The sequence below is a fragment of the Brevibacterium sp. 239c genome (assembly GCF_900169365.1).
Taxonomy (GTDB): Bacteria; Actinomycetota; Actinomycetes; order Actinomycetales; family Brevibacteriaceae; genus Brevibacterium.
This window is the reverse complement of record NZ_FXZH01000028.1, coordinates 1-42,769: the sequence shown is the minus strand read 5'-3', so window position 1 is coordinate 42,769 and position 42,769 is coordinate 1. Positions and strand designations below refer to the sequence as shown.

General features: G+C 58.4%; 35 protein-coding genes and 2 pseudogenes. 28 read left to right on the top strand and 9 right to left on the bottom strand.

Going from position 1 to position 42,769, the window contains the following annotated elements; all coding sequences use genetic code 11:
• The first annotated feature begins 128 nt into the window (after positions 1-128).
• Positions 129-1,316: a polysaccharide pyruvyl transferase family protein gene (locus BSP239C_RS18770; RefSeq protein WP_101574867.1), complete on the top strand. Its 1,188-nt coding sequence runs from the start codon at positions 129-131 to the stop codon at positions 1,314-1,316.
• A gap of 136 nt (positions 1,317-1,452) precedes the next feature.
• On the opposite strand, the gene BSP239C_RS18765 is transcribed toward BSP239C_RS18770, so the two are convergent.
• Together BSP239C_RS18765 and BSP239C_RS18760 are read right to left on the bottom strand one after the other, a co-directional pair.
• Positions 1,453-3,372 carry a CDP-glycerol glycerophosphotransferase family protein gene (locus BSP239C_RS18765; RefSeq protein ID WP_101574866.1) on the bottom strand — a complete coding sequence of 640 codons (1,920 nt, stop codon included), beginning with the start codon at positions 3,370-3,372 and terminating at the stop codon, positions 1,453-1,455.
• Between the two features lie 18 nt (positions 3,373-3,390).
• Positions 3,391-5,178, bottom strand: coding sequence for a polysaccharide pyruvyl transferase family protein (locus tag BSP239C_RS18760; protein ID WP_101574865.1), 1,788 nt, complete (start codon positions 5,176-5,178; stop codon positions 3,391-3,393).
• 230 nt (positions 5,179-5,408) lie between these two features.
• Here BSP239C_RS18760 and BSP239C_RS18755 point away from each other — a divergent pair, with 230 nt between their 5' ends.
• The 5 genes from BSP239C_RS18755 to BSP239C_RS18735 are packed head-to-tail and all read left to right on the top strand — an operon-like array spanning position 5,409 to position 11,691.
• The gene (locus tag BSP239C_RS18755) at positions 5,409-6,500 is read left to right on the top strand and encodes a TetR family transcriptional regulator C-terminal domain-containing protein (RefSeq protein ID WP_257930289.1); all 1,092 of its coding nucleotides are present in this window, start codon (positions 5,409-5,411) and stop codon (positions 6,498-6,500) included.
• Complete coding sequence (locus BSP239C_RS18750) at positions 6,497-8,047, top strand: ABC transporter substrate-binding protein (protein ID WP_101574864.1); 1,551 nt, start codon at positions 6,497-6,499, stop codon at positions 8,045-8,047. The genes BSP239C_RS18755 and BSP239C_RS18750 overlap by 4 nt, the downstream gene beginning before the upstream one ends.
• Position 8,048: 1 nt before the next feature.
• On the top strand, positions 8,049-9,002 hold the full coding sequence (locus BSP239C_RS18745) for an ABC transporter permease (RefSeq protein ID WP_101574863.1): 954 nt from the start codon (positions 8,049-8,051) through the stop codon (positions 9,000-9,002).
• Positions 8,999-9,916 carry an ABC transporter permease gene (locus tag BSP239C_RS18740; protein WP_219618930.1) on the top strand — a complete coding sequence of 306 codons (918 nt, stop codon included), beginning with the start codon at positions 8,999-9,001 and terminating at the stop codon, positions 9,914-9,916. Before BSP239C_RS18745 ends, BSP239C_RS18740 begins: the two co-directional genes overlap by 4 nt.
• Positions 9,916-11,691 carry an ABC transporter ATP-binding protein gene (locus BSP239C_RS18735; RefSeq protein ID WP_101574862.1) on the top strand — a complete coding sequence of 592 codons (1,776 nt, stop codon included), beginning with the start codon at positions 9,916-9,918 and terminating at the stop codon, positions 11,689-11,691. The genes BSP239C_RS18740 and BSP239C_RS18735 overlap by 1 nt, the downstream gene beginning before the upstream one ends.
• 154 nt (positions 11,692-11,845) lie before the next feature.
• On the opposite strand, the gene BSP239C_RS18730 is transcribed toward BSP239C_RS18735, so the two are convergent.
• Positions 11,846-13,252 carry a polysaccharide pyruvyl transferase family protein gene (locus BSP239C_RS18730; protein ID WP_101574861.1) on the bottom strand — a complete coding sequence of 469 codons (1,407 nt, stop codon included), beginning with the start codon at positions 13,250-13,252 and terminating at the stop codon, positions 11,846-11,848.
• A gap of 347 nt (positions 13,253-13,599) precedes the next feature.
• On the opposite strand from BSP239C_RS18730, the pseudogene BSP239C_RS18725 reads away from it, so the two are divergent.
• Both BSP239C_RS18725 and BSP239C_RS18720 read left to right on the top strand, forming a co-directional pair.
• A pseudogene (locus tag BSP239C_RS18725) lies at positions 13,600-14,580 on the top strand (ABC transporter ATP-binding protein).
• Positions 14,581-15,264: 684 nt separating this feature from the next.
• Positions 15,265-16,848 carry a glycosyltransferase gene (locus BSP239C_RS18720; RefSeq protein ID WP_180959103.1) on the top strand — a complete coding sequence of 528 codons (1,584 nt, stop codon included), beginning with the start codon at positions 15,265-15,267 and terminating at the stop codon, positions 16,846-16,848.
• Positions 16,849-16,921: 73 nt separating this feature from the next.
• Here BSP239C_RS18720 and BSP239C_RS18715 read toward each other — a convergent pair whose 3' ends face one another.
• Both BSP239C_RS18715 and BSP239C_RS18710 read right to left on the bottom strand, forming a co-directional pair.
• Positions 16,922-17,596, bottom strand: coding sequence for a cache domain-containing protein (locus BSP239C_RS18715; protein ID WP_101574859.1), 675 nt, complete (start codon positions 17,594-17,596; stop codon positions 16,922-16,924).
• A 10-nt stretch (positions 17,597-17,606) separates the two neighbouring features.
• Entirely contained in the window at positions 17,607-18,371 is a 765-nt protein-coding gene (locus BSP239C_RS18710) for a winged helix-turn-helix domain-containing protein (protein WP_180959102.1), read from the bottom strand.
• Positions 18,372-18,471: 100 nt separating this feature from the next.
• Here BSP239C_RS18710 and BSP239C_RS18705 point away from each other — a divergent pair, with 100 nt between their 5' ends.
• From BSP239C_RS18705 to BSP239C_RS18675, 7 genes are all read left to right on the top strand, one after another.
• Positions 18,472-19,515: an ABC transporter ATP-binding protein gene (locus tag BSP239C_RS18705; RefSeq protein WP_101574857.1), complete on the top strand. Its 1,044-nt coding sequence runs from the start codon at positions 18,472-18,474 to the stop codon at positions 19,513-19,515.
• 14 nt (positions 19,516-19,529) lie between these two features.
• Positions 19,530-20,714 (top strand): ABC transporter substrate-binding protein, encoded by a 1,185-nt coding sequence (locus BSP239C_RS18700; protein ID WP_101574870.1) that lies wholly within the window; start codon positions 19,530-19,532, stop codon positions 20,712-20,714.
• 6 nt (positions 20,715-20,720) lie between these two features.
• The gene (locus BSP239C_RS18695; RefSeq protein ID WP_101574856.1) at positions 20,721-21,620 is read left to right on the top strand and encodes an ABC transporter permease; all 900 of its coding nucleotides are present in this window, start codon (positions 20,721-20,723) and stop codon (positions 21,618-21,620) included.
• Between the two features lie 8 nt (positions 21,621-21,628).
• Entirely contained in the window at positions 21,629-22,432 is an 804-nt protein-coding gene (locus BSP239C_RS18690; protein WP_101574855.1) for an ABC transporter permease, read from the top strand.
• A gap of 153 nt (positions 22,433-22,585) precedes the next feature.
• Positions 22,586-23,041, top strand: a complete 456-nt coding sequence (locus BSP239C_RS18685; RefSeq protein WP_101574854.1) for a hypothetical protein — start codon at positions 22,586-22,588, stop codon at positions 23,039-23,041.
• Positions 23,042-23,078: 37 nt separating this feature from the next.
• Positions 23,079-23,513: a helix-turn-helix transcriptional regulator gene (locus tag BSP239C_RS18680; RefSeq protein ID WP_101574853.1), complete on the top strand. Its 435-nt coding sequence runs from the start codon at positions 23,079-23,081 to the stop codon at positions 23,511-23,513.
• A gap of 9 nt (positions 23,514-23,522) precedes the next feature.
• On the top strand, positions 23,523-23,978 hold the full coding sequence (locus BSP239C_RS18675; protein ID WP_101574852.1) for a hypothetical protein: 456 nt from the start codon (positions 23,523-23,525) through the stop codon (positions 23,976-23,978).
• 114 nt (positions 23,979-24,092) lie between these two features.
• Here BSP239C_RS18675 and BSP239C_RS18670 read toward each other — a convergent pair whose 3' ends face one another.
• Positions 24,093-25,790, bottom strand: a complete 1,698-nt coding sequence (locus tag BSP239C_RS18670) for a DEAD/DEAH box helicase (RefSeq protein WP_257930288.1) — start codon at positions 25,788-25,790, stop codon at positions 24,093-24,095.
• A gap of 421 nt (positions 25,791-26,211) precedes the next feature.
• Here BSP239C_RS18670 and madL point away from each other — a divergent pair, with 421 nt between their 5' ends.
• The 4 genes and pseudogenes from madL to BSP239C_RS18655 all read left to right on the top strand — a co-directional run bounded on the left by madL (position 26,212) and on the right by BSP239C_RS18655 (position 28,379).
• On the top strand, positions 26,212-26,607 hold the full coding sequence (madL, locus tag BSP239C_RS18665; protein ID WP_101574850.1) for a malonate transporter subunit MadL: 396 nt from the start codon (positions 26,212-26,214) through the stop codon (positions 26,605-26,607).
• A complete protein-coding gene (gene madM, locus BSP239C_RS18660; RefSeq protein WP_101574849.1) occupies positions 26,607-27,368 on the top strand; it encodes a malonate transporter subunit MadM in 762 nt (253 codons plus the stop codon). Before madL ends, madM begins: the two co-directional genes overlap by 1 nt.
• Before the next feature lie 153 nt (positions 27,369-27,521).
• Positions 27,522-27,731, top strand: a pseudogene (locus tag BSP239C_RS21440) (PaaX family transcriptional regulator); the annotation flags it as partial.
• A 21-nt stretch (positions 27,732-27,752) separates the two neighbouring features.
• Complete coding sequence (locus BSP239C_RS18655) at positions 27,753-28,379, top strand: PaaX family transcriptional regulator C-terminal domain-containing protein (RefSeq protein WP_257930287.1); 627 nt, start codon at positions 27,753-27,755, stop codon at positions 28,377-28,379.
• A gap of 153 nt (positions 28,380-28,532) precedes the next feature.
• On the opposite strand, the gene BSP239C_RS18650 is transcribed toward BSP239C_RS18655, so the two are convergent.
• Positions 28,533-28,973: a RidA family protein gene (locus BSP239C_RS18650; RefSeq protein ID WP_101574847.1), complete on the bottom strand. Its 441-nt coding sequence runs from the start codon at positions 28,971-28,973 to the stop codon at positions 28,533-28,535.
• Between the two features lie 237 nt (positions 28,974-29,210).
• Here BSP239C_RS18650 and BSP239C_RS18645 point away from each other — a divergent pair, with 237 nt between their 5' ends.
• From BSP239C_RS18645 to BSP239C_RS18625, 5 genes are all read left to right on the top strand, one after another.
• Positions 29,211-30,047, top strand: a complete 837-nt coding sequence (locus BSP239C_RS18645) for a fumarylacetoacetate hydrolase family protein (RefSeq protein ID WP_101574846.1) — start codon at positions 29,211-29,213, stop codon at positions 30,045-30,047.
• 106 nt (positions 30,048-30,153) lie between these two features.
• Complete coding sequence (locus BSP239C_RS18640) at positions 30,154-30,627, top strand: cupin domain-containing protein (RefSeq protein ID WP_101574869.1); 474 nt, start codon at positions 30,154-30,156, stop codon at positions 30,625-30,627.
• Between the two features lie 33 nt (positions 30,628-30,660).
• On the top strand, positions 30,661-31,593 hold the full coding sequence (locus tag BSP239C_RS18635; RefSeq protein WP_101574845.1) for an acyl-CoA thioesterase II: 933 nt from the start codon (positions 30,661-30,663) through the stop codon (positions 31,591-31,593).
• Between the two features lie 43 nt (positions 31,594-31,636).
• Positions 31,637-33,283, top strand: a complete 1,647-nt coding sequence (locus BSP239C_RS18630; protein WP_101574844.1) for an AMP-binding protein — start codon at positions 31,637-31,639, stop codon at positions 33,281-33,283.
• Between the two features lie 16 nt (positions 33,284-33,299).
• Entirely contained in the window at positions 33,300-35,693 is a 2,394-nt protein-coding gene (locus BSP239C_RS18625) for a bifunctional salicylyl-CoA 5-hydroxylase/oxidoreductase (protein ID WP_101574843.1), read from the top strand.
• Between the two features lie 107 nt (positions 35,694-35,800).
• On the opposite strand, the gene BSP239C_RS18620 is transcribed toward BSP239C_RS18625, so the two are convergent.
• Together BSP239C_RS18620 and BSP239C_RS18615 are read right to left on the bottom strand one after the other, a co-directional pair.
• On the bottom strand, positions 35,801-36,532 hold the full coding sequence (locus BSP239C_RS18620; RefSeq protein ID WP_180959100.1) for a S9 family peptidase: 732 nt from the start codon (positions 36,530-36,532) through the stop codon (positions 35,801-35,803).
• Positions 36,533-36,674: 142 nt separating this feature from the next.
• Positions 36,675-37,163, bottom strand: a complete 489-nt coding sequence (locus tag BSP239C_RS18615; RefSeq protein ID WP_101574841.1) for a cupin domain-containing protein — start codon at positions 37,161-37,163, stop codon at positions 36,675-36,677.
• A gap of 242 nt (positions 37,164-37,405) precedes the next feature.
• Here BSP239C_RS18615 and BSP239C_RS18610 point away from each other — a divergent pair, with 242 nt between their 5' ends.
• The 4 genes from BSP239C_RS18610 to BSP239C_RS18595 all read left to right on the top strand — a co-directional run bounded on the left by BSP239C_RS18610 (position 37,406) and on the right by BSP239C_RS18595 (position 42,600).
• A complete protein-coding gene (locus BSP239C_RS18610; protein WP_219618929.1) occupies positions 37,406-38,455 on the top strand; it encodes an MBL fold metallo-hydrolase in 1,050 nt (349 codons plus the stop codon).
• Entirely contained in the window at positions 38,452-39,903 is a 1,452-nt protein-coding gene (locus BSP239C_RS18605; protein WP_101574839.1) for an MFS transporter, read from the top strand. Before BSP239C_RS18610 ends, BSP239C_RS18605 begins: the two co-directional genes overlap by 4 nt.
• A 166-nt stretch (positions 39,904-40,069) precedes the next feature.
• On the top strand, positions 40,070-40,882 hold the full coding sequence (locus BSP239C_RS18600) for a cyclase family protein (protein WP_101574838.1): 813 nt from the start codon (positions 40,070-40,072) through the stop codon (positions 40,880-40,882).
• Positions 40,879-42,600 (top strand): thiamine pyrophosphate-binding protein, encoded by a 1,722-nt coding sequence (locus tag BSP239C_RS18595; protein ID WP_257930286.1) that lies wholly within the window; start codon positions 40,879-40,881, stop codon positions 42,598-42,600. Before BSP239C_RS18600 ends, BSP239C_RS18595 begins: the two co-directional genes overlap by 4 nt.
• Positions 42,601-42,769: the final 169 nt, after the last annotated feature.

The window sequence follows — 42,769 nt, the reverse complement described above, 5'->3', positions numbered from 1 at the left end:
TCTATAATCATGAACGGCCCCACGGATCCCTCGACGGATTAACACCGTCGAGATGCTGGGAACGCTGGAGTGCAGAGAACCAATTAGCTATCGCATAGCCGCTGGACTGCTAACAGGGGCCCAATCACATCAGCAAAAAATACATAAAGACTGGTGACGAGTCGCTACTGAAATCGGCTCGAAAAGCGATTTCAAAAGCTGACATTTTGGTCTTCGGAGGAGCCCCTCTCTTCAATTACAGGTATCAGTCCTTCTATCGTAGAACTATTCGAACGGTGGAGCTGGCACAAGAATATGAGGTTCCGACTCTATTTTCGAGCATCGGCGTCGAGCCTTATTCCGACGACGACTATCGTTCTCAGGCACTTAAGCAGGCTCTGAACCTTCCCGTTGTTAAACAGATAACCACCCGGGATGATTTGCCTTCAGTAGCGAAATACGTTGCAGGAACGCAAATTTCTACAGGTCTAGTCGCTGACCCAGTGGTATTTGCCGATAAGGTGTTCGAAAATATCGTCGGACAGTCGGAGAGCAACCCGAAGGGCACCAAGTCAACGATTGGACTTGTGGTCACTCGTGCTGGAATCTTTGCAGACAATGGCATCGACTTTTCGGAGGACGACCAGCGCCAGTTCTGGCTGGGTGTGATTGAGCTATTGCGTGAGCGCCAATACGGCTATCGGCTTTTCACCACTGGGCATTTCACAGATGAAATCTTCCTCGATTCGTTAGTGCGTGAGCATGGGGTGCCCGCCAAGAACGTGAGATTCACGGTGAATTCTCCCGACGAACTGATTGAGGAACTGCGAGCATGCGATGCTGTGATCGCTTATCGGCTGCATGCCAGCATAACGTCGTTCGCTCTTGGGGTCCCCTCGGTTGGTCTCTCTTGGAACTTCAAAGTACCTGAATTCTACAAAGAAATCGGATATGCCGATCGAGCTATTTCCTCTGACAATTGGTCGCCCCGCCACGTAGTTGCGGTCATGGAGAATGCGCTGGCCGACGGTGTGACGAAGGACAGTAGCTACCTGTACAGCGTGTACAAGTCTTTGTTCGATGGTTTGAAGGATGTTCTGACGCCAGACGGCGAAGCAGTTCCATATTCTTTGAATGAGGTCTACGACGCGCTTCCTCGGTATCCAATGACTTCGCTACCCGAGTATCGCGCGAAGGTGCAGCGCAAACTCCGGCGTTCCTATGACTTCTATGCGAACAAATCCAAATCCAATCAGTGGCGACCATCGATTCAGGATGGGTTAATTCTTCGAATTGGACGGCGAATCAAGCGCGCGCTAAGCAATTCAATTCGCTAATGGCGGCGCCACCACTCCCGAGAAGAAAATCTTAGTATCGAGTTGCACCAATGAGTGGATGGCATACCGTCTGGCATGCACTTGAGAAGTTTGACTTGCGGCGGTAGTTGGATTTCATCGGCTCTTGAGACTTCATTCAGCGGAACTTGCTGCGGAGCCGGCGATACATTTTTGCCACTAGTTTTCGTCGTCGAGTGCCATGCGGCAAAAGATAAGCCTCAACCTTCGCCGAGGGTGCTCGCAACTCTGGAGTAGGTGCCCTCCAGTGGTTCGCAGTAGTGACGGGCCCCTTGGTCGCTAGGTGTGCGAGAGCCAACTCGCTGTTTGACAAACCCGCAGCGAGAAAGACTCTGTTGAACGTCGCGTCGTCTAGTCGTCTGCGATATTCGAAGGCGAATATCTTCCTTAGTGTTACGTTCTTTGCCAGCAGAGCTCTCGCAGCCTCGAAGTTCAGATAGTACTGGGTGCAGAACTCTTTGTATGTCGCACGATCATCCGGCAGTAACACGGGTTGCTCGGCTTCATAAGAGAAGGTGGAGATGGCGTCACCGAAACCCTTGATTCGTTTCATGAAATCTTTGTCGATTGGTGATTGACGTTCAATGATCAGAACTGTCTGCTCGAGCGGGGACGCTGCGGAACTCAAGAGTGACTCAAGGAAACTATTGGCTAGTGGGCCAGGTGTCAGTTCGCCAGCCCAGAATGCCGCAGTTGGTCGCTCGTCATGAGCGTATCGAGTATCGAATCGCGAGGCGCCTTCTTCTTCAAGCAGGAACTCTACTGCTCGTTTAGAAGCGTGCCCATCATCGTGTGGACAGAAACGTTCCGTTGCCGATTTGTATCTATCACCCTGAAGCGGCTGGGCTGAAAAATCGTGCTCCGGGCGGTACTGGATAAGCTCCGCGGACACATTCGCTATGGTGCTTGCAAGCTCCTGTCTGGTGACGGCGACGGCGCCGGGCAGCTCGTCTTTGGAGAGGTTGATCCCGCGTGTGCGGGCATATTCGTCGAGGTCGTAAAGATAGTGAATGATCGGCTTGCCGGTGGGGAGGAAATCAAAAAATATGCTGGAGAAGTCGGTTATGAGGACGTCAACGACAGATAGAAGGTCATTAGAGCTGATCTCGTGAGGTGGGATAATCACGTCACTGAGTTCGTCTCCGACCGATGCATCCTTTATCAGACGGTCCATTCGGTGGTGGCCCCGATATAGTAACTGAATGTCAGGTCGCACCATCGTCTTTAAGTCATCTACAAGTTGATCGGAGTCCACGACATCTTTGTCTTTCTCCGAGCGCCAAGTTGGCGCATAGAGCACAGTAGGTCGGTAGTCCCCGTCGGAGTTTAGGCCCAGTATTTCACGCAGTCGTAATTTAAAATCGGCATCGGCATTGATTGTGCGATCAACCCTGGGATATCCAATCTCAGCGATGGTGGCGTTGGAAACTCCTTTCATGGAGTATGCCGAGATGATCTTGTCCGTGGTGAAACGGCCAGGTGTGAGAATATGTGTTGCTTTCGTGAAGGTAGCATTGCCGCCCGGTGAACCGAACCGTGCCTTCGGCGTGTTTCTTCCGAGGGCCTTGTACGGGATGCCGTGCCACGTGTTCAGATATTTCTGGTCCGTTCGGCGTGCAAAAAATGCTGGCAGAGTTGCATTGCAGATCACGTAACCAGCAGACGCTATGAAATAGGTGTAGGAACGTGTATTTCGGCGAGCGAACACTACATTAGGGGAATCGATGTAATCCGCTGGGATGCTGCCTTGTGCGTCTATAGACCATACGTGTAGGAACTCGCCGTGCTCTGGATGTTCCCTGAGATACTCAAAAATTCCGTATGGGTTGTCGCCCATGCGGGCACCAGACATAGATTCATAGAAGATGACGTTTTTGTTGACCGTCGTCTTTGCGCTGTCGTCCAAATACTGTTGTCGGACACCGGTCGATTTGGCACCTCTGCCGAGCGACTTCTCCCAAAATTCATGGGTCTCTACCTCAGAGCTCAAATTTGCACTCTTCAAAGCGCCGTGAAGTAGAGATTTTTCCTGGGTCATTCGGTGGAGTCCTTTCGCCTAGTCGAACCTTCCCGAGTATAACGGGTTGCAGACCGCTAGATTCCGATGTTGCTTGGAAGCGAACCTGTTCTTGAGCTTGGCAATTCTTCCTTTCACCGGCTGCCGCGCTTGTTGGGGCTCAATGTTTCGCCACTTGGCAACGAAGACTACGGCAGAAATGGCATTGACGGGGAGATGCGGGATCGGCGCTCCGTCTTCGAACACCATCTTGCGAGGGTCCAAGTGGCTCGCCTTGGTGTCTCTTTCTGCCAGAGTCTTATCGCTTAGATACCAGAACCATCGCTTGTCGACACGGAACCTCAGGGTCCAACCAGCGAGATGATGTGTCGGAGTCTGAAACTTGTTAGGAGCAATGCGCTCGAGGCCGGTGTTGGTATACCCCACCCATGGAGTGGAATATTCGATTGATCCGCTCCGTAGTTTCTTGACTTTGAGTGCTTGCGAATCTGAATCGGTGACACTGACTGAAGTTACTTCATTGTTATTGGCGAGGGCTCCACTGGGGAAGAGCGCAGGGTAGGTGATTTCTCGCTGTCGGGCAGTGTGCTTCCTGCTGGCTACTTCTGACGAAGCGTCGGAGGATTCTTCTGCTTGTTGCAGCGCCGTTGGGAGAAACTCCTCCGATTGTGATCGAAAGTCCAGCACGCGCGCCTGGGCTTGAGAGCACTCGATCGACTTGGAGAAGTCTGCAACGTCGTCGTCGGGTGCGAATTGTTGATTCGTGAGATCGAACTCAGGGAGAAAGTTTGGCGCCTTGTTGCCGTTGCGTTTGCCAACGAAGAAGAGCTTCTCAAAGATCAGCGAGAAGCAACAGCCAGGAAACGAATTTGTGAATACAGCATCAGCATGAGAAATGTTGCCGAGCCACTCTTCGGCTGAGACGTCGTAGCGGGGAACATGTTTGACACCGGGGTCAGTGACTTTCCCATATCTCATTGGGCGGTCGGAAAGTTCCACGATGGTGAGATCGTTGGCTTTGGCGTACTCGACTGCCTTTGCGACGGTGTCTGTCGACCGCTCCATCACGTAGTAGAGGAGTAGATACCGTTGTTCGTTAGGTGGGACCGCGATCTTCCTCCAGGAATCTTGCCCGTGCAATAGCACTGGATCGATGACTGTCGGTATGGTTCTTCCAGTGTTCTCTTCAATGGACTGACCGAAGTCTCGTTCTCGAGCACTCATTGACTCAATGTCTTCGAGGTACTCGAAGAAGGCGTTGGATAACTCTGGTTCAAAGCCAGGCTTCGCGCCCCTGCTTGGTGCATAAGCGATCTTAGGCTTTCCCTCGAACGCTTTGCTGCCGAGCATGAAACCGCGATCGAATGAATAGTCGGGCGTCCATGGTTGCCAGATGTCATCTGTCACGCAGATGTGACAGTCCATTCCAGGGTCTTCGATCTCAAGTAAGTCTGAGCCGTATTCTTCTTCAGTGAAGCCCAGGTGTTGAGAAATGAATGATTCAAATTTGTCGTACCGGAGCTTGCGTTCTTCGGTGAGCGCTCGATACCCCATCGCCAGCTCAGCCCATTTTCTCGCGGCGGTGTTCCTGTCTTTGACGGCGGCGGGTGTGCTTGCATTGGCCGCGATGGCTGTTCGGTACTTGGCTTCAGTGAATTTTGCCGGTTCCCGGAGATCCATCCCATCAAATGTGATTGGCTTGCAATCGATGAACGTCGAGTCATAGTCCTTGTTCGTCAGGTACTGCTGGAACGCATAGGCATGCAAGTTGCAGGCGAAATTGAGGTAGTTCGCGTAACGGTTGATCCCGATGAGGCCTATTTTCATGGATCACGAGATTGCTTCAACTGAACCATCAGCTTATATGGGGGCACATCCAGAATGTCGGAATGCCACATCGAAATCCAAAGTGCATGGGAATGAGCCTCTAGGCATGGATGGGCCCGCGCAATTTTGCTGAGCCGAGAATTACCCGGGGGTTCCGCCAACATCACGAAAAACTAACAAACTCACTAGTAACCATTGCCATAATCGCAACAACTGTGCAGAATGTAGTGGTGGTTGAGACGAGCAATGGTGCAGGCAACAGCCAGGACTCCCTGGTGAGCCGCGTTCGTGACGCCATCAAATCTGCTGGCATCAACCACAGTGAAGTCGCCCGAAGCATCGGCATCGAACCAAGCAAACTCTCCAAGTCCCTGGCGGGAACGCGTAACTTTCGGGTCGAGGAGATTTCGAGCATCGCCTCTCTGACCAACGTCAGTACTGATTGGCTCACGACCGGGCGATCGGCCCAACCGCCTCGGCGACGCACTGTTCCACACTTCCACCGCGACACAGGAGACGAGCGGGCCAGTGCTGACTCCCGAACGCGCGCCAGCGGGGGACCGGGTGCGCAATCCGGGTCTGCACACGCCGCCGACTCGTTTGATCTGCCCGAGACACTGCCTAACCCGGCGAATCACGCGGCAGGGGAGTGGATGTCGAAGGGCAAACGCAATCGACACAAGATCGTCGCCGCCGCCTGGGAGCTCTACGCCGACCTGGGCGTCGACAATGTGCGTACGGAAGACGTCGCGCAGGCGAGTGGCCTGAGCACCTCGGCGGTCAACTATCACTTCCGATCAAAGGCGCAGCTGCTGCAGGCGACACTGCGCTTCACCCTCGACGTCCTCTCGGGTATCCGCGGGCTGACAGACCCTGGCGATCCCTTGAAGACTCTGCGCGAATTCGCTCGCGTCCACGCCGGAGTCAGCGACACGATCCGACGCGTCTGGTCCATCTGGGTCCAAAGCTGGGCACGAGCCGCCGTCGACGAGCACGCCCGAGCCACCCTCACCGAGGTGTACTCGGAATGGTTCGAGATGTTCGCCTCCGTCGTCCTCGCCGGCCAGAAGGTCGGAACGATCCGCACCGGTGACACCATCCTCATGGCCAAGGGCCTGAGCATCTTCATTGACGGGCTCGGCATCGCCCGCAGCACCGGCCAGATGGACATCACCGATGCCGAAGCGCTGCAGATGCTCGATGACTATCTCAGCGAACACATCGCGGCCACCGGACGTGACCAGGTTCTGGCCGCAGCGGACCCACATGGCGCCCAGACAATTGACCGAGCCGTACCGCACCCGCAGGAAGAAGGCACATGAGCACACCGAATCGAAGACAAGCGCTGGGGGCGGGGCTCTCGATATCCGCGCTCGCAGGCTTGAGTGCCTGTGGCGGCGGCAGCACCGTCGGTGCCGCCGACGCAGGGAAACCAGTCAAGGGCGGAAGCCTGCGCGTAGGAGTCACCGGTGGCAACTCCGCTGACACCGTCGACGCCCACATCCCCGTCAACAGCGGCGACGTCTGCCGTGCGGTGAACCTGTACAACGCGCTCTACGGGTGGGACGACGATTCCAAGGTTGTTCCACTGCTTGCCGAGTCCTTTGTGTCCAACCCGGACGCCACCGTGTGGACGTGCACCTTGAAGAAGGGCATCAAGTTCTCCAACGGCAAACCGATCACCCCCGAGGACGTGATCTTCACCTTCAAGAGGATCACCGATCCAGATGATCCCAAGACCGCGGCCGCGAACTTCTCCATGCTCGACAAGGTCGTCGCCAAGGATGAGCGCACCGTGGAGTTCCATCTCAGTGAAGCCAACGGTCTGTTCAAGGACGCCGTGGCAGAATACACCGCGGCGATCGTTCCGGTTGATTACGACCCGAAGAACCCGGTGTGCTCAGGGCCGTTCAAGCTCAAGTCGTTCACCCCGGCCCAGTCGACGGTCATCGTGCCCAATGAGCACTACTTCAACTACGACAATATGTACCTCGACGAGGTTCAACTGCTGAACTTCAACGACTCAGATGCCCTCATCAACGCCCTGCTCTCCACCCAGGTCGACGCGATCGCACAAATCCCGGTGGCCCTGGTCGAGGTCATCGACGCCGATGAGCGCATGGCCATCCTCAACTCCGAAACAGGCATGTGGCTGCCCCTGACCATGCGCGTGGACAAGGCACCCTTCGACGATGTGAAGGTGCGCCAGGCCTTCCGCCTCGTCGTCGACCGGGAACAGATGATCGAACAGGTCCTCTCCGGTTTCGGTACTCTCGGCAACGACATGTTCGGGCCGCTGGGCGCCAACTACCCCAAGTTCCCGCAGCGCAAACAGGACATCCCCAAAGCCAAGAAGCTCCTCGCCGAGGCGGGCTTCCCCGATGGTCTCGACGTCGAGTTGGTCACCGCCCCCATCCAGTCAGGTGCCGTCGAATCCGCGCAGGTCTTCGCCCAGCAGGCCGCCGAGGCCGGCATCAGGGTCAAGATCCGCAGGGTCGACGCGACGACGTTCTTCGGTGACGAATACCTGCAGTGGGACTTCGCCCAGGACTTCTGGTACACCCGAGACTTCCTGCCGCAGGTCATCTCCTGTTCCCTGAAGGAGTCACCATTCAACGAAACCCACTGGGACGACCCCGCCTTCAACAAGATCTTCGACAAGGTCCGCGGCATTCCCAAGGTTGAGAAGAGACGCGACGGCGAACACGAGCTGCAGAAGATGCTCTACGACGAAGGCGGCTACATCATCTGGGGATTCGCCAACCAGGTCGATGCCTTCCAGAAGTACGTCGGCGGGCTGGTCAAGAACTCCACCGGACGCCCCCTGGGCGGTTGGCGGTTCGACCGCGTATGGATTGGAAAGGTGTGACATGTTCGGAAAAGTCATCGGACGCAGGCTGATCTTCTCCGCCTTCATCCTCATCGCAGTCTCCCTCCTCGTCTTCGGCGCCACACTCCTCCTCCCCGGCGACGCGGCCCGAGCCATCCTCGGCCAACAGGCCACTCCGGAACGCATCGCCGCACTCAACGAACAGTTGGGCCTCAACCAACCCGCCTGGCAGCGCTACTTCTCGTGGCTGGGCGGCCTCTTCGTCGGTGACTTCGGCACCTCGACCGCGAGCGGCGGTTCGGTGGCGCAGTTGCTGAGCGATCGCATCGGCAACTCCTTCATCCTGATGGCTGCGGCCGCAATCATCTCGGTTCCGCTGGGCATCGGCTTGGGCGTCTACTCCGCTCTGCACCGCGGTGGTCGCCGAGATTCGGCACTGACGGGCATCAGCCTCGTCTTCGCGGCCATGCCCGAGTTCGTCATCGGCATCGGCCTGATCGCGATCTTCGCCACTTCTGTCTTCCAGATCCTGCCCGCGGTGACCCTGGCGCCACCGGGCGAACCTGTGTGGGGCCGACCCGAGCAGCTGATCTTGCCCACCGTGACCCTCATCCTCGTCGTCACCCCTTATATCGTGCGGATGATGCGAGCGACGATGATCGAAGTCCTCGATTCCGGTTTCGTGGAGATGGCTCGCCTCAAAGGTGTTCCCGAAACCCGTGTGATCCTCCGCCATGCGGTGCCTCATGCCCTGGGCCCCGTGGCGCAGGTCGTGGCGATCCAGTTGGCGTGGTTGGCCGGCGGCGTGGTCGTCGTCGAGTTCCTGTTCCGCTATCCGGGTCTGGGCCAGGCGCTCATCGACGCGGTGACCTACCGTGATGTGCAGGTCGTACAGGCGATCTCGATGCTCGTCGCCGCTGTCTACGTCGTGGTGAACCTGGCGGCCGATGTCGTCGGCATCCTCACCAACCCGAAGCTGAGGAGTGCAGCATGAGCACGAACACGAACAACCTCGACGACCTCAAATCTGCAGCGGTCGACGGTGGTGAGGTACCTAAGGAATCACAGACCACCTACACCCCGTTCTTCAAACGTGTGCTGGCACAGAAGCAGGGCAAGATCGGTCTGACGCTGACCATCATCGTCCTCCTCCTAGCCTTCTGCGGCCCCCTGCTGTTGCCCTGGGCCACCGGCAACACCGCGACCGAGTTCGTGGCGAAGCCCTTCAGCCCACACGGACTCTTCGGCTCGGACAACCTGGGCCGCGATGTGCTCTCCCGGTTCTTCGCCGGTGGGCTCACCCTCATCATCTATTCGGTGCTCGCCACAGCCCTGGGCATGATTCTGGGTGCGATCATCGGCATGCTCACCGCCTATGTAGGTGGAGCCTTCGACACGATCATCATGCGCCTCAACGATGTCATCCTCGCCGTCCCACAGCTGGTGTTCGCGCTGTTGGCGATCACCGTGCTTGGCCCGCAGGGGTGGGTGCTCGTGACCGTCATCGGCATCACTCACGCACCTCGCATCGCCCGCGTCGCGAGGTCGGCCACCCTCGGCGTCATCACCGAGGACTACATCCTCGCAGCAGAGATGTATGCGATGCCGCGGTGGAAGGTGCTGATGCGTGAGCTGCTGCCCAACATCACCGGCCCGCTCAGCGTTGAGGCCGGGCTGCGCCTGACCTACTCGATCGGCTACATCGCCTCGCTGTCCTTCCTGGGTCTCGGCCTGCAGCCGCCCGCGGCTGACTGGGGCCTGATGATCAACGAGAACCGGATTGCGCTGAGCATCCAACCTTGGGGCGTGCTGCTGCCGGTGATCGCCATCGCCCTGCTCACCATCGGCACCAACCTGCTCGCGGACTCCTTCGCCAGAGCCACCGCATCGACTTCCGTGGAGGCATGATGACCACCGAGACAACCACCGTCCACCACGATGACGCCAACGTCCCGAACGAGAAGATCGTCCTGCGCGTCTCCGATCTGAAGATCGCAACGACGTCCGGCAACGAGATCCTCCACGGAGTGAACTTCGCACTGAGCCGCGGTGAGATCCTGGGCCTCGTGGGGGAGTCGGGGTCGGGTAAGACCACTGCCGGCCTGGCCTGCATGGGCCACTTCCGTGAAGGCCTGAAATTCGCCTCCGGGTCCGTGAGCCTCTGGCCCCGCGGTGATGACACCGCCGTCGAGGTGGTCGAACTCGACGAGGTGGCTGTGCGGTCCCTGCGCGGGTCCCGTATCGCCTACATCCCGCAGGATCCCGCGCTCTCATTGAACCCTGCGATGCGGGTGGGGGAGCAGATCCGTGAGGTCCTCGACATCCACCAGTTCGGTGCCTCCGACGCCGAACGCACCGAACGAGTGGCAGCTGTACTCGTCGATGTCGGTCTCCCCGGAGACAAGGCCTATCAGAAGCGTTGGCCACACCAACTCTCCGGCGGTCAGCAGCAGCGCATCGGCATTGCCATGGCCTTCGCCATGTATCCCGATGTGCTCATCCTCGACGAACCCACCACCGGCCTCGATGTGTCCACGCAGGCCGTCGTCCTTGAGACGATCCGCCAGATGACGGTGGCGAACAATGTCGCCGGCCTCTACATCACCCACGACCTCGCGGTGATCAAGGACATCTCCGACCGGGTGGCCGTGATGCTGCGCGGTGACCTCGTCGAAGAGGGACCGGTCGCCTCTGTGCTCGAGAAACCTCAGCACGAGTACACGAAGATGCTCATGGCTGCCGTGCCCGACCTTGACGGGCGCAAGACCATCGGCGAAGGCGCCGCCGAGGACCCCGAACCGGAGCCTGCAGCGACGCATATCCTCATGTCGACGGGGCAGTCCGCGGACTCGTCGGGGTCATCGAACTCGGGCGGTTCGGGTGGTTCGGCCGCCTCGGCGAAGGGCTCCGCAACTGCGGCCGGTGCGATTGATGCTCCGCTTCTGCAGGTCACCGATGTGGCCTTGGCCTACGGGAAGGCGCAGATCCTTGACGGGATCAACATGGTCTTGGAACCTGGCGACTGCACGCTGCTGCTGGGGGAGTCCGGATCGGGCAAGACCACGCTCTCACGGTGCATCGCCGGACTCAACGACGACTACTCCGGTGCAGTGCGTCTGCGCGGGACGGAGCTCGCGAAGTCGACGCGCAAGCGCACGAACGAACAGCGTGTGGGCATCCAGTACGTGTTCCAGTCGCCGTTCTCCTCGCTCAATCCCAGGCGTTCGATCGGGCAATCGCTGACGGTGCCGTTGGAGATGAGCGGTGAGGGAACGGCGGCAAGTCGGAAGGCGCAGGTCGAAGAGGCCTTGGACGCTGTGCGTCTGGGCCGGTCGTTCTATCATCGTCGGCCGGGAGACCTCTCCGGCGGTGAGCGGCAGAGGGCTGCGATCGCCAGAGCGCTGGTCAACCAGCCGTCGGTGCTCGTCTGCGATGAGATCACCTCAGCGCTCGACGTCAGTGTGCAAGCCTCGATCGTCGGCCTGTTGCGGACTTTGCGCGAGGAGCACCACCTGGCGATGCTCTTTGTCACGCACAACATTGCGCTCTCACGTCACATCGCCGACAACCTCGCGGTGCTCAACAAGGGAGTCATCGTCGATTACGGTCCGACCGCCTCGGTGCTGGAGAATCCCACGCACGAGTACACGCGGACGCTGATCGCGGACGTGCCGAAGTTCTGAAGCGTCTGTGAGCTGCGCGGCGTTCTGGCGTCGCAGCACAGTCCCAGTCGGATAGCTCATGCTTGGACTAGGGCAGCCCCTCCCGCAGCTACGCCGGACCACCGGTGTACCTCACTCGGCTCAGATAACTGTGCCGGGTGCATGTCGGGTTCGATCAGCGGCCGGTACGGCGCCGGAATAACCGACGCGCTACTCGTCGTAAATACCCCGCGAGTCGAGTCGAAAAACGTCGCTTGATCTCTGTCTGAAGTTCTGCGTTCCGCTGAGTGAGTGACTCCACTTCTGATGAAAGTGACTCCACTTCTGATGAGAGGGAGTCAACCTTCTTTGTGAGCGTGCCCAACTTCGTGCGATTCTTGCGCCCTGATGTGAACTGCTTGAGGTAGGCCCTCTCAGCTTTCCCCAGTTTACGGCGAAGGTCGAACTCATCCGTATCAAGGATCTGCGACCTAGCCACCAGAGAGTCCGCGACTGACTGGAAGTCATACCTTTGTGCACAGGCGTTCGAATTGAGAACATGGGCGCCTAACGCCTCATGTATGTAGGCGTACGTGGACATCAGATAGGCCGTGTACTTGGGGTTATCTTCGGGCGCCGACCTTGCCTGATCGAGGATCTGGAATGTATGTTCAGCATCCCACTTATCGAATGGAAGCACGCGCTCCGGGTGTCCTATTGCCTCGTAGAAATGGGGAAGCTTGTCATTCCACTCCAGAGCGACAGTAGGAATGCCAAATGAGTAGGAGATGATCGAGGAATGCATACGTATGGATGCAATTTTTGATCGGGCCGCGATCGCCTGGACAACCTCTCGGGTCGTTTGCGGGAGGATGATTTGCTCATCTGAGAGACCGTGTTTCTCGGCGAAGAATCGCAAAGTATTGTTGTCTCCCAAGCTCCCATTCGTGTACAGCTTGGGGGTCATGCCGTGAGAATCTGCGAGAGTGACAAGGTCGGCCAGGTACGACATTTCCTGCGAGAGTCCCCAGTCGCGCTGGTTAGCCTTGAACAATCCGCCGCGGACTACATTGATCCCGATCGTGCCATCGGGAACGACGTCAGTCATTCCATAGACAAACTTGGTCCAAGTTGCCGGATCCGCAACCTGTCGCACCTCGAATGTTGCATCCTTGGTTACTTCCTGGAAAAGAGGTAGATTCTCGCGAACAGACAGAGCTCGGACACATTGCTTGTTCACGATCTTGGCTATAGCGTCGACTCGACCATCGTCGGCACCCATGTTGTTCAAGCCCATCGAGGAGAACACCACGGGAATCCCACGCTCGTCGGCTGTGGCGGTGATCTGGTCCATATACTCGTAGAATCCAAGATATGACTGACCGAAGAGCCCACCGCCGCAAAAGAAGATGGCATCACAGCGTTCGAGTTGAGATTTGTCGAAGCCCTTCAGCGACAGCGGAACGAGCTCGTAGTCGTCGGAGCTAAGGCCATAGTTCTCTAGAGCAACTTCGAGCAACGCGAGAAAACTGGTACCAATGAGGTTGTCGCCGAAATTGTCGTCGACATAGGACACTGTTGCAATTCGTAGTGACGAGGCCATGCGTTGGACACCTTTAAGTGATCTGCTAGTCAGAAGTGAAGGATTCTAGATGAGTTGCGAGCGAGTCTAGCTGATCAGTGGACTAGAGAGCATAAACAGGGCACCGGCAATAGATCCAACCCAAATCAAGACACACCTACCTCATCGAACCGGTTCGGAGAGCGGACTCAATCCGCGTGTCTGCCGCTCGTGATTCCTGGGGCACCGTTAAGCAGTCCGAGTTCGGGCTTGCGAGGTGATTCTCAATGGCCTCTTCCTGGCCTGTCGAGCGAAAATCGGGACGATGGCAAACGACCATTGACCCGTCAACATGACGCCGTCGGAAAGCCCTTCTTATAGCCAGCGGAATGGCCTGCAAAGCCACGCACATTCTCGTCTCCACCGGTGGGGCGAAGGGTGCGACTGAAGCTGCGGGAGCGCAGGGTCGAACGGCTTCTGCGGATGGCACGGCCGCCTCGGCGACGGCACCACTGCTGCAGACCACGGACGTGGCGCTGGCCTGCGGGAAGGCCCGGATCCTCGACGGCATCAACCTCACTCTGGAACCAGGAGACTGCACGCTGCTGCTGGGCGAGTCAGGGTCGGGTAAGACAACCCTGTCACGCTGCATCGCCGGCCTTAACGATGACTACTCCGTTGCCGTGCGATTGCGCGGAACGGAGCTGGCGAAGTCGATGAGGAAGCGGACGAACGAGCAGCGAGTCGGCATCCAGTACGTCTTCCAGTCGCCGTTCTCCTCACTCAACCCGTGTAGGTCCATCGGCCAGTCACTGACCGTGCCGCTGGAGATGAGCGGTGCGGGCACCGCTACGACCCGGAAGGCGCAGGTCGAAGAGGCCTTGGACTCGGTGCGGTAGGGGCGCAGCTTCTACCACCGCCGACCCGGCGACCTGTCCGGTGGTGAGCGGCAGAGAGCCGTGATCGTCCGCGCACTGGTCAACCATCCATCGGTGTTGGTCTGTGACGAGATCACCTCGGCACTCGATGTGAGTGTGCAGGCCTCGATCATCGGGCTGCTGCGCACACTGCGGAAGGAACACCAGTTGGCGATGCTCTTCGTCACGCACAATATTGCGCTCTCACGCCATATCGCTGACAACCTTGCAGTGCTCACAAGGGCTCGATCGTCGACTACGGCCTCACCGCCGAGGTGCTGGAGAACCCGAAGCACGAATACACCCGCACGCTCATCGCCGACGTACCGAAGTGCTGAGGCGGAGGCTTGGTATAGCCAACAGTCGGCGATGAGTACAGACGAACAGCCTGCGGCATCAGCATCGGGTGCGTTCCGTCAGGTCCGCCAGATGCAGAGCGGCAAGCGACTGTAAAGTTCATGCCGCAAGCCAACAATTTTCCGGTTGAAGTATGAGAAGTACTGTCGATTGTTCGCGGGCCTGCTTTGTGAGTTTCCTCGGGCTCTGGATGACCGGGCTGCCAGCCCTTAATGTATTTCCAAGCAGGCGTGGTGCGCAAGAGTGCAGAAACCTCACTGATAAACTTAAGAAGCGATTTTTAATCGGATTCGAGTGCGTAATTTAGGGGCTGGGGAATGCGTGTTTCTGCACAACAACCTGCGGGGCGTCAGTGGAACGCGGTGGTCGATGACTATGCCTTGCGCGCATGGCGATCGCCTTCGGGCTCCTCGTTCAAGGTAGGTTCGAATGCTTGTTTCTGAGACCGGTCACTTTCTGCCTGAACACCACTATCTGATTCGGCATACTCTCAGCGACCAGGCGGGTGGGGGGATGCAGGCGATGCTTCGTCGAGCAAGCGCATTCGCCGACTACTATGGAATGCCTGTCGACTTACTTACGTATGGATTTCAGCCGGAACTGACCTGCTTCGAAGCGTCTCTTCGTGAATCTGGAAGATTAGCTCCGGAGGTACGCGTTCAAAATTTGTGGAACATCCTGTCGGAACTCACTCGAGAACCATCCGCTGAGCTATTTCAAGAGTGGTACGGAGGCAAGCCTTTAGGGCAGCCGAGCGGAAGTTCAGAGCCTAACGGAGTCATGGACAGCGGTCTTCAGCGTATGACGCAGTATTGCGGAGACTCTGAGGAAATCGAATCCATCGACTACCGCAGAGAGGACGGAACTCGATTTGTCAGCGATATTCGGATGGAAGAGGGGTCGGCACTCCGAAGGAAGGTAGCGCTTTTAGCTCCCGACCAGCAGATCCTGAAATCGTGGAACAACGTGACGGATATGTTTGCATGGCTCTTGACGAAGGGATTGGGGCGAGAGAATTCCGTCATAGTGGTCGACCACCCGGCTATGGCCAATTCGATTGCTCAGAACGGCTATATTGCTCCAAACAGCATCCTCATAAAGTGCTACCACAGTAACCATTCGGCTGCACAGTCGAAAGTTGGGTTCGGAGTTCTTTCGAAAAGGCACATGGTATCGATGGAACGGGCTGATGTGTTCGATGCCAATGTCTTCCCGTCGGCGGGCCAGATTAGTGCCGTTGCAGACCTCATAGGCGAGTCCGCAAACATGTGGTCCATCGGAAACATTATCGAGCCTGCGGTTGGTGCTTCGTCAGAAGAGGAGCATCGAAAGGACTCAGGCGTTGTTATTAGTCGTCTTGTCCGCGAGAAGAACGTAGATCACGCAATCGATGCTGTCCTCATGGCCAACGCTGAGGGGTCTGCACACGAGCTCCCCACCATGTTGTCGATTTTCGGAACTGGCACTGATCGGCCGAGGCTGGAGCGCCTCATCGACGAACACGAAGTGGATGATCAGATCAAACTCCTCGGGTACACGAACGACGTCTATGATGAGTTCAAACGGGCATCATTCTCAGTACTTCCTACAAACCAGGAGGCCTTCGGCCTGTCCATTGTTGAAAGTATGGCGTGCGGTTGCATACCGATTGTCTACGACGTCCCCTATGGGCCGAGCGAGATCATCACGGACGGAGTCGATGGATTCCTAGTGCCTTTCGGAGATATTCGCGCGATTGCAGACTGTGTGCGAAAACTGCGAACAATGAGCGACCTGGATCTAGAGAAGATGCGGGACGCCGCGAGGAACCGAGCGAGCGACTACGGCAGTCGGGAGATTGCTCAAACGTGGGCCCGCGTGATTGACGCTACACGGAACCGCAAAGACAACACAGCGAAGTCCGCAATAGCCCAGCGGGAGCTTCAGATAGCGTCTATCACTCCGCTTGATGGTTCAAATGGCCCGCCAGCAGCGACCCCATCGCTTGACGTCGAGTTGTGTATCGATTCACGGATCAAATCTGCCGACCTGCCAGGTGCGAAAGTGTTCTTGTCGTTTCGTGGCAGGGGGAGCACTTTGCGTATCCGCGTCCCCGGCTTCCTACGAATAAGGCGACACGGTTTCCTACGCCGACAGCAAACATTGGTCATGAAGTTTCCCATACCGACTTCGCAATTAAACCGTGCGCCGCGAGAGATCATGGATACCTTTGTGCGTATCAATGATGGGGTAACAGTCCGCGAGTTTCGTCTCAAAGCAGCGGGAGTTGACTTGGCGGCGTTCAAATTGCCTGCTGTGCTAGAAGCTTATGAGACTAAAGGCGGATACCTCAGCCTTCGTAAGCCGATTCGCAGGGACTTTTGAGCTGACTAGCCTCTCGAGCGTCAACTATTGGTACCGGTACTTCTAGGGAATCGGCCCTTCTGGGAGGACGTCCTCAGCGAGGGGCTGCGATCGACAGTAAAGTTCCGGGCACGAGCGTGAGGTCGTAGGCCTCAAGCTGCTCGGATTTGAGCCGGCTGCCCGTGGCGAACTGTGGATCGAGGCTGATGGCGACGAGGTCGGTGTTGGAGAGCAGGATCGCGTCGGGGCTGAGGTCTTCGAGCAGCGATTCGATCTGCTCCTCGAGGCTGCGGACCGTCATGTCGATGCCTGCGACCCCGTAGAACTCACCGGAGATCTCCAATGGCACGGTGAAGGTGAACGCGAACTGGTCCGTGCACATGTAATCGACGAAGGGCCCCGTCATATGAGGCCGGCCGGTGGCTGCCGGCACCCGGTACCATTCGATGTCCTCGAGTCCGGCCTGATATGTGCCGAGCTCGGTCAGATCGGCGTCGAGAGGCAGCGGATCCACATGACCGTTCTCGCGTTGCGTCACCCACCACAGCAGGGACCGCGATCGGGCCAGCACCGTGGGATGGACGCTGACGATGCCCGCGCCGGCGAATTTGCTTGTGGAGTTGAGGATGTCGAAGACAACCTTCTCCATCTGTGCTTCCAGTGTCCGAGAATCGGCGGATATCGCTGCGATTGCGACGCTTGAGATTCTCTCGATCGTCTCTGGAACTTGAGCATGCCAAGCGATGATGACATCAAAGAGCCTTGTCATCTCGGGTGTTTCAGCGATTGTTCTCACGTTCGTGCCTTTGTGCGTCATTGCGTCTGGACAGCAACCATCTCAGAGAGATGGTAACAGCTTCTCCACGGGCCGTGATTGCGGCGTCCGTGTGCCCCGAGATCATCTCATCAAGCATTGTCCGATTGAGGGCGAAGATCGAATCGCGGAGCTCAGCGTCATCCAATCCGATCCAGAGAAGTGCGCCGAAATCATTCTGGATGCGGATCTGTTCGTGAACCAGGCGAACCGATTGGGACTCACCTGCCAGGCGCAGATCCAGGCCACCTTGGACCGACCGGGCGGCAGCGCCGTCAGTCGGGTCTGCGCGGATGAAGGTCTCGCGGACGGCGCACAGGTTCTCCTCCAGGCCCATGGCCGAAATCGTTCTCAGCACACCATCGGCGATGGTTCGGTAATAGGTTGCCAGGTCGGTGATCTCTGCGCGAGAGAGTGCGGCGATGCGTTGTTCCAATAGAGCGCTCGCGTGTCTGGAATCGACCGCGACGAAGCTGCCGCCGCCCCGCCCTTGCTTGGTGTAGAGCAGATTTGTGGCACGCAGATGTTGGAGCGCTTCTCTGACGGTGACGAGCGAAACTCGAAACCGCGATGCCAGTGCCGTCTCCCCGGGCAGGCGGTCACCTGGGGCGAGGACTCCCGTTGCAATGGCGTCTTCGAGGCGCTGCCGGATCCTGGAAACCAGCGCTTTCTCGCCGATCGGGGCGTAGATGGCCGCGGTGACCGCAGAGTTCGAACGGCTATCTTCCATATGTCCAGTATCCGAGTAGAAGCTGAAAAAACCTTGAAACATATGGTTTCATGTGTTTATATGATTTACGACACAATCACTTGGTTTTGAGGAGCGCATCATGACAGCAACCGCGGCAACCGCGATCTCCCTTAAGGGTGTTGAACGGCGGTTTGGTGATGTCGCTGCCGTCGACGGAGTCGACCTGGATATCGCCGAAGGAGAGTTCTTCTCGATGCTCGGTCCATCCGGGTCCGGAAAGACCACGGTGCTCCGGTTGATCGCCGGTTTCGATGAGCCCACAGCCGGCACGATCGAACTCTCCGGCAAACCGGTTCAACGACTCGCCTCCTACGACCGCGATGTCAACACGGTGTTCCAGGACTATGCGCTCTTCCCGCATCTCAACGTCATCGAAAACGTGGAATTCGGTCTGCGCATCCGCAAGGTGGCGAAGTCTCGGCGGCGTCAACTGGCGCGTGAAGCGCTCGAGCGGATGAGGCTGGGCGCCTTTGAGAAGCGTCGGCCCAGTGAGCTCTCCGGCGGACAGCGGCAGCGAGTGGCCCTGGCCCGTGCCATCGTCGTGGATCCGAAGGTCCTGCTGTTGGATGAGCCCCTGGGCGCCTTGGACAAGAAGCTGCGCGAACAGATGCAGGTCGAACTCAAAGACCTGCAGCGCAACCTCGGCATCACCTTCGTCTTCGTCACCCACGATCAGGAAGAGGCCCTGACCCTCTCCGACCGGATCGCCGTCTTCAGCGACGGACAGATCCAACAGATTGATACACCGGAGAATCTCTACCGTGCACCGGCAACGGAATTCGTCGCCTCATTCGTCGGAACCTCCAACCTCTTCGATGAAGAGCATTCCCAGCGGCTGCTGGGGCGAAGTGGAATGTTCACGATCCGACCAGAGAATCTACGCATCTCCTCGGCAGGAAGCGGACAAGCCGGGCGGTTGACGGGGACCGTTCGCAACCGCATGTTCATCGGTGCGAACCATCGGACGATCGTCGATATCGACGACGTCGAAGTGTCCGTACTCGAACCTGCCGACTCACCCAGCCGCAGCCTCGGCGAGCAGGTGAGCCTCGATTTCAACGACTCTGACGTTCGGAAACTCCGGGCGGACGAACAATCAGCGGCACACGTCGCACTTGATTAAGGAGAACAGTGAAGATGGCACTGACAAAGCGCGCCAAAGGAGGCGCGGCCCTCATTGCGGCGGTTGCCCTGACCTTCGGAATGAGCGGTTGCGGAACGTCCTCCGGGGACAAATCTGATGCCGAATCCACAGAGCTCAAAGAACTCGGCAAGCCCGAGGGCGAGGTCTCACTCCTGGCGTGGCCGGGATATGTGGAGGACGGATCGAATGACCCCAATGCCGATTGGGTGACCCCGTTTGAAAAGGAAACCGGCTGCAATGTGAAGTCGCAGACCTACGGGACAAGTGATGAGGCGTTCAACCTCATGAAACAGGGTGGGATCGACGTTGTTGCCGCATCCGGGGACCTGTCTCTGCGACTCATCGCCGCCGGTGACGTGCAGCCGATCAACAATGATCTCGTTCCCAACTATGAGAACGTCTACGACTTCCTGAAGAACCGTGACTGGAACTCACTCGACGGCAAGAGTTACGGCGTCCCTCACGGCTATGGGGCGAACCTTCTGATGTACAACAAGAAGGAATTCAAGAAGGCCCCGACCTCATGGGATGTCGTCTTCGATAAGGCAGACGAGCATAAGGGCAAGATCACGGCCTACGATTCGCCGATCTACATCGCCGATGCCGCGGTCTACCTGATGAAGCACAATCCGGAGCTGGGGATCAAGAACCCGTATTCACTCGATGAGAAGCAGTTGGATGCGGCCGTCGAGTTGCTGAAGAAGCAGAGCCCGAATGTCGCCGAGTACTGGTCGGACTACCTGAAGTCCCTGCAGGGCTTCGAGAACGGTTCAGTGGTGGCAGGCACCGGCTGGCAGGTGACGAAGAACGAGCTCGACCCGAAGAAGTTCGGTGCGGTCATCCCCGATGAGGGGACCACAGGCTGGAGCGATACCTGGATGGTTTCCTCGGATTCGGAGAACACCACCTGCTCGTACAAGTGGCTCGACTACATGTCCAGCGCTAAGGGTTCGGCCGCGGCAACAGAGTACTTCGGTGAAGCTCCGAACAACCCTGGTGCATGCAAGGAAGCCGAAGATCCGGACTTCTGCGATACCTACCATGCCGGAGACGAAAAGTACGCCGACGGAATCTGGTACTGGACCACACCAATCAACGAGTGCCTTGACGGGCGAACCGACGTCAAATGCACCGATTACGCCGCGTGGACCAAAGCGTGGCAGCAGATTAAGGGATGATCACGAATGAGCCAGTCCAGCAGCACCAAGAGCCGAATTCAACCTCCGCCGAGCACCGCCACGCGACGTCTATCGAGCTTCTTCGGCTCGCACCAACGATTGTCGCTGACTGTGCTTCTCGCGGCGCCACTGGCCTGGCTCATTCTCATCTACATCATTGCGCTGCTTCTGCTCCTCGTAACAGCATTCTGGTCGACCGACAGCTTCACCGGTCAGGTCGTCCAGGACTGGACGTTGGGCAACTTCAAAGAAGTATTCGGTGAGGCCCTGTATCGGGCGGTGACGGTGAGGACCCTCATCATCGCGGTGTCGGTGACGGTCATCGATGTCCTCATCGCCCTTCCCGTCGGGTACTTCATGTCGAAGGTCGCCGGCCCACGGCTGCGAGGGGCGCTGGTTGTCGCCTTCCTCATGCCGCTGTGGGCGGCGTACCTCGTCAAGGCCTACGCGTGGCGGACCATCGTCTCACCGCATGGTCTGCTCGATTCGATCGGAGTCTCGCCGGGGTTGGGACTCATCGCCACGATCATCACGATGTCCTACATCTGGCTGCCCTATGTGGTGATGCCCGTCTATGCAGGCTTCGAAAGGATCCCGGACAGTCTCATCGAAGTGGCGGGCGACCTGGGGGCAAAGGGGTGGCGAACGTTCACCGCGGTGATCATCCCGCTCGTGTGGCCCTCGGTGATCGCCGGTTCCATCTTCTCGTTCTCACTGACCCTCGGTGACTACATTGCGGTGCAGATCGTCGGTGGATCACAGCAGCTGTTGGGAACTCTGATCTACGCGAATGTCGGCACCGGTGGCAACATGCCGCTGGCGGCGGCCACGGCATTCATTCCGATTGCGGTCATCCTGATCTATCTGACCGCCGTTCGCCGCACAGGCGCACTGAAGAACCTTTAGGACACACCATGAGAATTCCTCTACCGGTCAAAGCCGTTCTCACCATCATCGTGTGCGCGGTCCTGGCCTTCGTCTACATTCCGTTGTTCATCGTCGTCATCAACTCGTTCAACTCCAGCCAATCACTGGGCTGGCCGCCGAAGTCCTTCACCTTCGAATGGTGGATCAGGGCCTTCAGCGACAGCGGAGCCCTCTCCGCGTTGGGGACAAGCCTCCTGGTTGCGGCGTGTGCGACAGTGATCGCGCTCATCCTCGGCACACTGGCGTCCTTGGCCCTTGACCGGTTCGAGTTCTTCGGCAAAGAGGGAGTGAACCTGCTCGTCGTCTTGCCGATCGCATTGCCCGGCATCATCACCGGTATCGCCTTGAACAATGCGTTCACGACGATGCTCGGCTGGAAGTTGGGTCTGCTCACCGTGATCACGGCGCATGCGACGTTCTGCATCGTCACCATCTACAACAACGTGTTCGCTCGCATGCGCAGGCTCTCCGGAAACCTTCGCGATGCAGCAATGGATCTGGGGGCAGACGCCTTCACCACGTTCCGGCTGGTCACATTCCCGCAGTTGCGCAGTGCTCTGCTCGCCGGTGGGCTGCTCGCCTTCGGCCTGTCTTTCGATGAAATCATCGTCACGCAGTTCACCGCGGGCACCGGGGTGCAGACGCTGCCGATCTGGATCTTTGACAATATGTTCAGGCCCAATCAGGCTCCGATCGTCAACGTCATTGCGACCTTCCTCGTGATCGTCTCGATCATCCCGATCATGTTGGCAAACAAGATCGGTGGGAAAGCAGCAACCGGGGCCGCCTGAGCCCGAACCCGTTCAGAGACGACTCTCCACCGCCGCCGAGGTGGTGAGGGGAGTCGTTTGTGGTGGACTTTCGTTTGGTGCAATAGATCTGCGTCAGAGTGGTGAGACTGCAGAAATCTGAGTTGTGTCAGTGGGTCTGGGTAGCCTCGGGTCATGGAACTCAGGCGTAGGAACGGAAGCGATTCGCGATGCTGTGTCAAGCGCGAAGTTCCGCTGACGTGGAGGAATCACGTTGATGGGTCTCACCCTTCCGTTGTCGCCTTTGATCGTTGGTTGGCAAGCCTCGCTCCATTTGCGCGAGTGATCGAACTTGGTGAGATTGAAGAACTCATGGAAGCTGCGGCATATGGTCAATTGTGGGAATCGGCCGACGCGAAGACGCCTATCAAAGCGATCAACGAACATCCGGAGATCTTTGAACTCCGCCGACGTGGATTGAGTAAGGCGCTTCGCTTTTATCACGCGGAACCAGAGGGGCTCCCGTCTGCGCTGGTAGCGATTCACAGGCACATCAAAACTGGTCCTCGTGAACAGCAGCGTGAAATTGAGTATGCGGCCCAACGGTATGAGTTGGGTGCCGAAGATGGCTGGGAAGCGACGAATTCATGATTCACAACCTGGAGGTTGTTTCGGTATCATGTGTGACATGACCACAACTGATGACTGCTTCGTGTCACCCCCGGACCTGGCGTTCGTCAAGACACGCGCGAAGGTCTTGGCTCGCGAGGATAGAGAGCTGAAGGCCGCTCTCATTCGTGTGCGCAGACGATCGGGACTGAGCCAGCAAGATGTAGCTGATCGTCTCGGCGTCACGCAGCAGTCGATCTATAAGTTCGAACGATACGACTCCGACCCTAAGGCCTCGACCGTGCGCAGATACGCCAACGCTGTAGGAGCACTCGTGGAACATCGAGTCCATACGGATATTGGTCAATCGGTTCATCTGGCTGCTCGGGACCGATGGGTAAACGCCTCGCCGAATCCGGCACACTCAATCGAGTTCAATGATGCAGATCGGGTTCGCGTCGCGAAGTCCGGGTGGAAGACCTCGAACCGTTCCGATTTCGATCTGGCGAACTAGGGGAGCACAATGAAAGAGACGACTCGAGACTCGGACGTATCACGGCTCCAGGACCTCATCGATCATTCGCATCTGAAATCCATTGACTACTACGAGGTCTCGGCGCGACGATTCGAATCGGAGTCTCCCGCAGGAGAAAGTGGAAACGTGTCCATTGATCTCGCGGTGAGGTCGGATGAAAGCGAATTCGGGATTCGCCTGACTGGAACTGCAGATTTTCCGCAAGGCCAGGCCACGGTCAGTGTGGCAGGGGAATACGAGGCGGAAGATGGATTCGTTGTGCACGAACGGACTGTTCGACACTTCGCCAACGAAGTTGGGGTGATGACAGTGCTGCCCTATCTGCGTGAAGGCGTGGCCACCATTACGGCGAAGGTGTTCGGCTCGCCCGTGCACCTTCCGATCATCCCGCGTGGGGAAATCACCATCGACCTCGAGGATCCCGATAGTCGCGAATCTGACTGACCCACGCCTGATTCACCCGAACTTCGAATACTGCGCGCCGTCGTTACAGACGACGAACGGCCTTGCCCTATCTATTAGGGCAAGGCCGTCATCTATTGTTCTACAGCGAGTTACTCAGGAGTTGGACGAGTAGACCGCGCGTGAGCCTCCGGACGCCGCTTGGCCACGGTTGCGGTTGCGGGTCTCAGGGCTCGTGCCCCGATTCTCTGCGGCGCGACGGTTCCCACCACCGGTACGAGTGTTTTCATTGCGGCGACTGCCACGAGTGCTCTCGGAAGAACGGCTGCCACGAGTGCTCTCGCTGCGACGTCCGCCCTGGGCGTTTTCGGAAGAGCGACCACCACGGGGGCTCTGGCTGTTGCGTGTGCTCTGACCGCCCTGGCTGCGCTGTCCGCTGCGAGTGCTCTGTCCGCCACGGGTGCCTTCTCCGCCGCGACTGCTGCTCTGACCATTCGAACGTGAACGGCCTTCCTGGCTGCGTCCGCCGGTGCTGCTGCCCGACTGGTTCGCACGACTCGACTCGCCGCTGCGGCCGCTTCTGCCACTGCGACCTCCGCGACGACGTCCGGATGAGCGCTGGCCGCCCTGCGGCTGTTCCGCCTTCTGCTTGTCTGCTGCGGCCTGGATTGCGATCTGTGGATCGACGAAGTCAGCTGTTTCACCCACCAGATCGGTCACAGCGGGGGAGTCAGAGGTGACCTTCTGCGGGCTGACCTTGATATCGGCCTTGCGCAGAAGCTGCTGAGTGTCTCGGCGCTGTTCTGGCAACATGATCGTCACGACCTCGCCCGAGCTGCCGGCACGTGCCGTACGACCGGAGCGGTGCAGGTAAGCCTTGTGCTCGGTCGGAGGATCCACGTGGACGACGAGTTCAACGGAATCGACGTGCACGCCGCGGGCTGCGACGTCCGTGGCCACGAGGACCTTGACGTCACCTTCGCTGAAGGCCGCGAGGTTGCGGTCTCGTGCGCCCTGGGACAGGTTGCCGTGCAGGTCGACGGCGGGAATTCCCTGGGCGGTGAGCTGACGGGCGAAGCGCTTGGCCCGGTGCTTGGTGCGCGTGAACATGATGCGACGTCCGGTGCCGGAAGCGAGCCGGTGAACCAGCTCGTTCTTGTTGTCATCGGGGACCTCGAACACGTGGTGCGTCATGTCGGAGACATGCGAGTTGGGGTCATCGACGGAGTGGAGCACCTCGTTGTGAAGGAAGCGGCGCACCAGCTTGTTCACATCGTTGTCCAAGGTGGCGGAGAAGAACATCCGCTGTCCGTTGGCCGGTGTCTTCTCAAGGATGCGGGTGACAGCGGGCAGGAAGCCCAGGTCAGCCATATGATCGGCTTCGTCGAGGACGGTGACCTCGATCTGGTCCAAGGAGACCACACCCTGCTGGAGCAGGTCTTCGAGTCGTCCCGGGCAGGCGACGACAATATCGACTCCTGCATTCAGGGCGACTTCCTGACGCTTCTGCTTCACTCCACCGAAGATGGTCGTGGTCGTCATGTTGTAGGCGCGAGCCAGCGGATCGACCACGTTCGTGATCTGGGTGGCGAGTTCACGCGTGGGCGCCAAGATCAGGCCCCGAGGAGAACGGCCGCGGCGAGACGAAGAAGCCTCGGAAGCGGCCAGACGCGTCACCATGGGAATGGAGAAGGCGAGAGTCTTACCGGAGCCGGTCTTGCCTCGGCCCAGCACGTCGCGACCAGCGAGCGTGTCCGGAAGAGTGTCCTGCTGGATGGGAAAGGCGTTGGCCTTGCCCTCTGCACGAAGGCTTTCGGCCAGAACATCGGGAACGCCGAGTTCGGTGAAAGTCACGGGTGCGGTGTCTGTACTAGTTGAGCTGGAGTTCTGTGAGGGAGCTATGGGATTGGCCCTTCGACGTGCCGGAGGACGCACTGCCGCCACAGAATGGAGACAGGAGCCGCTTCCGGTCAAGGTGTGGGAACGCCGATTGGCGTTCTCGTTCGCCGAGAGAAAACGGCTTCAGAATCATGCGACCGGAATTCTTCACGGTTACAGAGACGAGGCGTCCTGACGACGCAGGGAACCTAGGATTCAGGTTCGCAGGTACTACCAGGATACATGCTGTGGACCCTACGACCTCATCGGCCGGGTTCCAGAGCACCTGCAGACGGATGGTTCGGAAGGTGATGTGACCCTGCTGGCCTCGTCGTATAGGCTTTGCGAGGTTTGCGTCCGGAATGGCGCAGCATGCAGTCGAAGAGTGGGGTCGAAAGTGATTATTCTGGGCGTAGCCCTGTTATCGGGCAGCCTCCTGATCGGGACCTGGATCGGCACACTCCTGGGTGACCTGCTCGGAGTCGATGCGAATGTCGGCGGCGTCGGCATCGCCATGCTTCTGCTCATCCTGTCCACAAACTTCCTAGTTCGCAATGGCCGGCTCAAGCCAGAGACATCCTCGGGGATCTCGTTCTGGTCGGGGATGTACATTCCCATCGTCGTGGCGATGGCTGCGACGCAGAACGTCGTCGGCGCAGTCACGGCAGGACCCGTCGCTCTCGTGGCCGGCATCGCCGCCGTGATCGCCAGCTTCGCCCTGGTGCCGGTGCTCGCGCGTGTGAAGACCCCGGGCATCGACGAACCCGTCGAAGAGTTCGCCGAGGTGAAGTGATGGATTCCCTGCTCACCACGCTTAAAGACAATGACCTCGTCGTTGCCTTCGCCCTCGTCGGGCTCGTCATGGCCGTGGCCATCCTCATCTCCAAGGTGCTCACCCGCGGGAAGTTCCAGGCCTCAGCGATCGCCATCATCCTCGGCCTCGTCCTCGCCTATATCGGTGGTGTCGCCACCGGCGGTGAGAACGGTCTGGCCGACCTCAGCCTCTTCTCCGGGGTCGGACTCATGGGTGGCGGAATGCTCATCAACCTAGCGATCGTGGCCACCGGTTTCGGTGCCAGCTTCGAGGAGATGAAGAAGTCGGGTCTGGGCGGAATCATCGCACTTGTACTCGGAGTCGTCCTGTCCTTCGTCATCGGAGCCGTGATCGCCTGGTTCTTCGGCTACCGCGACCCCGTTGACCTCACGACCATCGGCGCCGGCACGGCCACCTACATCGTGGGACCCGTCACCGGTGCAGCGCTTGGTGCCGGCAGCGGAGTGATTGCACTCAGCGTCGGTGCGGGACTGGTGAAATCGGTCCTGACCATGGTCGCCACCCCCTTTGTGGCCAAGTACATCGGACTGAACAACCCGCGTTCAGCCATTGTCTTCGGAGGTCTGCTCGGGACCACCAGCGGAGTCACCGCCGGGCTGGCCGCCACCGACAAACGACTGGTTCCCTACGGGGCCATGACCTCGACGTTCTACACCGGACTCGGCCTGCTCATGGCACCCTCGGTGCTGTACTTCGCCGTTCGCGCACTCGTCGGGTGAGCTGCAGAGGGGGAGATGTTTCGTCGCCGCGCCCGTGCGGGGCAGCGACGAGCTGAAATGGCTGAAGTTCTCGAATAGGGTGGGCCTATAACGAGCAGTGCCCGCGATGAACCGTTTCGCGCTTGATTCTGTGAGGAGACCACACGGTTTTTCATGCATATTCCGCAACCGAACCTTCGCCACCAGGATGTCATTCTCACACTGTTCGCAATGTACGGACGGCCGACTCATGTTGCTATTCCAGTGGCATCGCTGGTGACCCTCATGGGCGATCTTGGATTTGATTCGCCAGGAGTGCGGTCGGCCATCTCTCGCCTGAAACGCAAAGGGATACTCGATTCGATTCGGGACGATGGAGTGGCCTCCTATGTGCTGGATCCGTCAATGTCGGAGACGATTTCGGATGGCGACGAAAGGATCTTCTCCGAAAGTCGCCCCGACAGTGGCGGCCTCTGGGCGCTGGTCACATTTTCGGTTCCGGAATCGCAGCGTTCGATACGCCACCAGATTCGCGCGACACTCACTAGTCTCGGCTTCGGGAATGTCGGACAGGGCCTCTGGATCGCTCCGGCAGCCAACCTCCACGAAGCTCAGGTAGTCCTTGAACGGAAGGGCCTGGGCGGATACGTGGAATACTTCTCTGGTCAGTACATGGGTGATGAGCAATTGGCAGAGAAGGTTGGCCAGTGGTGGGACCTCGACGAGCTCAACTCACACTTCGACGAGTTCCTTTCCTTCTATGCGACTATCGCTGAACAGTGGCGGGCCCGTTCAGAAGCGGAACCATCAGACGCCGCACAAATCACTCAAGAGGCATTTCGTATCTATGTGCCAATGCTGACGATGTGGCGGCGACTACCCTATTTAGTCCCGCCGCTGCCTGTTGATGTTGAACTCACCGAATGGAACGGCGATCGTGTGCGAGCAATCTTCCACGAGGTTCATCGCATGCTCTCGGATCCGGCTGGCGAATACGTTGACAACGTCTTCGCTGGCGGACGTCGGAACTGAACAAAACGCACTCAAGCAGCTCAGCCACTACGCAGATGGCAGAGGGAGCAAAGAGGTGGTCGTACAGACATCGTCTGTACGACCACCTCTTTGTCTAGCCCCACTTTTCACAGTGAAAGTCGAATGTGAGATCCGATTCTTCCCCTGGTGTGCCTACGCGCGTGATGGCGGAATGACCGCGACTCCCTGGATCTCGATAAGGGCTTCCTTCTGCCAGAGCCTGCTTACTCCGATCCCCGCCAGGGCTGGGTAGTCCGAACCTGCCATCTCGCGCCAGATCTTCCCGATCTCCCGACCGTTTTCCATGTAGTCGTCGACGTCAGTCAGATAGATCGTCACGCTCACCAGATCGCGAGGCTCGCCACCAGCTTCAGCGAGAGTGGCGAGTACATTGCCGAATGCCTGCCGGAACTGCTCGATGATTCCGCCTGGAACGATATTCATGTTGATGTCGAGAGCAGTCTGACCGCCGAGGTGAACGGTGTCGCCTGCTCTGACACCGTGTGCGTAGCCCCGGGGCTTGGGTAGTGCCTCAGGGTTGACTACCTGGTGCTCAGTGGGCAGGTGCTCGATTGTGTTCTGCTGCGAACTCATACTTCCTCCATTGGCTCGTTGCTTTCCTACATTCACTGCTTGTACGGCGAGTGACGGCCGACCTAGATCGGCTGGACTCGGAACCGAATCCCTGCACGGGGTGTTGTGACGCCCGCCATATGTGCTACATTCACTTTACATGACGAACGTCAGATTCGCAGAATATGTAGATCACCGAGCCGATGCCGACTCGACAGTGAAATTGACGGAACTCCATACACAAGGATGTGAACAGAGATGAAGATTGCGACCCTGCGAATGGGGGAGAACACCCAAGCCGCTGTCGCTGCGGCCGATGGGTGGGTACTTCTGCCGTTCGGTGACGTCGCCGAACTGCTGCGATCGCAAAGCTGGCGTGAAGCGGCCATGACAGCATTGTCATCTGGCCCGACGATCGGTGCTTCAGACGTCGTTGAGTTCGCGTCTGCGCTGACCACTTCGAGCAAGGTCATCTGCTGCGGGCTCAACTACGGTGACCACATCACTGAGATGGGAAGAGATCTGCCAGAACATCCGACGCTGTTCGCCAAATATGCCGACACACTCACTGGCCCGAACAGTGAGATCAGAGTCAAGGGCAGCCAGGCAGTTGACTGGGAAGCTGAGCTTGCAGTGATCGTCGGGGACTATGTTTCAGACGCAGATGCGACGACGGCTGCAGCAGCCATTGCGGGATATGCAGTATCGAACGACGTGTCGATGCGTGATTGGCAGAAGCGCACTCTGCAGTGGTTCCAAGGCAAGAACTTCGCAGCCAGCACTCCAGTCGGTCCGTGGATCACCACCGCAGACGAATTTGACGACGATCCGACCTTCACCGTTGAAGGATGGGTCAACGACGAACGAGTTCAAGTGGGCGATACGTCGACTTTGGTCTTTCCTCCGGCTGAACTCATCTCCTACATCAGCCGATTCACTCCGTTGACACCAGGGGACATAGTGCTCACCGGCACACCTGGCGGAGTGGGTTCGGGAATGAGCCCACCGCGATTCCTCTCCGATGGCGACGTCATCAGCACGAGGATCGAAGAATTGGGCATCTTGAAAAACACAGTGGCGATTGCAAGTGCCTGATCTCAAAGCCTGAAATTTGACGCCACGAAGACGACAGCACGTCCAAGAAGAAATCCGATCATCGATGACGCTGATCACCGGTGAAGAACCCGAAAGGAAGAACATCATGACAAATTCCATCGCGACAGAAATTGATAACTCGAAATATGCAGACGACACAGGCCAGGTCGTGCCGGTCGTGACTCGCAATGGCGAGGAAGACCGAAACACGACGCAGTCCGGCGACTGCATTCGCGTGTCCGGTGTCTCTCCCCAACACACGCCGGCAACTCGGATCTGGTTCGGCGAAGTTTCGAATGAACCCGGCTATCGGTCCGTGCCTCACCATCACGGTGAAGCTGAGACTGGTGGACGTGTGCTCAGGGGGCGCGGACGCATCTACTTCGGTGAGAGGTACCAGGAGTACCTGGACATGGAAGAAGGCGACTGGGTCTTCGTTCCGCCGTACATGCCACACGTTGAGGCCAACATGTCGACAACCGAGGAGCTCGTCTGGATCACCGCACGTACCCCGGAGAACATCGTCGTCAATCTCGACGAGGTTCCCGATGAGCAGCTCCCCGGTTACCGCCGGGCTTGATCGATCGGAGACCCGACAAAAAGGAAACGTGACATGACGACCCAAATTCTTGCCCCGCAGACTTCGCAGACGTTCCTTGACGCGGTCGACCTGATCCCCGTCGAGGCACCGACTGGGACAGACTTGGAAAGCTTCGAAGCGATCCCGCAGTACGCACCCTGGCCGAAGGCCTACGGTGGTGACATGGTTGCTCAAGCGACCGCAGCGATGATCGCGACAATGGTCGACGAAAAGGTCATCCACTCCACGCATTCGACATTCATGCGACCCGTGAACATGCTCGAGCCCGTCCGTTATGACGTCGAGATTCTGCGCGACGGACGGAACTTCGCGACTCGGCACGTTCGCGGTATCCAGAACGGAAAGACCGCGTTCATTTCGACCGGTTCGTTCCAAGCACCGACGCTTGGCGCAGAGTACTCAATGCCTGCCGGTGATGATTTGCACGTCGATCCCGACTCTCTCGCCTCGGCCGCAGACGTCTTGGAAGGTGTCGAAACCGATGCCGCACGTTACTGGGCGAACGGCCGAAGCTTCGATATGCGGCATATCCCAGGACCCATCTACCTCGAGCGCAACAATGTTGGGAAGACACAGAAGCCGTCATCACACCAGGGTGTGTGGGTGCGGGCCTTTACACCGCTGACAGCCAGGGAGCATGACCACGAAGCTGCAAATCTGCATCGCATCGGTCTGACCTACGTCTGCGACTATACGATTCTCGAACCGTTGCTGCGGACGCAAGGACTGACCTGGTCCAGCCCAGGTCTGGTCACAGCCAGCCTCGATCACGCGATGTGGTTCCACCGACAGGCTCCCCTTGATGACTGGATCTTGTACTCCCAGGATGCCGAATCTATGCAGTCAGGGCGAGGACTGTCTCTGGGCCGATTTTTCACTCGTCAAGGCGAACTCATCGCCACTGTTGCCCAAGAAGGAATGATCGCCCCCGGCACCGACGCCTGAGGCCAGACTCCCAGGAGCCTGCGACGACAATGAAGGAAAGCACATGGAACTGACTCCATCGGGCTACGTCGATACGTTCGCCCGTGACAACCTCCCTCCGGCAGATCTTTGGCCCGACCTGGAGTTCACCATCGATGATGTCAACTACCCGGATCGTCTGAATGCGGCAACGACGCTCATCGATGATGCGGTGGCGCGATTCGGACCCGAAAGGCTGGCTCTTTTTACGCCCGAAGGCGAGGAATGGACCTACGGCGAACTTTTGGCCCGGTCCAACCAGATCGCCCGTGTCATCACCGAGGACTGCGGAATCGTGCCCGGCAACCGGGTGCTTCTCAGAGCACCGAACACACCCTGGATCATCGCAGCCTGGCTCGGAGTCCTCAAAGCCGGTGGAGTGGTCGTCACGACTATGGCGATGCTCCGGGAAAAGGAAGTCGATTCGCTTCTCGAGCTGACTCAGCCCAACCTTGCGCTCGTCGACCACCGATTCCTAGACGGATTCTCTGGACCTGCAGCCAGTCGTGGGGTCGAGATCATCCCGATCGGTTCGGATGCTGACAACGACCTCACCGTTCGATCCGGGCAGAAAGCAGAATCGTTCGACAATGTTGTCACAGCTGCAGACGACGTGGCGTTGCTCTGTCCGACTTCGGGGACAACCGGAGCGCCGAAGGCGACGATGCATTTCCACCGGGACATCCTCGCCAATGCCGACACGTTTGCCCGCCACATTGTCAAAGTCGGCCCCGATGACAAATGCGCATGCTCGGCTCCGCTGGCCTTCACCTTTGGTCTGGGCGCGCTTGTCGTCTTCCCTCTGTATTTTGGAGCCGCTTCCCTCGTCGTTGAGCGAGCAACTCCGCTTGAATTGGCACAGTATGCTCACGATTCGGGGGTGACGATTCTCTACACGGCTCCAACGGCATACAGGGCGATCATCAAAGCGGGACGAGCAGACCTCCTCTCTGATCTCCGACTTGGGGTCTCGGCGGGTGAACATCTGCCGCAGGCCACTTGGGAAGCCGTACACGAAGCAACGGGACTCAAGCTCATCGATGGCATCGGCGGCACTGAAATGCTCCACGTATTCATCTCCGCAGCAGGCGACGACATTAAGCCCGGAGCCGTGGGTAAGCCAGTTCCGGGCTTCCGCGCCGTGATCTTAGATGACGATGGCAACGAAGCACCTGACAACACCGTCGGTCGTCTCGCGGTGCGCGGTCCGCTGGGATGCCGGTATCTCAACGACGAGCGGCAGCGCAATTATGTTGTCAACGGGTGGAACGTCACTGGAGATGCCTTCCTCCGCGACGACGACGGATATTTCGTCTATCAGGCGCGCAGCGACAACATGATCATCTCTTCCGGGTACAACATCGGCGCGCCTGAAGTTGAAATTGCGCTCAACGAACACCCAGATGTTGTCGAATGTGCCGTCGTCGGCAAGGACGATCGGGAACGAGGGGCACTGGTGACTGCTTTCGTCGTCCTGCGAGAAGACGCAGCGGAAGGCAAGGAAAAGGCACGCGAAATCCAGAACTTCGTCAAGACGCAGATAGCGCCTTACAAGTACCCGAGGGAGATTCGCTTCGTGGAGGCTCTGCCCCGCAATCCCAGTGGAAAACTCCAACACTTCAAACTTCGTGACGCGCTCAAGGCCGAAGCCGCCCCAGCCGTTCACGCATGAGAAAGGACGACAAGAGATGAAGATAGCAATCGTTGGCGGGGGCCCTGGAGGACTCTATTTCGCCGCGCTTATGAAACAACTCGACGCAGGCCACGAGGTTACAGTCTGGGAACGGAACGCGGCATCGGACACGTTTGGCTTCGGCGTCGTGTTCTCTGACGAGACTCTCGGCGGTATTGCCAATGCCGACCCAGTCGTTTCTGATTACATGCAGCGACATTTCGCACGCTGGGCTGATATCGATATCCACTATCGTGGCAAAACGATGACGGTCGGTGGACAAGGCTTCGCCGCGATGTACCGCAAGGACCTGCTTGAGATGCTCCAGCGTCGGACACAGGAAGTCGGAGCTGACGTCCGGTTCTCCACTGTGGCACCCGACATTGAGGAGCTGTCCCGGGACTACGACGTCGTCGTTGCCGCAGACGGCGTGAACTCGCAGATCAGGCGGCATTTCGAGTCGGACTTCACCCCCTCCGTCGATGCGCGCCCCAACAAATACATGTGGTTGGGCACTTCTGAGGTATTCGAAGCGTTCAAATTCTTCATCAAGGAGACTGAACACGGCGTCATGCAGGTGCATGGCTATCCGTTCTCAGATCAGGGCTCAACCTTTATCGTCGAAATGCATGAGGACGTGTGGCGTCGTGCAGGTTTCGACGCCACTGAAGGACGGGTGCTGCCACCCGGGGTCAGCGACGAGTTCGCGGTCGAGAAGATCAGGGAGATCTTCGCCGAGGAAATCGGTGATCATGAGCTGCTTCTCAACAATTCCAAATGGCTCAACTTCACCACGGTGCGCAACGCTTCATGGGTTCACGACAATGTTGTGCTCCTTGGCGACGCTGCGCATACGGCTCACTTCTCTATCGGCTCGGGGACAAAGCTGGCCATGGAGGATGCTCTGGCTCTGGCCGCCTGCCTGCACGAGCACGCAGGGATTGACCAGGGATTGAATGCTTATGAGACGGAACGTCGTCCGGTTGTCGAATCGACACAGAGGGCAGCGCAGGCCTCGTTGGAATGGTTCGAAGTGCTCGGAATGTATGCCGGCCAGGACCCGGTTCAGTTCGCGTTCAACCTCCTCACCCGATCGCGGCGGATCACTCAGGAGAATCTTCGCCTTCGAGATCCTGATTTCGCTCGCCAAGTGGAAGAGCGCTTTGCCGCCCAGCAGGACTCCGACGAGGTAGCACCTGCGATGTTCCAGCCTCACAACCTTGGTCCGCAGAGACTGGCGAACCGAATAGTCGTATCGCCGATGAACATGTACTCGGCCGGGGATGACGGAGTTCCTACCGACTTCCATCTTTCCCATCTAGGTTCGAAGGCGATGGGTGGTGCTGGACTTGTGATGGCGGAAATGACGGCCGTATCGCGGGCGGGGCGAATCACACCCGCGTGTGTTGGGCTCTATTCCGAGGAACAGGTTGCCGGATGGCGTCGGATCAACGACTTCATCCACTCGCATTCAGCATCTAAGACTGGTGTGCAGCTGGGCCATGCTGGCCGCAAAGGTTCGACGAAACTTATGTGGGAAGGCATCGACCAGCCGCTTGACGAGGGTAACTGGGAAACGGTGTCCGCCTCGGCGCTGCCCTACGGTCCGGGGAACATCCCGCCGAACGAACTTGGGCGTGACGGCATGGAAACCATTCTGTCTGACTACGTGCAGGCGACAAAGAACGCAGCAGACGCCGGTTTTGACGTCATCGAACTCCACGCCGCTCATGGCTATCTACTGTCCGCTTTCCTCTCTCCGATAGCTAATCATCGAACAGACGAGTATGGAGGGAGTTTGGAGAACCGGCTGCGGTTCCCACTCGAGGTCTTCGACGCGGTGCGAGAAGCTTTGCCGACAGATCGTGCACTGACAGTGAGGATCTCCGCCACAGACTGGATCGAGGGCGGAAACACCGTCGATGATGCTGTGCAGATCGCACAGGCATTCGTGGACCATGGTGTGGACGGTATCGATGTATCCACCGGCCAGGTGACCGCCGACGAACAACCCGCCTACGGACGCTCATACCAAACGCCGTTCGCTGATCGAATCCGTCAAGAGGTCGCCGGACCGGCAGGAGTTTCAGTAGTCGCCGTTGGTGCTATCTCATCATTCGACGATGCGAATTCGATCCTTCTGGCCGGACGAGCCGACCTCATCGCGGTGGGCAGGACGCATCTCTACGACCCGAACTGGACTCTGCACGCTGCAGTCGAACAGGAATATGAAGGTCCAGGAGCGCAATGGCCGAATCAGTTCCGTGCCGGTCGAAGGAAGCCGCCGTCTGCTCGGACCGACGCTGTGCGGCCTCGACTGTCGCTGTTGCGCGACGATGAGCTGATCGATGATCCGCATCTTCGGTGGAAGCCCGAGGGGCAAAGGGAACCTGCGCTCAGCGGAGCCTGATGAGAAGCGACTAGGGCCGTCCTGTTAAGGACGGCCCTAGTCGCATTCAGATGTTAGGTTGCGTTTCAAAAGCAGGCTTCTGGAAACTCTGCTGGGAACCTCAACGACTATAGCGTCAGCGCATTCATCCAGCGCAAGGTGGAATCCCAATGCTCTGAACCAGCCTCTATGAGTTCGATATGCCCAAGTTGTTCGAAGCAGTGCAGGTCGACAACGGTCGTGGGGCGGATCCTGTCTGCGAACCTCATTGTGTGCTCAGGCGGAACACGGTCATCGTCGTTGCCCTGCACCAGCAAAGTGGGCACCTCAGGGGGCGCGCAGCATATAGGCGATGAACTTCGATAGACATCTGGCGCCTCATTGGGAGATTGTTGAAAATACTCACGGGCAGCCCCGTCGCCCAGTCCCTCGGCATACACTCTCGCAGTGTCGGTAACGGGCGCCAATGCCACCAACGCATCCGAACAATCGGAGTTGAGCAGACACAGTTGGCCTCCGACAGAATGTCCGATGAAGATGAGTGGCCCCGAAATTGACTCTGTGGCCGCGACTGCACGGATCTCCCGCACGGCGGTGCGAACGTCGATCGACGGGATCGGCCAAGGGCTGTCTGGGCCTCGCCGGTACTCAACGTTGGCGATTGCCCATCCATCGGCGACAAGCAGTTTCGCCATAGGGGCCATCAGGGATCGGTCGAGACGCCGACGCCAATATCCGCCATGGACCAACACCGCGATACCGCGGATGTGATTGCCCTTCGGAAGCCAGAGGTCGAAGACCTGGTCTTCGTCATTTCCATACGGGAGCGATCGTTGCGCTCCGAGTTCTTCAGTGTTCATTTTCCGCATCGTGTAGCCGAGAGGTGGATATGTTTCGGGTACTGACCCTTCACACAACTTCAGCCTCGAAGCTCACTCAATAGCGGGCGTCGAAGCTGAAGGTGGAGATACCAGCGGTAAGCCGCTACCTCAAATTTGGTGATTAGTCGGCTCCGGGGACGCTGCCTGGCGGTAGGAAGTTCACATCGCGCTGTGCAGAAAGTCTTACGACTTCTTCGGGATCGGAGACGTTATGGAGTTCATCGAACAGCGTAGCCAGCTGCCCTGCAGGACTGACCCAGAACAGCGACTTTGCAGCTTCGTTGCCTTTGACATAGTAGGCATGCGGAAGGCCCTTCGGCATGCGGACGGTGTCGCCAGGACCGGCCTTCATCCACTCACCGTCGAGATACAGGGTGTATATGCCCTCGAGAATGTAGATGTGCTCGTCTTGCAGTGGGTGAACGTGTGGTGGAACTCCGGTGTCAGCCGGGTCCAAAGACAGCCAAGCGAAGCTGTTCGGTCCGTCAACCTTTGACAGGTAGGTATGACCGAGGACATTCCAAGATTTGTTCCCCATTGCCTCGCTTGCCAGAGTGATGCCCTTGGGCAGGTCTCCGAGAATAATCTCTTGGCCAAGTTGTGATTCCATGTTCGACTCCTTCGTCGGTGTGTCGGTGCTGGTGCACTCAGCATGCCAGAGCCGACCATAGATATGCAACAGGTATTGCGACCGTGAAAATAACTGTATATGATCTGGAGCACGTTCGGTGATGAGGCCGAACTCTGACGCGGCGCAGCATCTTGGCGTGAGCTAGACCGCCTTGACCATTGCCCCGTAGATGCACGCTACCTACGAGAGGTTCCATCGTGACTTCAGACTCACTGGACGGAATGAGCGTTCACACCCTTGGCACTGGCGGAGGGCCTATCGTTTCGAGCTCCCGGGCTGGGACCAGCACCGCAGTTCGAGTCGATGGTGCAACCTACCTTTTCGACTGCGGGATGGGGAGTATTCGAAATTATCGCAGGCACGCAGGCTGGGGTGATCTGCGAGGGGTATTCCTGACACATCATCACTCTGACCACATTTATGATCTCGGTTCGTATCTCAGCACCGGGTGGCAGGTTCCCGGCGAGTCATTCAGTGCGCCGATCAATGTGTTCGGTCCGGGAAAGCCTGAGCGTATTCCAGCACTGGACGGCGATCACGAACGAGCGTTGACAGCCCAGCTCAATGGCCGGAGCATGTCGAGCACAACCGACATCGTCGACTCATTGCTGGACAAAGTCTTTGCCTCCGACATTGCGATACGGATGGCTGACGAGAAGCGAACGGAGCCTCACGAGTGGATTCGCGCGCACAATATTGAGATACCGGACGCCGCGGCCGCCGACGCCGTTGACAATCGCCACCCCGAAATGGAGCCCTTTGTGGTCTTTTCGGACGAGCTGGTCACGATCTCGGCTATCCTCGTCGACCATCGCCTGTGTTTCCCCGCGTTCGGATTTCGCATTGATTCCAAATATGGATCAGTCGCGATCTCGGGTGATACCGCCTACTCGACGAACTGCATGAAACTTGCTCACAACGTCGACCTGCTGCTTCACGAAGTCATCGACCTCCCGGGAATTCTCAGCACATTTCCTGATGGTCCTACTCGCGATGGTATTGAAGTTCACCTTCGCGAATCGCACACGAGTTACATGGACGTCGGCCAGGTTGCCAGGCTCTCCGGTGCTAAGTCGCTGGTGCTGCACCATGTTGTACCGAACACCCCGGGGGCTGCGGACCTCGCGGCCATGCTCTCAACGGTGCGGAAAGACTACGACAGGGAAGTCATGATCGCTGAAGACAATGATGTCTACAGAATCAGTCCCAGAGAGACGGCAATCGGCGAAGCGGTCGCACATAATTCCGGTGCCGTGGAGGTGACGGTATGACCACACATGAGGACCTAGCCGATCACACCCTGCGTGCGGCAGTGCGCAAGGGGCGGATGAACCGGCGTGCCTGGATCGTCACGGGACTCCTCGTTGCGTTCCAGATCATCAATTTTGCTGACAAAGCGGTCATCGGCCTCGTCGCAGGCCCGGCAATGAAGGAACTCGGTCTCACATCAGGCCAGTTCGGCTTCATCGGGAGCGCCTTCTTCTTCCTGTTCTCCATTGCCGGAATAGCGGTGGGTTTCATCGCAGGAAAGGTCCCAACTCGGTGGATCCTACTGACAATGGGAGTCTCGTGGGCTGTGCTGCAGTTTCCGATGCTCTTCGGGGGAGGAGCTGCGGTGCTTCTCGTCACGCGAATTCTTCTGGGCGCAGCCGAAGGGCCGGCCACCCCGATTTCCCTTCAACACGCCCAGGCATGGTTCAGCCCGAAAGAACGTGGTCTTCCGAGCAGCGTAGTTGCAGCCGGGTCCGCAATTGGTCCAATCATTGCTGCGCCATTGCTGGCATGGGTGATCGCCAATCCCGCCCTCGGGTGGCGATGGGCCTTTGGGCTCCTCGGAGTCGTTGGACTCATGTGGAGTCTGGCCTGGCTGATATTCGGACGAGAGGGTCCTTACGGTCACGCTAGCGCGCCTGCAGAGAAGGCCGACGCCGAGGTGAATGCCGGGCCCGATACGGATTCGCGAGGTGAGGCGAATCTGGACGCGAAACCCAGTATTGCCGACTATTCGGACCTTCTCAGAATGGTTCCCATACGCCGAGTTTTGGGATCGTGGATGTTTCTCGTCGCGCTGCTGGCGGGCGCTGGTTGTTTTTGGGCTCAAGGATTCCTGTCAACGTGGTCGCCGAAGTATCTGTCCTCGGTTGTCGATCTGAAGCCGGAAATGATCGGACTCGTCTCGACTTTTCCTTGGATAGTCGGAGCTGGCGCATTGCTGATTTTGGGGTTCGCTTCTCGGTATTTGATGAAACGAGGAGTTACAGTCCGCTGGGCAATGGGTGCCTTGTTCGGTGTGACTCTGCTGATCTCCGGATTGTGCTTCACAATTCTCCCGCATATGCACGGGTATGGTGCGGTGGGATTCCTGACTGTGGGTGCTGGGCTCGCGCTGATCTATCCACTGGCTCCCACAGCAATCGCGTTCTGTGTCTGTTCGAAGCAGCGAGCTGCAGTGATGGCGACGCTGACCGGGTTCGCTTCGATCGGCGGTGTCATTGCTCCGGCGATGGTGGGGGTGTTCATGGATAGGGCAGGCTATTCGGCAGACCCGCAGGGCGTTGGCGACACGGCAGAGATGGCCAGTCGGTTGGCCGACGGAATGAACTCGTCGTTCATCCTCATCGGGATCTATCTGACTTGTGTCGGCTTGCTCTCTGTCGTGTTGCTCAACCCGGATCGCACAGCACGGAGTCTGCAGAAGAAGTTCAGCTTCAGCGGCTGAGAGCGTTCAGGTCTCTGCCGTGTGCCGGCACTTTACTGAGGTCGCTGAGTCACGGAGACTCCGTTAGGCGGTAGTCTTTTGACGCTCAAACCAACCGCGCACTCGCTTATCAAACCGCTAGCACTATGTGTCAATTGCAGTCGTGTTCAAGCAAAGGAGCTTATCAATGTCTCAAACTGTAGGTGCTGAATCAGCCACTGCCACGCTGGCTCAAGCGTTAGGCGACGGGGACCTCCGGATAGTTGATCTGACTGCGCCCTTATCGAGCAGCACCCCCACCCTGGAGCTGCCGGACCCGTTCAATAACCTCATTGATTTTTCGATCGACAATCAGGCCGAATACGACGATCGTGGACCGTATTGGAAGCACGCGAACATCCATACCGGTGAACACATCGGCACCCATATCGACGCGCCCATCCACTGGATTTCTGGACGAGACGGTAAGGACGTTTCGCAGGTGGAGCCCGCACGCCTCATCGGACCAGCAGTCGTCCTCGACTTCTCTGCGCAGGCGAATGAGCATCCCGACTTTCTTATCGATACCGCCGATATTGAAGCCTGGGAAGAGGAGAATGGCGCTTTCCCAAACAACTGCTGGGTCCTGGTGCGTACAGGCTGGGACTCCCGTGCAGGCGACCGACAGGACTTCCTCAACAAATACGATGGAGGCTCGCACACCCCTGGATTCACCTCTCAATGCGCCCGATGGTTGGCGGAACGATCTGAGATCTCCGGTGTTGGTGTCGAGACTGTCGGTATAGACGCTGGAGGGGCAGCGGCGCTCGAGCCGGCCTTTCCCATGCACTACCATCTGCTCGGCCACGACAAATATGGGATCACTTCGCTCAGGAACTTGCAGAAATTGCCGTCGCGAGGCGCGATCGTCGTGATCGCCCCGCTGCCCATCGCTGGGGGCACCGGGTCTCCTGCGCGCGTCTTCGCATTGGTCGATGGCTCCACCGGAGGCGCACAATGACGGAAGCGGTCGAAGGCGCGGATAGCATGCTCCTGATCGGCTCCCAGGTTGTCGCTCGCACGCTCTCTCGACTTGGCGCCACCCATTGTTTCGGAGTCGTGGGTTCTGGAAATTTCGACGTGACGAACGAACTTGTCGCCTCCGGTGTGCAGTATTTCGCAGCCAGGCACGAGGGCGGCGCTGTCACCATGGCCGATGCACACTCGAGAATGAGTGATGTGCCGGCACTGGTCAGCGTTCACCAGGGCTGCGGGTTGACGAACACTGCCACCGGCCTCGGCGAGGCCGCCAAGTCTCGGACTCCTCTGGTGCTGCTGGCCGCTGAGCCTGCACAGGGAGATGTGCACTCGAACTTCACCATCGACCAGGATGCATTCGCTGTCTCGGTCGGTGCGATGCCACATCGTCTGCATCGAGCAGACACCGTGCTCACCGACGTTCTCCGAGCGTGGCATCAGGCTGTCGTCGATAGGCAATCCGTTGTACTGAGCATGCCGCTCAATTTGCAATCGAGCCCGGTTGCGACCGCAGCCGGGGTCGATGAGTCCGTCGACCGGATGCTAGAGCAGCTGACCAGGGCTCCGATTGTTCCGAGCAACATCGAGCCTCTGATTGCGGAACTCGACCGGGCTCAACGACCAGTTTTCATCGTGGGCCGGGGTGGCCGACAAGCGGGTGAAGCGATCGCCGAACTCGCTGAACTCACGGGTGCGCTTTTGGCTACCTCTGCGGTTGCGAAAGGGCTGTTCAACACGGTGGGGTACGAGGGACAGGCATTCAACCTCGGGATCTCTGGAGGATTCTCCTCGCCGAACACCGCTGAGCTTATTGGCAATGCTGATCTGATCGTGAGCTTCGGTTGCGCGCTCAATGATTGGACCACGCGACAGGGGCGGCTGCTCGGCGATGGCGCACGAATTGTCCAGGTCGACGTTGACCCAATTGCACCCGGCAGATACCGGACCATTGACCTGGCTCTGATCGGTGACGCTGGCGCGACGGCGCAGGCAGCCCAGAACATGTGGAAAGCCAGACACGGAGACGCACCGAGAACTGGATATCGCAGTGACGAGGCTAGAGCCTCGATTGCCATCGGGGATTGGCGTCAACAACCGGTCGATCAAGGGGAGACGTCCAGCACGGGTGTCGAACCGCGTGCTCTCACGCTGATACTCGACGAGATTCTGCCGAGCGAACGTATCGTGTCCGTCGACTCCGGAAATTTCATGGGTTACCCGGCGCAGTTCCTCGGGGTGCCCGACGAGAAGGGTTTCTGCTTTACTCAGGCGTTCCAGTCGATCGGTCTTGGACTGGCCACAGCAATCGGTGCCGCCCTGGCTCAGCCAGGGCGGCTTCCCGTGCTCGGCACCGGGGACGGTGGATTCCACATGGCCATCGCTGACCTGGAGACGGCTGTGCGACTGCGACTGCCTTTGGTCTGCATCGTGTACAACGACGCGGCTTATGGCGCCGAGGTGCATCACTTCGGGTCGCAGGCGGTGACTCCATCTATGGACGCCGTTACGTTCGAACGCACGGATATCGCGCGCATTGCGCGTGGGTTCGGTGCTGAGGCCATCACCGTCACGGAGCTCTCTTCTCTTTCCTCTGTTGCCGATTGGGTGGCGAGTAATCCCACCTGCCCGTTGATCATCGACGCTCAGATCTCGTCGGATGGGGGAGCCTGGTGGCTGCAGGAAGCCTTCAGTAGCCACTAGCACGGGGTTTCGCCAGCACGGAAGTTGTCAAGGTGAATGAGGCCAAAGGGAGTTAGGCGGCTTGCTGATCGACGACTGATTCTTCGGGTTTGTTGATCCAGGCGGTCTCAGGCAGGTCGAGTGCCTTTGGGACCTTGCCAGAGCCGAACCGTTCAGGGTGGGCAGCCCG

What these genes read in the sequence shown, in the direction of transcription:
- BSP239C_RS18765 (WP_101574866.1), bottom strand. Translation starts at nt 3,372, where the DNA reads ATGACCCAGGAAAAATCTCTACTTCACGGCGCTTTGAAGAGTGCAAAT.
- BSP239C_RS18760 (WP_101574865.1), bottom strand. Translation starts at nt 5,178, where the DNA reads ATGAAAATAGGCCTCATCGGGATCAACCGTTACGCGAACTACCTCAAT.
- BSP239C_RS18750 (WP_101574864.1), top strand. Translation starts at nt 6,497, where the DNA reads ATGAGCACACCGAATCGAAGACAAGCGCTGGGGGCGGGGCTCTCGATA.
- BSP239C_RS18745 (WP_101574863.1), top strand. Translation starts at nt 8,049, where the DNA reads ATGTTCGGAAAAGTCATCGGACGCAGGCTGATCTTCTCCGCCTTCATC.
- BSP239C_RS18740 (WP_219618930.1), top strand. Translation starts at nt 8,999, where the DNA reads ATGAGCACGAACACGAACAACCTCGACGACCTCAAATCTGCAGCGGTC.
- BSP239C_RS18735 (WP_101574862.1), top strand. Translation starts at nt 9,916, where the DNA reads ATGACCACCGAGACAACCACCGTCCACCACGATGACGCCAACGTCCCG.
- BSP239C_RS18730 (WP_101574861.1), bottom strand. Translation starts at nt 13,252, where the DNA reads ATGGCCTCGTCACTACGAATTGCAACAGTGTCCTATGTCGACGACAAT.
- BSP239C_RS18720 (WP_180959103.1), top strand. Translation starts at nt 15,265, where the DNA reads ATGGACAGCGGTCTTCAGCGTATGACGCAGTATTGCGGAGACTCTGAG.
- BSP239C_RS18715 (WP_101574859.1), bottom strand. Translation starts at nt 17,596, where the DNA reads ATGACAAGGCTCTTTGATGTCATCATCGCTTGGCATGCTCAAGTTCCA.
- BSP239C_RS18710 (WP_180959102.1), bottom strand. Translation starts at nt 18,371, where the DNA reads ATGGAAGATAGCCGTTCGAACTCTGCGGTCACCGCGGCCATCTACGCC.
- BSP239C_RS18705 (WP_101574857.1), top strand. Translation starts at nt 18,472, where the DNA reads ATGACAGCAACCGCGGCAACCGCGATCTCCCTTAAGGGTGTTGAACGG.
- BSP239C_RS18700 (WP_101574870.1), top strand. Translation starts at nt 19,530, where the DNA reads ATGGCACTGACAAAGCGCGCCAAAGGAGGCGCGGCCCTCATTGCGGCG.
- BSP239C_RS18695 (WP_101574856.1), top strand. Translation starts at nt 20,721, where the DNA reads ATGAGCCAGTCCAGCAGCACCAAGAGCCGAATTCAACCTCCGCCGAGC.
- BSP239C_RS18690 (WP_101574855.1), top strand. Translation starts at nt 21,629, where the DNA reads ATGAGAATTCCTCTACCGGTCAAAGCCGTTCTCACCATCATCGTGTGC.
- BSP239C_RS18685 (WP_101574854.1), top strand. Translation starts at nt 22,586, where the DNA reads ATGGAACTCAGGCGTAGGAACGGAAGCGATTCGCGATGCTGTGTCAAG.
- BSP239C_RS18680 (WP_101574853.1), top strand. Translation starts at nt 23,079, where the DNA reads ATGACCACAACTGATGACTGCTTCGTGTCACCCCCGGACCTGGCGTTC.
- BSP239C_RS18675 (WP_101574852.1), top strand. Translation starts at nt 23,523, where the DNA reads ATGAAAGAGACGACTCGAGACTCGGACGTATCACGGCTCCAGGACCTC.
- madM (WP_101574849.1), top strand. Translation starts at nt 26,607, where the DNA reads ATGGATTCCCTGCTCACCACGCTTAAAGACAATGACCTCGTCGTTGCC.
- BSP239C_RS18655 (WP_257930287.1), top strand. Translation starts at nt 27,753, where the DNA reads ATGTCGGAGACGATTTCGGATGGCGACGAAAGGATCTTCTCCGAAAGT.
- BSP239C_RS18650 (WP_101574847.1), bottom strand. Translation starts at nt 28,973, where the DNA reads ATGAGTTCGCAGCAGAACACAATCGAGCACCTGCCCACTGAGCACCAG.
- BSP239C_RS18645 (WP_101574846.1), top strand. Translation starts at nt 29,211, where the DNA reads ATGAAGATTGCGACCCTGCGAATGGGGGAGAACACCCAAGCCGCTGTC.
- BSP239C_RS18640 (WP_101574869.1), top strand. Translation starts at nt 30,154, where the DNA reads ATGACAAATTCCATCGCGACAGAAATTGATAACTCGAAATATGCAGAC.
- BSP239C_RS18635 (WP_101574845.1), top strand. Translation starts at nt 30,661, where the DNA reads ATGACGACCCAAATTCTTGCCCCGCAGACTTCGCAGACGTTCCTTGAC.
- BSP239C_RS18630 (WP_101574844.1), top strand. Translation starts at nt 31,637, where the DNA reads ATGGAACTGACTCCATCGGGCTACGTCGATACGTTCGCCCGTGACAAC.
- BSP239C_RS18625 (WP_101574843.1), top strand. Translation starts at nt 33,300, where the DNA reads ATGAAGATAGCAATCGTTGGCGGGGGCCCTGGAGGACTCTATTTCGCC.
- BSP239C_RS18620 (WP_180959100.1), bottom strand. Translation starts at nt 36,532, where the DNA reads ATGAACACTGAAGAACTCGGAGCGCAACGATCGCTCCCGTATGGAAAT.
- BSP239C_RS18615 (WP_101574841.1), bottom strand. Translation starts at nt 37,163, where the DNA reads ATGGAATCACAACTTGGCCAAGAGATTATTCTCGGAGACCTGCCCAAG.
- BSP239C_RS18610 (WP_219618929.1), top strand. Translation starts at nt 37,406, where the DNA reads ATGAGCGTTCACACCCTTGGCACTGGCGGAGGGCCTATCGTTTCGAGC.
- BSP239C_RS18605 (WP_101574839.1), top strand. Translation starts at nt 38,452, where the DNA reads ATGACCACACATGAGGACCTAGCCGATCACACCCTGCGTGCGGCAGTG.
- BSP239C_RS18600 (WP_101574838.1), top strand. Translation starts at nt 40,070, where the DNA reads ATGTCTCAAACTGTAGGTGCTGAATCAGCCACTGCCACGCTGGCTCAA.
- BSP239C_RS18595 (WP_257930286.1), top strand. Translation starts at nt 40,879, where the DNA reads ATGACGGAAGCGGTCGAAGGCGCGGATAGCATGCTCCTGATCGGCTCC.